Genomic DNA, 57671 nt, shown 5'->3' on the forward strand with positions numbered 1-57671 from the left:
CGGCGACTTCGCTCATCGGGGCGAGCAGCGGGAGGTGACCGCTCGCGTCCGTGACGGTTTCATAGGCGATTGCGGTGCAGCCGGAAGCAAGCAGGCCCTTGGCCTGGTCGGGATCCGGCGCAAGATGAAGGTAAGTAAAAAGGATCTGGCCTTCGCGAAGCTGAGCCCATTCGCTCTTCTGCGGCTCCTTCACCTTCACGATCATGTCGGACTTTGCAAAGATCTCGCGAGCGGTCTCGGCAATGGACGCCCCTGCCCGCCGGTACACCTCGTCGGACGCACCGATGCCGCTGCCGGCGCCGCTCTCGACCGTCACCTGGTGCCCGGCGGCAACGTATTCGCGGACCGCACCTGGGGTGAGCCCGACCCGATATTCCTGCACCTTGATCTCCTTCGGGACTCCGACGCGCATCTTGATCTCCCTCGCCAATGCTTTGATTCCATTGTTGATCGTAGCGAGAGGGTCGGTTTGGTTTCGTGCAAATATCCGCTACCTTGGCAGCGCCCGCGCCGGTTTCCGGCGCGAAATGGTCCTTTGACGCTGGAAACGAAACCTTGGCCCTCGACCGGAAAGACCTCGCCATCCTCGCGGAACTCACGACCAATGCGCGAGCCAGCCACACCGAGCTTGCCAACAAGATCGGCTTGTCGAGCACGGCGCTGGCGCGGCGGCAGAAGGCGCTGGAGGATGACGGCTACATCCAGGCCTACCAGGCCGCGCTCGACCTGGCCCAGTTCGGCCTCACCACCACGGTGCTGGTTCGCATCGCGCTGGAGAGCCAGAGCGACGAGGCACTGAAGGCGTTCGAGGCAGAGGTGACGAAATGCCCCTCTGTCGTGCGCTGCTTCCTGATGTCGGGGACGGACGACTACATCCTGATCGTGCTCGCCCGCGACATCCAGGATTTCGAGCGCATCCATCGCACCGAGCTGTCCCGCCTGCCCCGCGTCGCGCGGGTGCAATCGAGCTTCGCGCTGCGCGAGATCGTCAACCGCGCGGTGCCGACCGTGGTGTTCGGCGAGACCAAGCGCTGATCTCGTCGATCCGATCGGGAGAACCGATTGGGAACCAAGCAACTCGTCATCCGTTGGGCGCTATCGGCCAGCGGCGGCAACGCAGTCTCGCGTCATTTGCACAATTTGCCCGGCTCGGCCTTTCCGCAGGGAAATACACCATGGCCGACCTTACGATCCCCGAGCGCATTCCGATCAACCTCGTCGTCAATGGCGAAAGCCGCGCGCTCGAGGTCATGCCATGGACCACGCTTCTGGATGCGCTACGTGACCGTCTGCAACTGACCGGCACCAAAAAAGGCTGCGATCACGGCCAATGCGGTGCCTGTACCGTGCTGATCGACGGAAGACGGGTCAATTCCTGCCTGACCCTGGCCGTCATGAAGGATGGCGCCGAGATCACGACCATCGAAGGCTTGGCCAGGGACGGCGCGCTGCATCCTCTGCAACAGGCCTTCATCGACCACGATGCCTTTCAGTGCGGTTATTGCACGCCGGGGCAGATTTGCTCTGCCGCGGGCCTGTTGGCCGAAGGCCGTGCGCGCGATGCGGATGAGATCCGGGAGCTGATGAGCGGAAACCTCTGTCGCTGCGGTGCCTACCCCAACATCGTGGCTGCGATCGAGCAGGCAATGAGCCGGTCATGAACAACTTCCAATATTCCCGCGCAAGCGATGTTGCCGACGCCATCCGCCTGCTCGCCGCCGATCCCGGTGCGAAGTTGATCGCCGGCGGCACCAACCTGATCGATCTGATGAAGGAGAACGTCGAACGGCCCTCCCGGCTGATCGACATCTCTCGCCTGCCGCTCCGCGACGTCGAGGAGACAGCGGACGGCGGTCTGCGCATCGGCGCCTTGGTGCCGAATTCGGACCTCGCCTACCATCCGTTGATCGAGCAGCGCTATCCCCTCCTTGCCAGCGCCATACTGGCCGGCGCCTCCGCGCAACTGCGCAACATGGCCTCGGTCGGCGGCAATCTGATGCAACGTACGCGCTGCCCCTACTTCTATGACACCACGACACCCTGCAACAAGCGAAGCCCCGGCACGGGCTGCTCGGCCGTCGATGGCCTCAACCGCAACCATGCCATCCTCGGCACCAGCAACTCCTGCATCGCGACCAATCCATCCGACATGAGCGTGGCGCTGGCCGCGCTCGGCGCGCTCGTACATATCGCACGCCCCTCGGGGCAGCGCACCATCGCGCTGACGGATTTCCATCGGCTTCCTGACGACAAGCCTCATCTCGATACCAATCTCGGCAGCGGCGAGATCATTATCGCCATCGAGCTGCCGCCGAACGGCTTTGCCCGGAACTACAGCTATCTGAAGATCCGCGACCGGCTGTCCTACGCCTTTGCTCTGGTCTCGGTCGCGGCCGCGGTCGACCTGGAGGGCAACGCGATCAGCGAAGCGCGCCTTGCGCTCGGTGGCGTGGCCCACAAGCCCTGGCGAAGCCTCGAGGCCGAAGCCGCATTGCGCGGTCAGGCGGCAACACCGGATCATTTCGGGCGCGCCGCCGACCTGCTGCTGCAGGGAGCGACGGCACGCTCCCACAACGGGTTCAAGATCGACCTGGCGCGCCGAGCCGTCGTGCGTGCGCTGATGCAGGCCGCAAGCGCCACGCCGCAATCACAAGCTCACAAGAAGATCGCATGAGGACCCGATGAACGCCTATGTCGGAACACCAACGTCGCGCGTCGACGGCCGCGCCAAGGTCACCGGGGCCGCCAAATATGCCGGCGAATTCGCAGCAGACGGTCTCCTTCACGGCTTCGTCGTCGAGGCCAGCATCGCGCGTGGGCGCGTCGCTCGTCTCGATACCAGCGAGGCGCTGAAGGTGAAGGGCGTGGTCGACGTGCTCACGCATGAACATCGGCCGCCCCTCGCCGACAAGGACGAAGCCTGGAAGGATGAGGTGGCGCCGGAGAAGGGCTCGCCGTTCCGGCCGCTCTATGATGAGAGGGTCAAGTTCAACGGCCAGCCGATCGCACTGGTCGTCGCGGAGGACTGGGAGATCGCCAAGTTCGCCGCAACCCGCGTTCGCGTCGAATATGAGCAGGAGGCGTTTTCGACCGATCTTGAATCCGAACGCGGCAAGGCCGAGAAAGTGGATCAACCGCACAAGCCGCGTGGTGATGCCGCAGCAGCCCTGACGCGCGCGGCCGTGCGCCACGAGGCGGATTACGTCATTCCGACCGAGCACCACAACCCCATGGAGCTCTTCGCGACGACAGCCGTCTGGAACGGCAGTGGCGGGCTCACGGTCTACGACAAGACGCAGGGCGTCCAGAACGTCCAGAAGTTTCTCTGCAGTGTTTTCGGCAAGGAACCGGACGACATCCGCGTGATCTCGCCTTATGTCGGCGGCGCCTTCGGCTCGGGCCTGCGGCCGCAGCACCAGGTGGTGCTGGCAACCCTTGCCGCGCTCGCACTGAAGCGGTCCGTCCGCGTCGTGCTGACGAGGCAACAGATGTATGGCCTCGGCTATCGTCCCATGACCATCGAGCGCGTTGCGCTCGGTGCAAAGCCGGACGGCACGCTCGATGCGATCACCCACGAAGCCGTTGCCGTGACCTCACGTTATGAGGATTTTTCGCGCAACGATACGGGCTGGGCCGAGCAGCTTTACAAGAGTCCTAACAGCAACTTTTCCCATAAGCTGGTCGACCTCGACGTTTCGACGCCCTCCGACATGCGCGCGCCGGGTGCGGCAACGGGCGTGTGCGCACTCGAATGCGCCATGGACGAATTGGCCGTCGCGCTGAAGCTCGATCCGGTCGAGCTGCGCCTGAGGTGCTACTCGGATCGCGACCAGAGCCAAGGCCTGCCTTACACCAGCAAGCAGCTGCGCGAGGGATACGCCCGCGGCGCCGAAGCGTTCGGCTGGAGCCGGCGTAATCCGGCGCCGCGTTCCATGCGAGACGGCAAGGAACTGGTCGGCTGGGGCATGGCGACTGGGGTGTGGGAGGCGCTGCAGATGCCGGTCGCCGTCCGCATCGTGCTGACGGCCAACGGCCATGCCGAGGTCTCCTGCGCCGCGTCCGATATCGGCACCGGCACGTACACCATCGTGGCGCAGGTCGCGGCCGATGCCCTCGGGCTGCCGATCGAGAATATCAGCGTCCGGCTCGCCGATTCGACCTTGCCGCAAGCCCCCGTCGAGGGCGGCTCCTGGATGGCGGCATCAAGCGCGCATGCGGTCTTGGGAGCGGCCGAAGAAATTCGCTGGGAACTCGCACGTCTTGCCAAGGCCATGCCGGGCTCACCGCTCGCTGACCTCGACGCCGCCGACGTCACCCTGACTGACGGCATGATCGCCAGCAGCGACGGTCGCGGGGCCGCTGTCTCGATTGCGGATGTCATGCGCCACAGCAAGCTCGAGCGGATCGAAAAGGAGAAGCTCAACCAATTCGCGGAGGATAAATCGCACGCCCGCAACACACATTCGGCGGTCTTCGCGGAGGTGAAGATCGACGAGGAGCTGGGAATTATCCGCGTCACCCGGATCGTGAATGCGGTCGCGGCCGGGCGCATCCTGAACACCAAGACCGGCCGCAGCCAGATCATGGGCGGGGTGGTCTGGGGTATTGGAATGGCGCTGCACGAGGAAACGGTGATGGATCACCGCTTCGGCCGCATCATGAACGCGAACATTGCCGAATACCACATTCCCGTGAACGCCGACGTCCACGACATTGACGTCATTTTCGTCGACGAGCCCGACGACCGCATCAACCGGTTGGGAATCAAGGGGCTCGGCGAGATCGGCATCGTCGGCGTCCCGGCCGCAATTGCGAACGCCGTCTATCATGCCACCGGCAAGCGCATCCGGCGCTTCCCGATCACACTGGACAAGCTGCTGGAGTGAAGCGTCAGGCTAACCTTGCCGCAGCACTCGGGCATGTCATCCAGATGTCATCGAATGTGCAGAGAGCTGTATCTTCCTGCACATTCGGGACCTGCCATGGACTATTTCAAGCGCTTCAACTTCCTGTTCGCGTCCCCTGTGTTCGATGCCGACGATCTCGAAGGCGTCCGCTTCAACCAGATCATCGAGGAGATCCAGCGCTCCGGCTTCGAGGTGGTCCGGGCCCGCAAGCTGGAGGATGCCGAGATGGCGGTGCAGACCGATGCCGCGATCGGCTGCATGGTGGTGGACTGGGGCAAGAAGGGCCTGGAAGGCAAGACCTCGGCGCTGATCAATCTGATGCGCCGCCGCGGCCTCGACTTCCCGATCATCCTCCTGATCCGCCGCAAGCGGTTCGAGGATTTGCCGGTCGAGGTGCTCGATTTCATCGACGGCTATGTCTTCCTGTCCGAGGAGACGCCAACCTTCATCGCAAAGAACCTGATCAGCCGGCTGAAGCAATATGCCGAGACGCTGAAGACGCCGTTCTTCGGCGCGCTGGTCGACTATGCCGAGGAAGGCAACCAGCTCTGGACCTGCCCGGGCCACAATGGCGGCGTGTTCTACAACCGCAGCCCGATCGGGCGCGTGTTCGTCGAGCATCTCGGCGAATCCGTGTTCCGCGACGACCTTGACAATTCCGTGCTCGACCTCGGCGACCTCCTCACCCATGAGGGCCCGGCGCTGAGGGCGCAGAAGGAAGCGGCGGCGATCTTCGGTGCGGAAAAGACCTATTTCGTGCTCAACGGCACCTCGACCTCGAACAAGGTCGCGCTGGGCGCCCTCGTCACCGACGGCGATCTCGTGCTGTTCGACCGCAACAACCACAAGGCCGCCCATCACGGCGCGCTGATGATCAATGGCGGCATCCCGGTCTATGTGCCGACCGTTCGCAACGCCTGGGGACTGATCGGCCCGATGCGCTGGGACCGGCTCGAAGAGAAGAGCTTGCGCGAGGCGATCCGCAACCATCCCCTGGTGAACGATCGCGACGCTTGGCGCAAGGAGCGGCCGTTCCGTGTCGCCGTGGTCGAGCAGTGCACATATGACGGCTCGATCCACAGCGCCGAGATGATCATCAAGCGTATCGGCCATCTCTGCGACTACATCCTGTTCGACGAGGCTTGGGCCGGCTTCATGAAATTCCACCCCCTTTATGCCGGCCGCTTCGCCATGGGGCTGGTAAATCTCTCGCCCGACGCCCCCGGCATCATCGCGACGCAGTCGACCCACAAGCAGCTGGCAAGCTTCTCGCAGGCCTCGCAGATCCACATCAAGGACCGCCATATCCGCGGCCAGAAGCGTCGCGTCGAGCACCGCCGCTTCAACGAGAGCTTCATGCAGCACGCCTCGACCTCGCCGTTCTACCCGCTGTTCGCCTCGCTCGACGTCGGCGCACAGATGATGAAGGGCCGCTCCGGCGAAGTGCTGTGGGACGACACGATCCGGCTCGGCATCGAGCTGCGCAAGAAGATCCGCGCGATGCGCCAGGAGTTCGAGGAGAAGGAGCAGAACCCGGATCGCCGCTGGTTCTTCGAGCCCTTCGTTCCCGATCGCGTCGCCATTGCCGATGTCAGCCGTCCCGGCGCGGCGCATAACGTCGCCTGGGAGACCCTCTCGACCGACGAGCTCGCCACCAACCCCGCGCTGTGGCAGCTCTCCCCGGATACCAACTGGCACGGCTTTCCCGATCTCGCGGAAGGCTTTGCCATGACCGATCCGAACAAGCTGACGCTGCTCACGCCCGGGTTCGATCGTGCGACGGGAGCTTATGCCGAGCACGGCATTCCCGCGCCGGTCGTCGCGCAATATCTGCGCGAGAACCGCATCGTCCCCGAGAAGAACGACCTCAACTCCCTGCTCTTCCTGCTCACGCCCGGCGTCGAGGCGAGCAAGGCGGGCACGCTGATCTCCGGCCTCGTCGCGTTCAAGCGACTGCACGACGACAATGCGCTGCTCGCCGACGTCATCCCCGAATTCTATCAGAGGCGGCAGGCGCGCTACGCCGGTGCACGGCTGCGTGACCTCTGCGGCGAGATGCACCGTTTCTTCCGCACCGCCGATGTCAGCGCGCTCCAGGCGCGGCAGTTCATGCCCGAGCATATGCCCGAGATCGCGATGTCGCCCCGCGATGCCGCGCGCTATCTGTTCAAGAACGACGTCGACTACCTCCCGATCGAGGCGATCGCGGGCCGAATCGCGACCACGCCGTTCGTGGTCTACCCGCCCGGCATCGCCACCATCGTGCCCGGCGAGCGGCTGACGGAACGAGCCAAGCCCATGATCGATTATCTCAAGATGTTCGAGACCTGCTTCAACACATTTCCGGGCTTCGACGTCGAGATCCAGGGCGTCTACAAGGAGGTCGATGCGAATGGGCGCATCGGGCTCTACACTTATGTCGTGACCGAGTAGGTGCCGATGAACGAAGCAGCTGCGCGCGCGAGCGATGAACCCGTCCTGGTTCGGCCATCACGCGAAAGCGACATCGAGGCGATGCTGGCGATCTACCGCCATCACGTCCGCAGCGGCGTGCCGCGCGATGTCGAAGGAACCGGTGCGCCGGAGCCGGACGATCTGCGCGACCGGCGCAAGAACCTGAAGCAGACCCGCCTACCGCATCTGGTTGCGACCTGGCGCGGCGAGGTCGTCGGCTATGCCTATGCCGTGCTGTTCCGCAAAAGGCCGGCCTATCGCTACACCGCCAAGCACTCGATCTACGTCCACCACGCCCATCTCGGCCGCGGGGTCGGACGGCTGTTGCTGCAGGAATTGATCGACGCCTGCGCGGCGGCCGGCTTCCGCCAGATGATCGGCTATATCGATGCAGATAACGCGCCCTCGCTGGCGCTGCACGAGCGGTTCGGTTTCGCACGCGCCGGCCTGCTCAGCGGCGTTGCCTACCGCCACGGCCGCTGGTCCAACACCGTCTTGGTGCAACGCTCGCTCGGCGCGGGGACGACGACGCCCCCGCCCGTCACGGCACCCGGGCGCTAGTCGCTACGACGGGAAGTCGGCGGGTCTGACATGGATGCGGTCGGCATGCAGTGACCAGTGATGCAACGCCTGGTCCTTGCAGAACCTCGCTTTCGCCCGTTCCCTGGCCTCGTCCTCGTCGGCGGCGTCGATCTCGAGCGTGCCTTGGCAGACCTCGCATTGCCGGCCGTATTCGCCGAGCACGTCCTTCATGAACCTGACGACATAAGTTGACATGGGACCTCCCTGCCTGCCCGCCGGCACTCTAGTCCCATTTAGGCCGGACGGGGAAAGGAGATTTTGACGCGGATCAAGGCTTGTCCAGTCCCGGCGGAAGATTCGTTGCGGAACCTGCCGCGCGGGTTTATGGGCAAATGCCGGTCGCCAATGAGGAACTTGCCTTGCACTTTGTCTCCGATACCGAAGTCACGAAGGCTCTGACCTTTCCGATCCTGATTGCGGCCCTCGAAGAAGCGCATCGCCGGCCGAAGATGGAGGTGCTGGACGCCTTCCTTGGAGACGAGAGGGGGCAATACGTCATCCGCAGCGCCGTCGATTCCGGCCGATACATGGCCAGCAAGATGTTCACCAGCTTTCCGGCCAATCTGGCCGAAGGCAGGATGCCGGCGGTGCAGGCCGTGTGCGTGCTGTTCGACGGCACCAACGGCCGGCCGCTGGCGGCGATGGACGGGACCGAGATCACGCATTGGCGCACCGCAGCCGACTCCGCGTTGGCCACGAAACTGCTCGCCCCGCCCGATCCCGAGACGCTGCTCTGCGTCGGGGCCGGCGAGATGTCCGAATGGCTGATCCGGGGTCATCGCACCGTGCGGCCGTCACTGGAGCGCGTTCTGATCTGGAATCGCAGCCCGGACCGGGGTGTGGATCTCGCTCAGCGCTTGGCGAAGGCCGGCATCAAGGCGGAAGCAATCACGGATCTCGACGCCGCGACGCGCGAGGCCGATGTCATTACCACCTGCACCCGCGCGCATCAGCCGCTGATCAAGGGCCGCAATCTGCGGCCGGGCACGCATCTGGACCTCGTCGGCGGCTACACACCGCAAACCCGGGAGGCTGATGACGAGGCGGCCAAGCGCTCCCGCGTCTTCGTGGACCGGCGGGAATCCGCCTTCCACGGCGTCGGCGACATCCTGCAGCCGATCGCGAGCGGCGCGATCAGCGAGACGGACGTCCTCGGCGACCTCTACGACCTCGTCGGCGGCCTTGTGCAGGGGCGAACGTCACCGTCCGACATCACGTTCTTCAAGAACGCGGGCGGCGGCCATCTCGACCTCATGACCTGCGAGGCCGTGTTCCAGCAGCTCGGCGCAAAGCTGGGGTAGTGGCCCAGGCTGGCGAGACACGGCCGACGTCAGCCCTCACGCCTTGATGTCGAGGAGCGTGTCTTGCGTCTCGGCGTAGGCCTGAATGACCTTCGCATTGGCCACGAAGCTGTATTTTGCGGTCACCAGCTGAGCGAATTCGCTAGCAAGATCGACATTCGGCGCTGCCACCAGGCCGTCCTGGTTTGCGAAGGGAGCGCTCGGGTCGGATTGCGCGGTATAGCTCGGCGATACCGTCGATACGGTCGCAACCGTACCGCCCGGCGTCGAACCGCTCGACTGGGAGACCTGATCGACCCGCAAGGGCACGTAGGCTGCAGGAAACGTTGGAGCAATGCCCGCACCGGCCGATGCGCTCGACCCGCCTGACGCGGGTAGTGGGCCGGTCGTCCTGATGTTGGCGATATTGCTCGCCGCCACGTTCACGCGCAAACTCGCCGCAGAAAGTCCGGATGTCGCAATCGAAAGTATGCTCATGCTCCCTGATCTACAGGAGAGGTCATACGCGCTCATTCACGCCATCAGTAAAATCCACCGCTCTCCGTTTTCATCCTGATAACCAAGGATCGGCGCGCGACTGGGCTTCGCGCGCCCTACCCCGGCGTCACGCCAAAAGCCTGCTTGAAGCGCTCGGCATAGCGCGGCCAGGCTTCGGGATTGATGATGCGCGGCGGGCGCTTGCCGTCGAGCACATCCAGCACCTGCTCGGCGGCGATCCGGCCCATGTTCTGGCGCGCCTCGATGGTGACGCCTGCCGTGTGCGGGCTCGCCAGCACGTTGTCGAACTGGAGCAGCGGATGCTCCGGCGGCGGCGGCTCCTTGGACCAGACGTCGAGGCCGGCACCGGCGATGCGCTTGTCGCGCAGCGCCTGCAGCAGCGCGTCCTCGTCGTGGATGAAGCCGCGTGCGGTGGTGATGAAATAGGCATGCGGCTGCATCAGCGCGAATTCGCGTGTGCTGATCAAGTTGCGGCTGCCCTTGTTGAGCGGGCATGAGATCGAGACGAAATCGGCGCGGCGCAACAGCTCGTCGAGCTCGACCTTCTCCCCGCCCCGCTCGGCCATCACCTCGGCCGACAAATACGGATCGTAGGCAAGCACTGTCATGCCGAGCAGGCCCTTGCACAAGGCGGCGATGCGCCGGCCGACATTACCGAGGCCGATGATGCCGACGGTCTTGCCCTCGACCTCGTTGCCGACGAGATCGTTGCGGTTCACGTCGCGCTCGCGGCGCAGCCGGCGATCCGACTGGATGATGCGCTTGGACAGCGTCAGCATCATCGCCAGCGCGTGTTCGGCGACCGAATGGGCGTTGCCGCCGGACTGGTTGACGACTACGACGCCTGCCTCCGTGCAGGCCTCGACGTCGACGGGATCGAAGCCGGCACCGTTGCTGGAGACCAGCAGCAAATTCGGCGTCCGCTTCAGAAAGGCGGCATCGACATGGAAATGCGGGGCGAGCTCATCGCGGGCGGCGCCGACCTGGTAGACGTGGGCAGCGCCGAGGAGCGGCCCATAGACATCCTCGGGGCTTCGGTTTTCGATGCGATCGAGCCGGACGTCGGGCCGGGCCTTCAGAATATCGATATAGATCGGATTGGCCAAATAATTGGAGTAGACGACGCGCTTGTTGTTGACGGACATCAGGACCCTTCCGGCTCGTTCGCGGGAGATCCGCAAGGTCAGCGCGATGCGCGCCCTCCTATGCCCCTCCCGTGTTCTGGTTGTCGCCGCTTATGCCATGGCGGTGCCGGCCACGGCAGGCCTGCTGGCGCAGATCACGGTGACGGCGCGGACATGTTGACAATCCCGCTGCCCGCGTCAAGTTCGGCAGACCGCCGCGACAGCAAGAACCAAGAAGCATGCGCGGCCCCAGGGAGAGCGCGATGGCGATTGCGGAACAGCAGCCGCAGGGGAGCAGCGACGGAAGCTGGCACGGCATCGTCCTGCAAACCTTGAAGCGGAACGAGATCAACCTGATCCCTTACGTGCCGGACCGCGTGCTGACGCCGCTGATCAAGAACCTGCACGCCGATCCCTTCTTCACCACTTTCGCGACCGCCCGTGAGGAAGAGGCCGTCGGCATCGTCGCCGGCGCCTGGATGGGCGGTCGGCGCGGCGCGGTGCTGATGCAGACCTCCGGCTTTGCGACGCTCGCAAACGTGCTGGCCTCGCTCGCAGTGCCCTACCAGATTCCGCTGATCATGCTCGTCTCTGAGCGCGGCACGCTCGGCGAATTCAACTACGGCCAGTCCCTGGTCTGCCGCACCATGCGACCGGTGCTGAATTCGCTGGCGCTGGAGCATCACACCATCACCCGGCTCGACGAGCTCGAATTCATCGCCGACCGCTCGATCAAGCAGGCCGTCACCACGCAGGCGCCGGTGGCGTTGATCCTCAACCCGCTGCTGACGGGCGGCAAGGTCTTCGACAAGTGAGGCCGACGATGAACACTGGCAACACCAAGGTGATGAACCGCTTCGACGTCACTTCGCGGCTGATCGCGAAGCTGAAGCACGAGGAAGCCGTGATCGGCGGCATCGGCAACACCAATTTCGATCTGTGGGCCGCCGGCCACCGCCCGCAGAACTTCTACATGCTGGGCAGCATGGGACTCGCCTTTCCGATCGCGCTCGGCGTGGCGCTGGCGCAGCCCGACCGCCGCGTCTTCGCGCTCGAAGGCGACGGCTCGCTCCTGATGCAGCTCGGTGCGATCTCGACGATTGCAGCCTTGAAGCCGAAGAACCTCACGATGATCGTGATGGACAACGGCATCTACCAAATCACCGGGGCGCAGCCGACGCCGGCAGCGAACGTTGCCGACATCGTCGCCATTGCCATTGGCTCTGGTCTTGCGAGCAGCGCCTGGGCCGCGGACGAGGAAGATTTCGAGCGGCTGGTCGACGACGCCATGGCCGCTTCCGAGCCGATCCTGATCGCGGTCAGGATCGACGACAAGCCCGGCGTGGGCACCACCCGGCGCGACCCCGTGCAGATCCGGGAACGCTTCATGCATGGCCTCGGCGTGCGCGATCCGCTTTAACATTTTTGTCATTAACTACACGGCGATCTGATACGAGCCTCGCGACAACCCGACCAAATTCGTGCTAAGCGACCCGGATGTTCATTCGTACCTTTGCCTGGCTGCTCGCCGCTGCCGTTACGTTCGCCACCCTCGGTCCTCCCGGCCTTCGCCCCCATTCCGACCTCGGTCAGGACGGCGAACATGCGCTTGCCTTCGTCATGGTGGGATTGGCCTTCGGCCTCGCCTATCCACGCCGGCGCCTACTGAGCGCAGCGGCCGCGGTCGTCCTGATCGGCGTTCTCGAGCTGATGCAATTTTGGGCACCCGGCCGTCACGCGCGGCTGGTGGATTTTTTGGTCGATGCTGCCACCGCGTGCCTCGGCTTTGCACTCGCCGCCGCCGCAGACCGGCTACTCTCGCGCTTTCGCACCAGCTCCGCCATGACAAGCGAAGGCCCCGCGGAGTGATGCTCCGCAGGGCCCTGCTCAGCACAAAGAATTGCGTCGATCAGTCGATGATCTTGACCACGCGGCGCGTGCGCGGCTCGACGATCACACGGCGATCGTTCACGACCGCATAGCGATATTCGGTGTAGTTCGGCACCGGCCGCAGCACCACGGTCGGAGGCAGCGGCTCGCCGACCACGACGCGCTCCTGGACCACGACGGAGTCGCTGCGAGGAATTCCGCCGAGGACCGCATTCGGAATTTCGAGACCGGCGCCGACGGCTGCACCCACGGTGCCGCCAACCATTGCACCGATCGGGCCGCCGATGTCGCCACCTGCACGCGCGCCGTCCCTGGCGCCCTGTTCGGTCGTCGACTGAGCAAAGGCTGCGCTCGACGCCAGCAGCGACGCTGCAGCCAACGTAATCGCAAGACGGGTTTTCATGGTGTTTTGTCTCCAGTGATTGTCCTGCGCCTTCAACCCGCGGGGCCGGAGCATTGTTCCGGTTCCCCTGCGACGAAAGATGCATCACTGGACAGTGTTACCGCGTAACAGTTCAGGCCCTGGCGATCTCATGCCCCGCCATCAGTTCCAGCGCCCGCACCATGGCGGAGTGATCCCAGGCCTTGCCGCCATGTGCAGTGCAGGACGAGAACAATTGCTGCGCCACCGCCGTGCTCGGCAGCGACAGGCCGAGTGCACGCGCACCTTCGAGCGCGAGATTGAGATCCTTCTGGTGCAGCTCGATGCGGAAGCCAGGATCGAAATTGCGCTTCACCATGCGCTCGCCATGCACCTCCAGAATTCGCGAGGACGCGAAGCCGCCCATCAGCGCCTTGCGCACCAGCGCGGGATTCGCACCGGCCTTGGATGCGAACAACAGGGCCTCGCTCACGGCTTCGATGGTGAGCGCGACGATGATCTGGTTGGCAACCTTTGTCGTCTGCCCGTCGCCGTTGGCGCCGACATGCGTGACGTTCTTGCCCATCTTGTCGAAGATCGGCTTCATGGTGCCAAAGGCCCGCTCGGGCCCGCCGACCATGATGGTGAGGCTCGCCGCCTTGGCGCCGACCTCCCCGCCCGACACCGGCGCATCGAGATAATCGGCGCCGAGCGCCTCGATCTTCCTCGCAAACTCCTTCGTCGCCAGCGGCGAGATCGAGCTCATGTCGACGACGATCTTGCCCTTGGAGATGCCGCTAGCGACACCCTCCTTGCCGAACAGCACGGCCTCCACATGCGGCGTATCCGGCACCATGATGATGACCGCGTCCGCGTGCTCCGCGACCTTGCTGGCGGATGTGCAGGCGATGCCGCCCGCGGACATCAGCTCTGGCGCGATCGGCGCAACGTCATGCAGGAGAACGCGATGGCCCGCGGCCAGGAGATGGCCGGCCATCGGCCGTCCCATGGTGCCAAGTCCGATGAAGCCGATGTTGGTCATGTTTGATTTCTCACAGTTGAAGTAGCAAAATTCATCCGCGCACTCGGTGCACCTCTCCCGCTAGCGGGAGAGGGAGCGCACCGCCGACGTGGCAATATTCTCAGGTCTCAAACGTCTGTGCCGCATGCCACGACAGGCCCTCCAGCGTCGTGGTGCGCGGCTTGTATTCGCAGCCGATCCAGCCGCGATAGCCGATCGCGTCGAGGTGGCGGAACAGGAAGGGATAGTTGATCTCGCCGGTGCCGGGCTCGTGACGGCCGGGATTGTCGGCAAGTTGGACGTGAGCAATCTGAGGCAGATATTCCTGCATGGTGCGGGCGAGATCGCCTTCCATGATCTGCATGTGGTAGATGTCGTACTGGATGAAGAGGTTGTTCGATCTCACCTCGGAGATCAGCTGCACCGCCTGCTCGGTGCCGTTGAGGAAGAAGCCGGGAATGTCGAGCGTGTTGATGGGCTCGACCAATAGCTTGATGTTCTCTCGCGCCAGCGACGAAGCTGCAAAACGCAGATTCCCGACCAGCGTCTCCCGAAGCTCGTGCGGATCGGCGTCGACAGGGGCGATGCCGACGAGGCAGTTGAGCTGCTCGCAATCGAGCGCCCTGGCATAATCGATCGCGCGGAACACGCCGTCGCGGAATTCGGCGATGCGGTCGGGCAGGATCGCAATGCCGCGCTCGCCCCCCGCCCAGTTGCCGGCGGGGAGATTGTGCAGCACCTGCGTCAAGCCATGCGCCTCGAGCTGCTCGCGCAGCTGCGCCTTGTCGAAATCATAGGGGAAGAGATATTCGACCCCGGCAAAGCCCGCCGCCTTCGCCGCCGCAAAGCGGTCGAGGAACGGCATCTCGTTGAAGAGCATGGTGAGATTGGCGGCAAATTTCGGCATGGTGCTTCTTCCCCTATTCCGCCGGCTGCAGCACGCGCGTGGTCTCGACTTCGTCGAGCGGAAGGTCCAGCACCTCCTCGAACTCGACGATGTTGTCGATCTCCGTGCCCATCGCGATATTGGTGACCCGTTCGAGGATGAACTCGACCACCACAGGCACGCGGTGCTTGGCCATCAATTCGCGGGCGGTCGCAAACGCTGCCTGCGTGTCCTTCGGGTCGGTGACGCGGATGGCCTTGCAGCCGAGGCCTTCGGCGACCGCGACATGGTCGACGCCGTAGACGCCGATCTCGGGCGCGTTGATGTTCTCGAAGGAGAGCTGGACGTGATAGTCCATGTCGAAGCCGCGCTGGGCCTGTCGGATCAGGCCGAGATAGGAATTGTTCACGACGACGTGGATGTAGGGCAGATTGAACTGCGCGCCGACCGCGAGCTCCTCGATCAGGAACTGGAAATCGTAGTCGCCGGAGAGCGCGACGATCTCGCGCTCCGGGCACGCCGCGCGCACGCCGAGCGCGGCCGGCAGCGTCCAGCCGAGCGGCCCCGCCTGCCCGGCATTGATCCAGTTGCGGGGCTTGTAGACGCCGAGGAACTGCGCGCCGGCGATCTGCGACAGGCCGATCACGGTGACATAGGTGGTGTCGCGGCCGAACGCCTTGTTCATTTCCTCGTAGACGCGCTGCGGCTTGATCGGGACGTTGTCGAAATGGCTCTTGCGCAGCATCGTCTTCTTGCGGTCGCGGCAGGCCGCAGGCCACGCCTGGCGCTCGCGGAGCCTGCCTGACCGCCGCCACTCCCTGGCGACGGCGACGAACAGTTCGAGCGCGGCCTTTGCGTCCGAGACGATGCCGAGATCGGGATTGAACACGCGCCCGATCTGCGTCGGCTCGATGTCCACGTGAACGAATTTGCGACCCTTGGTGTAGGTCTCGACCGAGCCGGTGTGGCGGTTGGCCCAGCGATTGCCGATGCCGAGCACGAAGTCGGACTCCAGCAGCGTGGCATTACCATAGCGGTGGCTGGTCTGGAGACCCACCATGCCGGCCATCAGCACGTGATCATCGGGGATCGCGCCCCATCCCATCAGCGTCGGCACGACGGGTATGTTGGCGATTTCGGCGAACTCGACCAGCAGGTCCGAGGCGTCGGCGTTGATGATGCCGCCGCCCGCGACGATCAGCGGCCGTTCGGCGGCGTTGAGCATCTCCAGCGCCTTCTCGACCTGCTTGCGCGTCGCGGCGGACTTGTAGACCGGCAGCGGCTCGTAGGTCTCGTCGTCGAACTCGATCTCGGCCAGCTGCACGTCGAGGGGCATGTCGATCAGCACCGGCCCCGGCCTGCCTGAGCGCATCACGTGAAAGGCTTGGCTGAACACACGCGGCACCAGCGCCGGCTCACGTACCGTCAGTGCCCACTTCGTGACAGGCTTTGCAATCGACTCGATGTCGACCGCCTGGAAATCCTCCTTGTAGAGCCGCGCGCGCGGCGCCTGCCCGGTGACGCAGAGGATCGGGATGGAATCGGCGATCGCGGAGTAAAGACCGGTGATCATGTCGGTGCCAGCCGGCCCGGAGGTGCCGATACAGACCCCGATATTGCCGGCCTTGGCGCGTGTATAGCCTTCGGCCATGTGCGAAGCGCCCTCGACATGGCGCGCCAGGATGTGGCGGATCGAGCCGCGCTTCTTCAGCGCCGAGTAAAGTGGATTGATTGCAGCGCCGGGAACACCGAAGGCCGTCGATATACCTTCCTTCTCCAGGATACGCACGGCCGCATCGACAGCTCGCATCTTCGCCATATCGGACCTCGCTCAAATTGCGTCAGCGAGCGAGATCATCAGATACGCAGAAGCCGATCTCAACGAGACCGATTTTATTTTCCACGATGCGGCAACCACGAGAAAATCGTGGACGTGTCAATCGGTTAGATCAACAGATGCGTGAAAGCAGATCACTCGAACAGCGGCGCCAGCTGCATCTGCGGCACCAGCACGAGGCCCTTGTCGGTGATGCGAATTTCCGGAATGACCGATAGCGGAATCAAATTGAAGCCCATGTACGGGATGGTGCAGCCGGCCTCGGCCCATTCCTTCTTCAGCACCTTCACCTCTTCCGCCACTTCGGTGACACGCTTGTCGGACAGGAGTCCTGCGATCGGCAGCGGAACCAGCGCCCTCACCTCGCCGTCGGCGACGACGCAGACGCCGCCCTGCCGCTCCTTGATGGCGGCGATGGCGACCTGCATGTCGCCCTCGTTGGTGCCAGCGACGATGAGATTGTGGCTGTCGTGTCCGACGCTGGAGGCGACCGCGCCGCGCTTCAGGCCGAAATCCTTCAGGAGCCCATGGGCAACGTTCCCGGCGGATTTGCCATGACGCTCGACCACGGCGACGAAGCAGAGACCGTAGCGCGCGAACAGCGACGGCCAGTCTTTTGCGGGTTCGATCGCGACCTTCTCGTGGATCAGCGTGATGCCAGGCAGCGCGGTCTTGATGGCGTTGACGGTGCAGGCCTTGGCCGGCAATTCGGGCGTCAGCTTCATGGTCTGCGGCAGCTTGACGGTCGCATAGGCTCCCTTGGGATATTGGTAGCGATGCGACAGCGCCTGATCGAGACGCGGGGTGATCTTGCCGTGCTCGACCACGAGCTCGCCACCATACCAGGTGCATTGTGGCTCGAGCTGATCGTCCATCAGCACGAGATCGGCGCGGCGGCCGCCGCCAAGCCCGCCGATATCGCCTTCCATCCCGAAGCGGGTCGCGCCATGCAGAGAGCCCATTGACCAGGCCTGCTCGGGCGACATCCCCGCTTTCACGGCTTCCCGCACGACCCAGTCGAGACCGAACAGCACGAGATCATCGGCGTCACGATCGTCCGTGCACACGGCGGTGCGCTTGTGCGAGGCCCCGAGCTCGGTGATTGTTCGGATCGCTTGCGGCAGCGAGTGCCAGGGCGTAGTCGGCGGTCCCCCGCGCAAAAATACCCAGACGCCGGCATCGAGCAGGTCATCGGCGATGTCGCGGTCGATCGCCTCATGGGTGTCGGTGACGCCGGATGCCGCATAGGCCGCAACGAATTCGCGGCCGTAGACATGCCCGGAAACGGGACGCCCCCGCTTTAAGGCTGCGGAGAGGATGGCATGGCTGCGCTCGTCGCCCATCGCGACAGGCACGAAATCCATCTTCTCGCCAAGCGCCACCGCTTCGGGCCAGCGATCGAACAGACCGGCGATCTTGTCCGGCGTGAGGTCGCCGCCCGCCGTCTCCAGTTCAGCCGAGGTCGCGGGAACCGTGCTCGGCACGGTCAAGAAGATCGACAGCGGCGCCTCGCGCGCATCTTCCAGCATCGCCTCCACACCGGCGACGTCCATGACGTTGCCGATCTCGTGGCTGTCGCAGAAGATCGTGGTGGTGCCGTTCAGCAACGCAGCCTCGGCATAGGCGCAGGCCGTCACCATCGAGGATTCGATGTGGATGTGCGGATCGACGAGGCCGGGCGCGATGATGCCACCGGCGGCGTCATACAGCGGAACATCGCTCCAGGCTTTCTTGGCTGTGCCTGCCGGTTTCACCGCCGCGATGCGGCCGCCTGTGATCCAGACTTCCCGCCCCTGATGAATGCGCTCCGAATAGGTCGAGAGCACCCGCGCCCCCGTGACGACGAGATCCGGCGCGACGCGGGCCGACGCAACATCGGCCAAGCGCCGCGTCATGCTGTGCAGGGGAGCAACGGTGAAGCGGGTGAGTTTGGTCATCGGGGCTCTCACGGATATTGGACAGCCCAGCGATGGTTGCCCCCGACGGCGGCAGGGGCAACTCAAATAAAACGGCACCTTTGCTTACGCATTGGGCAAACTGGCCGTTGATGAGTTCCGCTAGTCCTCATTCGCCTTGAACCGCCCGAGCCCCTTCAAGACGAAGGGTGCCACCAGCGCGATCAGCGCGACGCCGAGGAGCGTCGCCGAGATCGGGCTCTGCAGCAGCGTCATGGGATCGCCGAGGCTGATCGCGAGCGCGCGGCGCAGCTGGCTTTCGGCAATCGGGCCCAGGATCAGGCCGACCACGACGGGCGCGATCGGGAAATCGAACCGGCGCATCAGGAAGCCGAGCACGCCGAAACCGGCGAGCATCGACAATTCCACCACCGACGGCTTTGCCGCGATGGTGCCCATGGTCGCGAACACCAGGATGCCGGCATAGAGCCAGGGCTGCGGGATCGCGAGCAGCCGCACCCACAGGCCGACCAGCGGCAGATTGAGCACCAATAGCATCATGTTGGCGATGAACAGGCTGGCGATCAGGCCCCACACGAGGTCGGGCCGCTCGGCGAACAGCAGCGGGCCCGGATTGAGACCATATTGCTGGAAGCCCGCCAGCATCATCGCGGCGGTCGCCGAAGTCGGCAGGCCCAGCGTCAAGAGCGGCACCAGCGTGCCTGCGGCGGAGGCGTTGTTGGCGGCTTCGGGCCCGGCGACCCCTTCGATCGCGCCCTTGCCGAACTCTTCGGGGTGCTTCGTCAGCCGCTTCTCGGTCGAATAGGACAGGAAGGTCGGGATCTCCGCACCGCCGGCCGGCAGCGCACCGATCGGAAAGCCGAACATGGTGCCGCGCAGCCAGGGCTTCCAAGACCGCTTCCAGTCCTCCTTGGTCATCCACAGCGAGCCGCGCACCGGCTCCAGCTTCTCCTCGGTGTGGTGGCGGCGCGATGCGACGTAGAGTGCCTCGCCCACCGCGAACAGGCCGACCGCGAGCGTTGTGACTTCAACGCCGTCGAGCAATTCAGGAACGCCGAACGCAAGCCGCGCCTGACCGGTCAACTTGTCGATGCCGACGAGACCGAGCGTCAGACCGATGAACAGGCTGGTCAGGCCGCGGATTGGGGAATCGCCGAAGGTCGCCGACACCGTGACGAAGGCAACGCACATCAGCGCGAAATAATCCTCCGGACCGAAGCGCACGGCGACATCGACCAGCCATGGCGCAAGGAAGGCCAAGCCAATGGTGGCGATGGTGCCGGCGACGAAGGAACCGATTGCGGAGGTCGCAAGCGCCGGCCCGCCGCGGCCGGCCTTGGCCATCTTGTTGCCTTCGAGCGCGGTCGCCATCGAGGCGCTTTCACCCGGCGTGTTGATGAGGATCGCTGTGGTCGATCCGCCGTACATGCCGCCATAATAGATGCCGGCGAACATGATCAGCGAACCGCCGGGGTCGAGCTTGTAGGTCACTGGCAGCAGCAGCGCGACCGTCAATGCCGGGCCGATGCCGGGCAGAACGCCCACGGCCGTGCCGAGGAACACGCCGATCAGCGCGTAAAGCAGGTTCATCGGCTGGACGGCGACCGCCATGCCGTGAGCCAGCGCGGCAAAGGTATCCATCACAGCAGTCGCTCCAGCGGGCCGGCAGGCAGGCTCAGCGTCAACAACCGGTCGAACGCGAGATAGATGAGGGTCGACATCACGAGAGCGATGATGGCGTCGATGAGGATGGCACGGCGCCCGAAGGCCGCCGAGGTCGTCACGAACAGGGCCGAGGTCGCCAGGATGAAGCCGCCGCCAAAGCCGATGATGGCGATCAGTAGCGCCAGACCGACGAGGATCAGAACCACAGGCACGGGATCGGCGCTTTCGCGTGTCGGCAGATTGCCGCGCAGAGCGTCCACGAAATTGCCGATCGCAAGCAGCGCAAGGCCGCAGGCGACCACGACCGGCATCGCCTCCGGCCCCATCCCGTACATCGCGGCAGATTGCAGGCCGCGCGCGTCCCAGACCAGCACGACCGCGAGCACCGCAAGCGATGCCGCGATGACGAGACCGGCGCGGTCGACGCGCCGCGGCGGCTGGACGGGATCGCCCGAGGTCATGATTTGACCAAGCCGACCGATTTCAGCACGTCGGTGACCCGGGCCGTTTCCTTCTTCAGGAAGTCGGCAAAAGCATCGCCGCCGAGATAGGCATCCTCCCAGCCCTTCTGCTTGAGGATCTCTTTCCAGGCGTCAGACTTCACCATCTTCTCGACCGCATCGCTCAAGGTCTTGCGCTGCTCCGGCGTGATGCCGGGAGGCGCGACCACCGAACGCCAATTGGCGATCACGAGGTCGATGCCCTGCTCCTTGAACGTGGGGATGTCGCTGCCTGCGATGCGCTTCTCCGAGGTCACGCCGATCGCGCGCAGCTTGCCGGACTTGATCTGCCCTTCATATTCGCTGAGCCCCGAAATGCCCGCGGTGACCTTGCCGCCGAGGATCGCCGCCAGCGACTCGCCGCCGCCGGAGAACGGGATGTAATTGATCTTCTTGGCGTCGGCACCGACGGCGCCGGCGAACAAGGCCGCCATCACGTGGTCGACGCCGCCGGCCGAACCGCCGGCAAAGGTGACCTTGGCGATATCGGCCTTCACCGCGGCGGCCAGATCCTGCGCAGTCTTGATCGGTGAGTTCGCGGGAACCACGATCACCTGGATTTCCTCGGTCAGGCGCGCGATCGGCGTCACCTGCTCCAGCGTCACCGGCGACTTGTTCATGGCGAGCGCGCCGACCATGACGAAGCCGTTGACCATCATCTGGTTGCCGTCGCCCTTGGCGCCGTTGACGAACTGCGCGATGCCGACGCTGCCACCTGCACCGGGAACATTGGTGACCTGCACGCTGCGGGCGACGCCCGCAGCCACCAGCGCCTGCTGCATCGAGCGCGCGGTCTGGTCCCAGCCTCCGCCCGGAGCCGCCGGCGCCATCAGCTTGAGCTCGAGCTGCTGGGCAAAGCCCGGATTGGCTGCCGCCAGAGTCAACGCGACGGCTGCGCCGACAAGGCGCACGGGAAATCGGAACATGTGGGCATCTCCAGGCTCATGCGGACGTTTGCCGCATTGTGTCGTTTGGTCGCATATCAACCAAAACGGCCGATGCTGTCCAGTGACATGCCTCAGGGTTTTTGGTCAGCGGGGCGCCGGGATCACCCCGCCGAGCGCGGCAGTCAGTTCCGCCGCGACGTCCCGGACGATCTGGCCGATCTCCGGCAACCGTTCGTCGGTGACGCGGCTCGTCAGGCCGGAAACAGAGATCGCCGCAAGCGGTTCGGCCAGCGCGTTGTATACCACCGCGGCGACGCAGCGCAGGCCGATCTGCGCCTCCTCATCGTCGACGGCAAAGCCCTGTTTGCGGATTTTCTCGAGCTCCCTGAACAGGTCGCTCGGGCGCACGATCGACTTCTCGGTCAGGCGGGGCATGCCGTGATGGCGGATGACGGCGCCGACATCCTCGTCTGAATAGGTTGCGAGCACCGCCTTGCCGACGCCGGAGGTCACCATGGGGACGCGGCCACCGACCTTGGTCAGCGAGCGCATGATCTCGCGGCTTTCCATGCGGGTCAGCACGATGATGAATTCATCGTCGACCACGGCGAGATTGGCCGTCTCGCGGGTGAGATCGCGCAGCTTACGCAAATATGGAATTGCCTGTGCGGAGAAATTGCGTCGCCGCGCAAAGCTGGCGCCGACCGTGAAGCTGCGCACGCCGACGTGCCATTTGGATTCGCCACGGTCGAACTGCACGAAACGGCGGCTTTCGAGCGTTGCGAGCAGCCGGTGCACGGTGGACGCCGACAGGCCGGTGCGGATCGCGAGATCGCTCAGACGATAGCCTTCGTCGTCCTCGGCCAGCGTCTCGATGATCGACAGCGCGCGGTCGACCGATTGCACGCCACCGTCGCGGCTCTCGTGATCGGCCTCCGAGGCCGATTTGGGCTCGAGCGATTTGCGCCGGATCACGTTCTTGCTCATCGCGACCTGACCGTTCTCCCTCGCCCCGCTCGCGGGGAGAGGGTCGGGGTGAGGGGAGTCTCCGCAAAGACGGTGAGAGATGGATTCGTGGAGAGTCCCCTCACCCGAATTGCTTCGCAATTCGGCCTCTCCCCGCAAGCGGGGAGAGGTGAAGTCGCAGCTCAGAGCAGCCCTGCCCCGCGTGCCCACTTGTACTTGGCGCCAAGCACCTCGACCGGCAGCTCGGTCGAATAGGCGTAAGCCGGGATGCCGTTCTGATAGAGATATTCGGCGGCCTCCTCGACCTCGACGTCGCCAGCGAGCGAGGCGACCATCGGCTTCACGAAGCCCTTGGCCTCCATCTCCTTTTTCACCTCGACCATGTTGCGGGCGAAAACCATCGGCGGCGTGACGATGGTGTGCCAATAGCCGAGGATCAGCGCGTGGATGCGCTCATCCGACAGGCCGAGCTTCACGGTGTTGACGTAGGTGATCGGCGGTTCGCCGCCGGTGATATCCACGGGATTGCCGGCCGCACCGAACGGCGGGATGAACTTGCGGAAGGCCGCATCGAGATCCGGCGGCATCGACATCAGCGACAGGCCGTTATCGACGCAGGAGTCCGACAGCAGCACGCCCGAGCCGCCGGCACCGGTGATGATGAGAACGTTCTCGCCCTTCGGCGTCGGCAGCACCGGTACGCCGCGGGCGAATTCGAGCAACTGGCGAAGTGAGCGGGCACGGATCACGCCGGACTGCTTGAACACGTCCTCATAGATGCGATCGTTTCCGGCGAGCGCGCCGGTGTGGGACGACGCCGCCTTCGCGCCGGCCGAGGTCCGGCCGGCCTTGAGCACCACCACCGGCTTCTTCTTGGACACGCGCTTTGCGGCTTCCGCGAAGGCGCGGCCGTCCTTGAGGTCTTCGCAGTGCTGGGCGATCAGATTGGTGTTCGGGTCCTGCTCGAAGAAGGCGAGCAGATCGTCCTCGTCGATATCGGACTTGTTGCCGAGGCCGACGATCGCCGAGACGCCCATCTTGGCCGAGCGCGAGAAGCCGATGATGGCCATGCCGATGCCGCCCGATTGCGACGACAGCGCCGCATGGCCCTTGACGTCATAGGCGGTGCAGAAGGTCGCGCAGAGGTTGGCGGGCGTATAATAGAAGCCGTAGATGTTCGGCCCCATCAGACGGATGTCGTACTTCTTGCCGACCTCGACGATCTCGGCCTGCAGCTCCGGCGCACCGGCTTCAGCGAAGCCCGACGGAATCAGCACCCCGCCCGGGATCTTCTTCTCGCCGCATTCGGTCAGCGCGGCCGCGACGAATTTCGCGGGGATTGCGAACACGGCGACGTCGATCACACCCGGCACGTCCTTGACGCTCTTGTAGGCCTTGTAGCCGAGGATCTCGGCGGCCTTGGGATGGATCGGATAGATCTCGCCCTTGTAGCCGCCGTTGATGAGGTTCTTCATCACGGAATTGCCGATCTTGCCGTCCTCCGCGGAGGCGCCGACCACGGCGACCGCCTTCGGCTGCATGATGCGGTTCATCGCCGCGACGATCTCATCGGTCGGACGCGGCTTCGGCTTGGGCTTGTAGGCGAAGTCGACCACGATGCGGACGTCTGCGGCCGTGGCATCCTTCGGCGTCGCGAACACCGGGTTGAGGTCGAGCTCGACGATCTCAGGGAAATCGGTGACGAGCTGCGAGACCTTGACGATGACGTCGGCGAGCGCGTTGCGGTTCACCGGCTCGCCGCCGCGCACGCCTTTCAGGATCTCGTGCGCCTGGATGCCGTCGAGCATCGAGAGCGCGTCTTCCTTGGTCGCCGGCGCGAGGCGGAAGGTGATGTCCTTGAGCACCTCGACGAGCACGCCGCCGAGGCCGAAGGCGACCAGCTTGCCGAACGAGCCGTCGGTGATCGAGCCGACGATGACCTCGGTTCCGCCGGCCAACATCTGCTGCACCTGCACACCTTCGATCTTGGCATCGGACTTATATTTCTTTGCGTTGCCGAGGATGGTCTCGTAGGCCTTCTCGGCCTCCTCGGTCGTCTTGAGGCCGACGATGACGCCGCCGGCTTCGGTTTTGTGGAGAATGTCCGGCGAGACGATCTTCATCACGACGGGGAAGCCCATGGACGAAGCCATCTTGCCGGCCTCGCCCGCCGACTTGGCCACGCCCTCCTTCGGCACCGGAATGCCGTAGGCGTCGCAGACCAGCTTGCCTTCCGGGGCCGTCAGGCTGGTGCGATTGTCCGCCTTGACCTGGTCAAGCACCTTGCGGACGGCATCTTTGGAATTGGACATGTGGCTTCTCCCTTGACCTCAGTTCGTTCTTTTCAAAGCGCGCGCGTGTTTGCGGCTGCCCATGATGCTTGCCATTCGCCGCGCTCTGTTCCATGCGGCGGTACGGAGTGGCATAAGCCTCAGGACTACTCCGCCGGCACGGATCAAAAATGGCTGGCGATGGCATTTGGTATGCCAGAAGGCAACTTGTCAAGCTGGTGCATGGCCTAGAAGGCCGCAAAAAATAGGCAGCTTGACATTCTGGCATGTGGTATGCCAAAAACTTTCCAGTTAATATTCCTGTAAAAGACGACTCCCCACTGGAGGAGATTCGTCGTGTCACTACGGAAACCAACCAAGGCGTTGCCGAACATGGCCGAGGCAGACATCGCAATCGTTCGTATTGCCCCGGAGAGCAGCTTCAAGAACAAGGCGTATGACGCCTTGAAGGAAGCCATCCTCAAGATGGACATCTACTCGACGCCCGAGCCGGTGATGCTCGACGAGCGCGCGCTGTCCGAACGGCTCGGCGTCAGCCGCACGCCGATCCGCGAGGCCATCGCGATGCTGGAGCAGGACGGTTTCGTGAAGACCGTGCCCCGCCGCGGCATCATGGTGGTGCGCAGGACCAAGAGCGAGATCGTCGACATGATCCGCGCCTGGGCGGCGCTGGAGAGCATGGCCGCCCGCCTCATCACCACCACCGCGCGCAAGAAGGACATCACGGCGCTGCGCGACTATTTCAAGGATTTCGGCAAGGACCGACTGCCCGAGGATCACGTCGAGGAATATTCGCGCGCCAACATCGCCTTCCACCAGGCGCTGATCTCGCTGTCGGAATCCCCCGTGCTGGTCGATCTCACCAACGACCTCCTCTTGCACGTGCGCGGCTATCGCCAGCTGACCATCGGACGCAAGGACCGCACCGCGACGTCACTGCCCGAGCATCTCGGCATCATCGAAGCGCTGGAAGCGCGCGACACCGAGCTTGCCGAGAAGCGCGCCCGCGATCACACCCTCGGCCTTGCCGCTTACGTCGAAGCGCACGGCCAAGAACTGTTTACGTAACTGTTCACTTAAGCAACGTTCACCAGAAGGGCGAACAACTCGCCCCAACGACCTTGAGACCAGGGAGACAAGGCCCATGCTGAATACCGCGACCAAGTCCGAAGCACCGGGCACCGAGCAGGAACTGACGGATGGCTTCCATCTCGTCATCGACGCGCTCAAGCTGAACGGCATCAGCACCATCTATAATGTGCCGGGCATCCCGATCACGGATTTGGGCCGCATGGCGCAGGCCGCGGGTATTCGCGTGATCTCGTTCCGTCACGAGCAGAACGCCGGCTACGCCGCCGGCATCGCCGGCTATCTCACCAAGAAGCCCGGCGTCTGCCTCACGGTGTCGGCGCCCGGCTTCCTCAATGGTCTCACCGCCCTCGCCCACGCCACCACCAATTGCTATCCGATGATCCTGGTCTCCGGCTCTTCCGAGCGCGAGATCGTCGACCTCCAGCAGGGCGACTACGAGGAGATGGACCAGCTTGCGATCGCAAAGCCGCTGTGCAAGGCGGCCTATCGCGTGCTGCACGCCCAGGACATCGGCATCGGCTTCGCCCGCGCCATCCGCGCTGCGGTCTCAGGCCGTCCGGGCGGCGTCTATCTCGACCTGCCGGCAAAACTGTTCGGCCAAGTCATGAACGCCGAGGCCGGCCAGAAGTCGCTGGTCAAGGTGATAGACGCGGCGCCCGCGCAGATCCCCTCGCCCGCATCCGTGAAGCGCGCGCTCGACGTGCTCAAGAGCGCCAAGCGCCCCCTCATCATCCTCGGCAAGGGCGCGGCCTACGCGCAGGCCGATGAGGAGATCAAGAGCTTCGTCGAGAAGAGCGGCGTTCCGTTCCTGCCCATGAGCATGGCCAAGGGCCTGCTCCCCGACACCCATCCGCAATGCGCCGGCGCCGCCCGCTCGACGGTGCTGAAGGACTCCGACGTCGTCATGCTGATCGGCGCGCGGCTGAACTGGCTGCTGTCGCACGGCAAGGGCAAGAGCTGGGGCGAGGCGCCGAAGAAGTTCATCCAGGTCGACATCGAGCCGAAGGAGATGGATTCCAACGTCGAGATCGTCGCGCCCGTCGTCGGCGACATCGGCTCGGTCGTCTCCGCCTTCAACCAGGCGATGGGATCATCCTGGACCGCCCCGCCGGCCGAATGGACCAAGGCGGTCTCGTCCAAGCGCGAAGAGAACGTCGCCAAGATGGCGCCGAAGCTCATGAACAACAAATCGCCGATGGATTATCACGGCGCGCTCGGTGTGCTGAAGAACGTCATCAAGGACTATCCCGAGGCGATCCTCGTCAACGAAGGCGCCAACACACTCGACCTCGCCCGCGGCGTCATCGACATGTACAAGCCCCGCAAGCGTCTCGACGTCGGCACCTGGGGCGTGATGGGCATCGGCATGGGCCAGGCGATCGCGGCCGCGCTCGAGACCGGCCACCCCGTGCTGGCGGTGGAAGGCGACTCGGCGTTCGGCTTCTCCGGCATGGAGGTCGAGACCATCTGCCGCTACAATTTGCCGATCTGCGTCGTCATCTTCAACAATGACGGCATCTATCGCGGCACCGACGTCAACGGCGCCAACTCCGATCCGGCAACGACCGTGTTCGTCAAGGGCGCGCGCTACGACAAGATGATGGAAGCCTTCGGCGGCGTCGGCGTCAACGCGACCTCGCCGGACGAGCTGAAGCGTGCCGTCAACGACGCCATGAAGTCCGGTAAGCCGACGCTCATCAACGCCGTGATCGATCCGGCCGCCGGCTCGGAGAGCGGCCGCATCGGCAACCTCAATCCACAGAGCGTTCTGCAGAAGAAGAAGTAAGTCCACCCCTCAACCCTTATTCCCTGCCGGGTGCAGGGGCAGACAGAGTACGGAGCAATACGATGACCAAAGCGCTCGAGGGCGTTCGCATTCTCGACTTCACCCACGTCCAGTCAGGACCGACCTGCACGCAGCTGCTGGCCTGGTTCGGCGCCGACGTGATCAAGGTGGAACGCCCGGGCGTGGGTGACATCACCCGCGGCCAGCTGCAGGACATCCCGAACGTGGACAGCCTGTATTTCACCATGCTCAACCACAACAAGCGCTCGATCACGCTCGACACCAAAAACCCCAGGGGCAAGGAAGTCCTCACCGAGTTGATCAAGAAGTGCGACGTGCTGGTGGAGAATTTCGGCCCCGGCGTGCTCGACCGCATGGGCTTTCCTTGGGAGAAGATCCAGGCGATCAACCCGAAGATGATCGTCGCCTCGATCAAGGGTTTTGGCCCCGGACCGTATGAAGACTGCAAGGTCTATGAGAACGTCGCCCAGTGCACCGGCGGCGCCGCCTCCACCACCGGCTTCCGCGACGGCGTCCCGCTCGTCACCGGCGCGCAGATCGGCGATAGCGGCACCGGCCTGCACCTCGCGCTCGGCATCGTCACCGCGCTCTACCAGCGCACCCACAGCGGCAAGGGCCAGCGCGTCACTGCCGCGATGCAGGACGGCGTGCTCAACCTCTGCCGCGTCAAGCTGCGCGACCAGCAGCGCCTCGCCCACGGCCCGCTGAAGGAATACAGCCAGTTCGGCGAAGGCGTGCCGTTCGGCGACGCCGTGCCGCGCGCCGGCAACGATTCCGGCGGCGGCCAGCCCGGCCGCATCCTGAAGTGCAAGGGCTGGGAGACCGATCCCAACGCCTACATCTACTTCATCACCCAGGCCCCGGTCTGGGAGAAGATCTGCGATGTGATCGGCGAACCCACCTGGAAGACCGATCCGAACTACGCCAAGCCGGCCGCCCGCCTGCCGCGCCTGAACGAGATCTTCGCCCGCATCGAGCAGTGGACGATGACGAAGACGAAGTTCGAGGCGATGGAGATCCTCAACAAGGACGACATCCCCTGCGGCCCGATCCTGTCGATGAAGGAGATCGCGGAAGACCAGTCGCTGCGCGCCACCGGCACCGTGGTCGAGGTCGACCACCCCACCCGCGGCAAGTACGTCTCGGTCGGCAACCCGATCAAGCTGTCGGATAGCCCGGCAGACGTGACGCGATCGCCGCTGCTCGGCGAGCACACCGACGAGATCCTGCGCTCGGTGCTCGGCTTCAGCGATCACCAGGTCGCCGAGATCCACAAGTCCGGCGCGCTCGACCCGCCGCAGAAGCAGGCCGCGGAGTAAGCGGACCACATTTCACGAGACCAAAGGGGCCGTCCGAAGGGGCGGCCCCTTTTGCTTGTGAAGGCGTGCAATCGCAGGCTCAAAATCAAAACTGGAAAACAACCCCATGCACAGTAGCCATCCCGTTGGCACGCAACGATATTTCTGATTCGACGAAAAATTCTGACCCGTCGGGCAAAACAGGGGTATTATGCCATCGTGGCTATCATGCCGGGAGCGCACATCAGGCGCTGGCTGCTGCACATCGGAGCGGATCCCGACCACACGCTGTTCGCGGAAGGGGCTGCAGAGATCTGGAGTCCAAGGGCGCTTATCGGACGTCAGCCCGAGGGACGTCAGCATGGGCCACAACTGGACGGATCGCGGCGCGATCCAACGTGCCCGCCCAGCCGGAGCCAGTCGGTGCTAGCGAAGACCGGGAAGATCACCCTTCAGCCGCGCTTGCCGACCGTCGCAGACCCGGCGGTAACCTCGTCCTTGTGCGCGGCAAACGCAGCCAGCACCTCGGATTTCTCGCGCTTAGGGACCTTGGCAAAGTCGAGGCTCCGCCCGAGTTCCGCCGCGACCTCATCGAACTCTGCCGGAGATATTCTGAGATTGCGGTGCGCTTCCTCAAGTCCGAGCGGCGTCGCGCCAGGCTTGGTGGCCGCGAACTTAAGGGGCCCGCCCGAAACGTCGCAGACCCACAGCGTCCGCATGAACTTGAGGCCCGGCAACCTTGTCAGGTTCTTGGTGTGCCATTCTCGTAGTTGCGGATTCTTGGACTTCTGGCCCACGACGGGATTCTTCACGACAGCGTCGCTGAAGTGATCCACCACGGCCGCAATAGCAAAAACGCCGCCCAGCCGCTCATACAGACTTTTCTCAGGCGAGGTTTGCTGGGCCTGCGCGTATGCCTTACTCGCTCCCTGCAATGCAGTCGTCGGGGCGGCGGTCAGCGCCATTCCTGCGACCATGCTTCGTCGTGTGATGGAAGTCGGAATAAATTGTACCATGGTCACCTCCTCTGGTGAGGCAACAGGATAATCCGTTGGGAGCATGCAGCCGGTCAGAATTCGTCACTTTCTTCCGGCATTAAATTTTAGGTCGATGGATTAAGATGGAAGCGTCGGGGTTACACGCTAAGAACGATTCACCGCACATTGGCTTGTGTGGCCGCTCGGGACGTCTGCGTTGGGCCACAAGCCGCAAATCGCTGGCCACTCACCCAATCCGCCGCGTCTTCGATGCAGGGGTCGTCGTCATTATTAACACCGATGATGTGCTGGTCTTCGGACAAGGTGTCTCGGAAGAGTTCCTAAACCTGTACACGGTTGGACTCTCCGATGCTGAAGAACTGGAAGCAATTCGCGTGGCTGGCCTTTTCGACCTGGATCGGCCTGAGTGCCATTCGAAGATGTAGTCCGCTTCGGGTCAGAAGCAGCTCCGACCTCGTACAGCAATACCCGTCCGGTCTTCCCTCAACGGCGGACACCGCGCAACACGGTCAGCACTTCTGCGCCCTGGACAGAGTTGTTTTTTCTGCGGCGATCTTGAACAATCGATACAAGTCTTCGAGAGGGCTCGAGCAAGAAAGATGAACATGGAAGGGCACCGGTCCGTATCCTCGCCATGAAGATCACGATCATCGCCTTTGATGAATGCATGACTTCGGCCGTTTACGGCCAGGCGGACGCATTTGCGATCGCCGCCACGATCGCCTCGCAAAGCAATTCGTTGGATTGGTCCGGCCATGAGATCGTGCTGGCCACTGGGGACGGCGAGCCGGTCCGCGGCTCTGGTCATCACCGCATCGAGCCTCACTACTCGCTCGCTGAAGCCACTGATAGCGACGTCGTCCTGCTCCCGCCCATTTTTGGCGACATCGAAAAGGCCTTGACGCGGGAACGCGCGCTGATCGCCTGGCTGGCGTCGCTGCCATCCCGCGCGAAATTGCTGGCGTCGACCTGCACCGGCGCCTTCCTGCTTGCAGAGGCGGGCCTTCTGGACGGGCGGCGCGTCACGACAAATCCTGCGTTCGGTGCGCTGTTCCGTGAGCGCTATCCACGCGTGCAACTGGCGCTCGAGGAACGAATCGTCGACGACAACAGGATCATCTGCGCGGGATCGACCACGGCCTACCTCACCCTCGCCGTTCACGTCATCCACCGGTTGGCCGGCCACGACCTTGCGGTTGCCACGGCGAAAGCCCTGTCGATGGACCTCAACCCGGAATCGCAGCGCCCCTATTTCATGTTCATCGCGCCGAAGGATCACGGCGACGACAAGGTGCTCGGGCTACAGAACTGGATCGAAACGCATTATCCCGAACCAGTTGGCATCGACGACATGGTGGATGCAGCCGGCATGAGCGTGCGCAACCTGAACCGCCGATTTCTTGCAGCGACCGGCCTATCGCCGCGACAATATCTGCGCATGGTTCGAATCGAAATCGCTAAACGAATGCTCGAGAGCCAGAATGCGCCGATCGATCGCATCGCCGAGGCGGTCGGCTATGGCGACACCCGTGCCTTCATTCGGTCCTTCGGCGACATCGTCGGGCTGTCACCCGGTGCATATCGGCAAAAATTCCGTACGCGTTAGCAGCCGGCAAACTTCGCGGCCCGCCGCTCCATCATTGACATCATGCCCTCGCGTGCATCGGCGGAGAGCGCAATGCGGCGGCCTTCTGTTCGGATGTGATCGACCGCGGCCCTGACACCGTCGGTCTGCGCAAGGCGGGCGTTCGCTAGTGCCGCCTGGACGGCCAGCGGCGCGCACTTGGCGACCTCACGAGCCAGATCGAGAGCGCCCTGAAGCTGTTCGCCTGGCTCGGTGACCACTTGTACCAAACCCCAGCGATGCGCCTCTTCGGCGCCAAACTGCCCGCCGGCCAGGATGCAGTGCATCGCCGATCCCCAACCGATCGCCTTGGGCAAGCGGATGGTCGCCCCGCCCAACGGGAAGATGCCGCGCGTGGTCTCCTGCTGGCCGAATTGCGTGTCCCTCGACGCGACGCACATGTCGGCGGCAAGCGTCAATTCGAGCCCCGCCGTGTAGCAGCGACCATGGACCGCTGAAATGACCGGCTTTGAACAGGCCGGGCCATACAGGCGAAACGGGTCGCACTGACCGGGCTTGAGGTAGGTGTTGGCGCCCTCTTCGATCGAGGCCGGGATGACGTCGGCCAGATCGAGCCCGGCGCAAAACACGTCGCCTTCGCCGTGGACCACGCCGCATCGCAGTTCCCTCGAGTTGGAAAGTCTCGTGTAGGCGTCGACCAGGATGCGCAGCGCCTCACGGTTGAGTGCATTCTTCACCCGAGGGCGATTGAGCCGCATCACCAGAATGTCGTCGACTTCGGTGACGACGACTGCGGCCTCTTGCCCTGCTTCCTGGGACATCAATTCTCTCCATTGCCTCGCAAACGTTCCCTCCAGATTGGCGATCCGTGCACGCTGGGCCATGGCCGCATCAGCAAAATTGCTTGCCGTTCCGGCCAAATTGGCCGGGGCACCCCAATCGGATGGCCAATGCGGCAACTCGTTTGGCCGGTGCAGCCATGGCCGATTGAACCGCATGCGCCGATGCTGTGCGGGCATCTGGAAAAAACGGCCAATGACTGACGTTCAGCTTGAAGACCACGCGGAAGACCTGGCGGCATTGCAGCGAACGCTTGCCCCGCTCGAACTCTACAAGAAATTGCTGGCGGGAGGCGGGGCTCGGGCGCCTATGGCCGAGCACATGAACATGACGATGACCGAAGTCGAGCACGGCCGCATCGTCTTCACCGGCGTGCCTGAGGACAGGTACTACAACCCCATGGGAACCATTCACGGCGGCTATTTCGGAACGTTGCTCGACACTGCGATGGGATGCGCGGTCCATACCGCCTGCAAGGCGGGACAAGGCTACACCACGCTCGAATACAAGGTGACCTTGATCCGGGCGATGACCGCCGCAACCGGCCCGGTTTTCTGCGAGGGGAAGGTTCTCAACGTCGGCAATCGCGTCGGCACGGCGCTGGGGGCTATCACCGATGCCAATGGCAAGATCTATGCTCACGGCACCACGACGTGCCTCATCTTTCCTATTTAGACCCGCGGACAGGCATTCCACGGGTTATCGCCAGCCATTTCGCGCCCAGCGCTTGCTGAGACATCTGCAGAAATATCTGCAACCTGCTGTCTAGCTGAGCCGCGTACAGATGGTTTGACTGCTTTGCGCCAGACCGCCATAACTTACGCCCGGAAAAGCGCACGGTGCTGAAATAGATCTGATGCTGTTCTCAGTTATCCTTGCTGCGATCATGTGCTGACGCCTAGAAGGGCCGGAGGCCTAGAGCGATTGCGATGAATGCCGGGCCATTCAGGGCGGCATGAATGATCACGCCGATCGACGAATTGCGCTGCCTCTGCACGATCCAAGGCAGAATGAATATTATCGGTGTCACAAGGAGAACGACCACGCGGCCAAACGCAAGGTGGAAGACTAACCAACCGGCCCCGTTGGCAAGCCATGCATATCGGCCGAAGGCGAGTTCCTGGCGCGGCAGGATTACGCCGCGCCACAGGAATTCTTCGCCCAGGATGTTGAGTAGCCAGAAAGGCAGCCACACTAACAATATCCACAAGCGATCGGCGCCGAGTGGGGCAAGTGTCAAGAAGGCGGGTTGGACGGTCTCGGCAACACCTGTGACAGCGAGCAAGGCCATCACGACACCAGTCGACACGCCAACTCCCGCAATGCCAGCGATGGTCCAGAGCCAGTCGGAGCGGTTGAGCGGAAAAAATCGCAAGCGGCCCAGCCACGAGGAAGTAGTTCGTTTTCCCTCCGCACGTAGTGATAGGCAGCCGGCAACGATCAGCGTCGCGAAGACCAGCCCGCCCAGCACGAACCAGCCTACAATCGGCTCAACCCCAGTTTTGCTCACGAGAAATACAAGCAGAGGCCCGGTTGCGACCCAAAGCAATACGGCAGCCCCGCCAAAGGCCAGGACAGTTGCAAGGAAACCGAACGGGTCCATCGCGTCGAACTCGATTGGCGCTTAGTTTGACCTAGCAGGGCCGACAAAGAAGGCCAAGCGGACTTGGATAAATTCCCGAGCCCTCAGCGATCTCCCGCCGCCAACTGCTCACGAAAATACTTCATCACAGCCGCATTGAACTCGCGGTGAAATCCTGCTCGATCGAATCCTGCCGGCACGTCGGTGCAGATGCGCGGGACAGCCGCCGCCAGCTCCGGCGAGCACGGTGCCAGGAACGCATAATGGCCGGCCGGCACGACGTGAACATCGGGCTTGCCCGGCAGGCCCTCGGCGACGCGCGCGTTGCCCGAGCCGTCGCCGACGCCGGGTCCGCCGAACTGCGATCGCCAGAACTGGAAAGGCACTTTGACGAGAGCGAGGTTCTCCCGCGTCAGCGTTAGCGGCGCAGGATCAACGATGACGGCGGCGCGAATGCGCGCGTCCTGTATCGGCTCGGGCGGCGTCTCGCCATTGTGAAGCTGTGCGCACATGCCGATCGTCTCCTTGCAGAGACTGGCGACCCTGGCGAAATCCGGCTTGATCCCCATCAGCACGAGGCCGGTCGCCCCTCCGAGCGAGAAACCGACGAAGCCGACCCGGGCAGGATCGATCACCGCCCTGTCCTTCCAGTCGTTCAACAGAAAATCGAGCAGGCGCACGATGTCGGCCGGACGCGATCCCTAGACCGACAGCGTATCGCGCCTCGAGGGATCGCCGACCGTATCGCCGGGATGATTGATGGCGGCGACGATGAACCCGGCATCGGCCAGCGCCTCCGCCGTGTCGTGCTGCTGGCCGAAAAATCCACCCCGTCCGTGCGAGTAGATGACGAGCGGCAGCTTTGCGCCCGTGACGGGGCAATCCTTCACGCCCTTCAGGTCGAAATCGGCGGCGACCGATAAACGGCCCAGCGCCACATGCGTGGGCTCCGCCGCGCACGAATACCAGATCGCGCCTGACAGCGCTGGATCGGCATCGAGCAACTGAATGCCCACAGCCGCGGCCGGCGAACCAAGACAGCAGAGCGTGATAGCGAAAGCCCAAAGCGTGCTGCGCAACGAAAGTTCTCCTGATTTCCCGCAGGAGTTGAACGAGGTAACGATAGCGGAATTGTGGCTTCGGCTTGCCGAGCGGGGACACCTTGCCGCCGCCGTCGGTGTTGAAGCAAAGTGTCCGCAAGAAGCCAGGGCTATCGCATATGACTGGTGGCGGCCTGCGCGCACGCCTCGTCCTTCGAGACGGCGCTCACGCGCCTCCTCAGGATGAGGCTCATCGGCGTCAGTGCTCGTTGGCTATCTCGAGCGGCTCAATGCGCCGACATCGTAGTCGACGAAGATGATGCCGCATCATCTCGGCATGGTGCGCAGCCAGTGCCGGATCGCCAGAGCTTTGGCGGCGGTATCGCAGTCTCGCGAGGCGCAAGGACGTCAGCGACAAGCCAATGCGCGACTTTCACTGACTGTCACTCCTCTCAGGGGTGCCCACGCAAAAGGACCACGAACAGCGTCGCAGAAAGCACGCTAGCCAGAGCAGCGTCACGACAACAGTGGCGAAGTGCCAATCTATGTCGCGGCGTCTGGCGCGCATTTGTGTTTCCAGCGGGTGGTCAGAGGTCCGGGCGAACGCGACGTATGCACAGCGCAGGCGAGTCGCTCCGCCTCTTCGACCTTGAGGCGGAGTTCTTCTAGTTCTGCAAGTTGGGAAGAGAGTTCGTTCAGCCGTTCGACAAACACAATCGTGCGGTGGTTCTGCATCGACGCCCTCGCCACAAGACTTGAACGGTCTAAGAGTAGAGAAGAGGAAGTGCGCAGCTCATTAAGATAAGTGAATCGGGGGTTGCGCCAAAAGACCTCTAGCCCGATTCAGGCTCAAACCCGTCCACTCCCTCAGGAACTCTCAGAGAGCGGAAAAAAGCGACACAACAACTGCTAGATTCAATATAGGCGGATCACGCGAGCAAATGCATTCTCAAGCGGCTTCGGGTCTGCTCCGATTTTTACATAGACTGGGGCGTAGCTTCTTTTTTCGGAATTTCCATCTTTGTAGACCTGAGACACGCAGTCGCTTAGCAGGCAATATAATCTGAGATGTGGAAGCCCCGGAGCGTGCGTTACAAATCCGGTTCTGGTTTGAGATCGCCGAGGCGAGCCCAATAAGCCGAAGATCTGTTGAATATCTCAATTTTGTCGTCATTGATGCTAACCCCGTACGTCAAAGGGGGACCAATCTGCTCTCCATACGCGTGCCTTGCAATCTTTCTGAATGCAGTATGAAGGTCTGCAAGAGCTAAACGCTTTTCATCGCGTGTACCTGATTTCTTGTTGGGGAAAAGCTCTTCGAAGATTCGGTCGATATAGGGCTTTAGGCAATCGAGCTGTCGCTCAGAGAGTTTGACTCCGCTGTCAGTTACTTCTTTTTTGCAGTGCAGCCACCAGCCCGTGGGCTTCCTCCTTCGTGAAGTTGACACTGGCGCCGGCGTCGGCGGATGCGTCAGCAGGTCCCAACAGTGTAATGCGACCGGTCGCATTTCCCTTCACTTCTGTTTTCTGCGTTGCCGAGCCGGTAGGCATCCTACTTTAATAAGCCTCATGCCCAGCTCGATGCGTCTGACTAAGTCGTCGGATTGGGCATGAGCCAATCCGATACCGATCGATTGAAGCGCGACAAGCCCAACGAATAGCAGCCGTTTCATCTCCTCCTCCACACTTTTAAGTGCTCAAAGCGACTAGGACAGGCCGGTTCGCGAGCTACGCCGCGGTTCGATTGACAACTTCAAGTATCTTATCTCTATTTCGACTACTTGAGCTTGGAAAAATGATGGGTGTGCGGCGCATCAAACCTCTGTCGAAACAGGCATTGAAGTCACTCGCTCCGAGGCGCCGCGCGCCTGTCCACTCCCTCAGGGTGCCGGTTCGCTCTCCTCAAGAGGGCCCCAGCGCCATCGAAAGGATCGTGAGAAGACCGATGGCGGCTATTGCCCAAGCAAGTAAATGCATCGTCCGCGTAGGGCGATTAATGAACATTCCCTGCTCCCTCCGGTGCAGCTCAACGTGGGCAATTACGTGGGTCGAGAGGCTGTTTGATCTAGATCGAAGTCCATGTGTCCCGGCAAACCCGGTCCGTTTACTCCTCTCAGGGGAGCTGATGCATTCCCTTCAGGCTGACGTTCACTGCTCTCCGGTTCCGCGGCGCTCCCCCTCGGTGACGTCCCGTTTCGATTTCGGAAATGATCTATGCCATAGGCGATCATCACTCCGACAATCCACCCGATAAAGATGCCCAGGTTGGTCCAGTGGCCGAACAGCTTCTTCTCAATCCAGCCGACACCCCAGACTGCGATGAGCCCTAACATCACCTTCAACAGCGTAGTACTCGTCTTTTCCTCTGAGAGCACTTCTCGCCTCCCTTGCAGCGCTCAGTGCTAAGCCTATTGACGCCGACGGACCAACTCCGAGCGAAACCGATCTTCTAGCTTCGCGCGGCAGCTGCGCCCTCGGCTTTCGCGCCCCTTAAGCAGCGCAGATCAATTTCAGATCAGCTTCGAACCTGATGCTGCGCTTGCCCGCAAGCGCCGTGCCCTCGAGGAAACCGCCCTTGGCATCGCACGTCCCGGAAAAACCAATTCCAATCTCGTGTCCGCCGAATACCGGGTCTTCCCCTCGCGCCGGCGTATGCTCTTGATTGACCATCTGCCCTCTCCATCGACCGCTGGAGGAGGAATATGACCCCAGATAGTAGAAGAAGGCATCGCCACCCAGGATACGGCCGTTGTTCAATAGCATCACTCCAGTCAGGCCGCCGGGGACGCCGTCCAAGATTTTGAGATGGATGGAGTACAATCCGTTGGAAATGCCACCTTCACCAATCATCCCGGGCGCCGGAAGGTCGCTTTCATCCAGCGGGGTCATGATGGATCGAAAAACGGCACCCGGCACCTGCGGGGAACTGCCCTCGAAGTGAAACGCCTTGCCAACGGCTCTTCCAACGACGGAAATTGACGAGACGTCGGAACCCAGCAAAGACTGATGATCAGCGCCAAAATTGTGTCGTCGGCTGGTCACATCGACACGGATTGAGTCCCCCTCGACATGGTAATTCCCGATATGAGCAAACCCTGAATTGCCGCCCAGCAACTTGCCCCGGCGCACATACGTGACGCTCCGGCCAACCATTTGATTGATCGAGAATTCACTTTTGAAGAGGCCGTCGAAAGTGCTTGATAACTCGTTCATCCGGCACCACCGATTGACTCGGACTCCTCTTTTGCTCAGCGGCTAGTCTCGGAAGACCGAGAGTACCGTTCGATTATTTCGACATCGGGGTCGATGACGCCCTCGCGATAGCCGAACAAGTTGACGTCTGAGTTCGGGGCAGAGCAGACTTGCTCTGCCCTGCCCGTGGTTCGCTACTGGCCGCGCCTGCGTTACCACCACTAAGCACCACAAAATCCATTCAGTCAAAACCGATAATTGATGCCGCCCTTGGCCGTATGAAGCTGAACCTCGGTGTCCGTGAAGGACGCGCCGGGGAATGCAAGAGCATTGCCGTTCGACTTTCCGAGATTGATGTAGATGTACTCGGCCTTGAACGTCCAGCGCGGATCGAATGCCCATTCAAGACCGCCACCCGCGGAGAAACCCACCTGGACCTCCGACGAGGAAGCGCTTCGCGTCAGGGCCGGGAAGAAGCCGTTGAAATTGGCGATATTCGGCGTGGCGAGGTTGGAGGTGAAGATGCTGTTCTTGACGTGGCCCCAGGCGAAGCCACCGGTACCGTAGATCAGCACATTGTTCGCCGCGTATCCGAGACGTCCGCGGATCGTGCCGAAGACGTCGATTTCCTGCTTGAGATTGAATACGCCGGTGAAGGCGCCATTGTCGCCGCCGATCGTTCCGGTGACGCTGAAGGGGCGGCTCGCCGTCTCTCTGATGGCAGCGCCGCTGACATCCGCTTCCAGGCCGTACACGAACGTGCCGGACTGCCAGTTATAGCCGATTTGGCCGCCGCCGAATCCGCCCTTGGGGCTCACATCCAGGGTGAACGGCCCAGTCCCGCCCGTGACGACATAGCCGGGCACCGTCCCGGTTGCGAGCGCGCCGGGATCGAAGGTCGCGGTCGGATCGCTCCAGCCATAACCGCCATGCACGCCGGCGTAAAAACCGGTCCAGCTGAATGCGACCGGCGCGGGCGGCGCCTTGGTGTAGGCCCTGGCAAGATCGGCCGCGAAGGCGGCGTGGGAGAGACAGAGAGCCGAGAGCAGGAGAGTACCAGAGACAATGGATTTCATGACTTCCCTCAAATTGCGCCGAGAGGCGGCGCACCCATGGAACGATTCAGTAGCGGCTTTTCGCCTGCCTATTTCACAGAGGTGATCGCAACCACCATCTGCATGCGCGTTTGCCACCGTGCACCTAGTCGCAATAGCAGAAGCCATAGACGGCACCGATCTTCGCAATGTGAATATCCGCAATGGTCTTTCGCGACGTGGTGTCTGCGTTCGACCTGAAAATGGTCGTGGTGCCCAGGGTCTGCGTGCTCGAGCTGGTCCGTGTCTCGTTGCGGTCGATGTCGAAGTGCATGTAGCGATATTCGCCGCGCAATGACCATCGCTGCGTCAGCTTGAACTCGCCGCCCGCGCCGGCCGTATAACCCGCCACCCACTTGCCGTTGGGCCCTTCGAAATTGCCGGGATCGGGAAAAGTGAAATGGCCCAGCGCCAGGCCGCCGAGACCGTAAAGCATCAAGTTCGGGGTCACGAGATAGCCGGCCCGGCCGATCACGCCGACGTTCGAGCGCAATTGCTCGCTGGCCTGCATCGCCACCTGATTGACACCTGTCGTCACGACACCGTTGGAAACTTGCCGGGTATTCCTCGTTTGCTCGCCGACCGTCTTGAACGCGACATCGGAGAACAGCGTGCCTTCGATCTGACCGCCGGCCACAACATTGCCGGCTCGCCAATTGTAGCCTGCGAACAGGTCGACCATCGAGCCCATCGTGTCGCCGACGGCATTGCCGCGGGTCGTCGTGCTGACGACGCCATTCGTCGTTAGCACGGCGCCATTGAAATTCTGCTGCGCGGAGTCGGCCGTCGAGGCGAGGTTCTGTCGGGCGCGGCCTGCGCCGGCAGCGAAATAGGCGCCGAGATAGGGGCCCGCCCAGTGGTCGCTGGGGGCGCCAGGCATCGCGGCCATGGCCGAACGCGGTCCGCCTTCACCGAACCGGTAGACCATGCCGATCTTCCCGGTGTGGAAATCGGCATTGATCTGACGATGGGTGCTGTCGGTGGACACAGAGGTCCTGGAGGATCCGGTCGATTGCGAGTTCGATGCGAATTTGCTGGTTTCGTTGCGGTCGAAGCCGTAATGCGCATAGCGATACTCGCCACGCAGCGACCAATTGCCTGTCAGCTTCACTTCGCCGCCGGCGCCCAATGTGTAGCCGGCCACCCACTTGCCGCTGGAATCGCCGCGGCTGAAGTCCCCGTCTGCGTTAGTGAAATGCCCCAGCGCCAGACCCCCGAGGCCGTAGAGCAGCACGTTCGGTGTCACCAGATAACCGGCCCGGCCGATCACGCCGACATTCGAACGCAGCTGCTGCGGAGCCTGGCTCGCGGCGGTTTGCGAGCCCGAGAACCGCGAGGTGACAGCTCCGTTCGAGGTGTCGACTGAGGTGAATGTCTGAGGACCGATGGTGTTGAACGTAACGTCGGAGAACACCGAGCCTTCGATCTGCCCGCCGGCCACGACATTGCCGGCGCGCCAATTGTAGCCCGCGAAAAGATCGACCATCGAGCCCGTCACGTCCCCGACGGGACGGCCGCGCGCCGATTCAGTGCTGGTGGAGGTCGTGGTCCCGACGCTGGTGGTCGTGCTCGTCCTGCTGTTGTTCGTTGCGATGGTTTCCGCCGCACGTCCGGCACCGGCACCAAAATAGGCACCGATATAGGGTCCCGCCCAGCCGTCGCTCCAGGCCGGGCCCGGCGGTGCCGCCATCGCCGACCGCGCGCCTGACGCGCCGAATTGGTAAACCAGTCCAACCTTGCCGACGTGGAAATCGGCATCGATATGCCGCCGGTGGACGGTGCTGTTGGTGGACGTGTTGGTGCCGCCGCCCGATACGGACGTCGACGAGTTGCCTGACGGCTCGTTACGGTCATATCCGAAATGCATGTAGCGGTATTCGCCGCGCAGCGACCAGCTGTCCGTCAGCTTGACCTCGCCGCCCGCGCCCGCGACATAACCGGCCACCCATTTGCCGTTCTTGTCGCTGACCTGCGCTTCCGGGTCGGGATAATTGTCGGGATAGGTCAGGTGCCCCAGCGCCAGGCCTCCGAGGCCGTACAGCAGCACATTCGGTGTCACCAGATAACCGGCCCGGCCGATCACGCCGACGTTCGAGCGCAATTGCTGCCGGTCCTCGATGCTGTTCGTCCCCGATTCTGTCGAGGTGACGACGCCGTTGTCGCTCGACACCGAGCTGTATGCCTCGTTGCCGACCATCCTTGTGGTGACGTCGCTGAACAGGGTGCCTTCGATCTGCCCGCCGACCACGACATTGCCGGTTCGCCAATTGTAGCCCGCGAACAGATCGACCATCGAACCGGTCATGTCGCCGGCGAGATTGCCGAATCCTGATCGCGTGAACGCCGACGACCCGCCGAGACTGCTGGCATTGCCTTCGTCGTCGATTCTCGTGGAGGTCTGCCTTGCCCGCCCGGCGCCGGCGCTGACGTAAGCACCGATATAGGGGCCGGCCCAGCTGTCACCCCAGGCGCCTGCGAATGAAGACCCGCGTGCTGCCGAAGGTATCGCCGCCATTGCGGACAGCGGCCCGGAATCACCGAATTGGTAGACCAGACCGATCTTGGCCAGGTGGAAATCAGCATTTATGCGTGACGAAAAGGATTGACTGCTAGTCGAGACGGACGTGGTTGCGCCCGTCGCCGAGCTGGCCGTTGAGCTGGCGGCTGCGCTCCGGTTGAAGCCAAAGTTCAGATACCGATACTCGCCGCGCAGCGACCAATTGCCGGTCAGCTTCAGCTCGCCGCCGGCGCCGACCGTGTAGCCGGCAACCCATTTGTTGTTGTCACCGCCGAAAGGATCGGCGCCGTCGGCAAAGGTAAAGTGACCGAGCTCGAGGCCGCCGAGGCCATACAGCAGCAGATCCGGACGCGCGAGAAAACCGACCCGGCCGATCAGCCCGACCCGCGAGCGCAGCTGCTGGTTGCTCTGCACGATCGCCGTGCGGGCACCCGTCGAGGTCACCGCCCCGAGCAGCACGTTGGTGCTGACGCTGTTGAGCGTCTCGTTGCCGAACGGCTTCAAGCCGACATCGGAAAAGACCGTGCCTTCGACCTGTCCGCCCGCCACGATACTCCCGGCCTGCCAATTATACCCCGCGAACAGGTCGACCATCGAACCGGTCACATCGCCCGCAAGATTGCTCGCGGTCGTTCCGGCCAGGGTCGAGCTCGACGTCACAACACCGGCGTTTGTCGAGACAGAACTGTTACCGAAACGGCCCGTCGAGGATTCCGTCACACGTCCGGCACCCGCGCCGAAATAGGCGCCGATATAAGGCCCGGCCCAGCTATCGACCCAAACCGGTCGGGGCGGCGCCTTCACAGTGGGGTCGGCGGCCAGAGCTCCTGCAGAAACCATGATCGAGGCGCCAGCCAATGAAGCGCCCGTCAGTGATGTCAGCTTTTTCACTCCACCCCCCAATTCCAATTCCAAAGCAGGCGCTCCAAAACCACAGGAACGCGCCCCGTCAAAAGGCGTAGCGCACCACGCCCTTGCCGCCTTCGTTCGATGGCTAAGTTACTCTCACGTCATGGCCATCGGCTTCTTGTCCTGGCCTGCACCCGAGTTGGACGATTCCGCATCGTCTGCCGTTTTCGGAATCCATGTTGCTCGGTGGATACATTCGCCCGTTCAAAGCATGACGAAGTTTGACAGCGGCGCGCTCGACTTAGACTGGCGCGCGCAGCCAATTGGTTCTCGCAGAGAATGCGGCGCTTTACCGCACACGTAGCGCTTGCGCCGCGATAAACTCTGCGGCGGTATCAAGTTACACCTGAACTTTGCCGTGCAACGATGTCCAAGGTCGTATTCGCTTCGGATCAGCTTCCCGCGCATCTTGACGAAGGTGCGCGCCAGCGGCTGTGGCTCGACCTGTTCACCGACCATTTGTGCGCGGCGGACATTTCGTTCTTTCCCGATGCGCCGTTTTACTCGCGGTCCGAATTCCTGAAACTCGGCGATATCGCGGTCACCCAGCTTGAGGCTAATATTCAGACGGCAGTTCGTACCCAGCGTCACGTCGAAGCCGATACCCGCGGCGACTACATCATCGGCACCACGTTCAACGGTGTGAGTACGCTGATCAGGCAGGAAGGCCGCGAAGCCATTCGCGGCGCGGGGGAGGCGATGCTCTATACCAACGCCGCCCCGATCGCGTCGCAACTTGATGGGCCGATCGCCTTTCGCGGCATCACGGTGCCGCGCGCGCTGCTGGCCGAGCGGCTGCCGAATTTCGAGGACCTTGCCTTGACGCCGTTGGCTGCATCGCCGGCCTTGCGTCACCTGGAGCGCTATCTCGCCATCGTCATCGACTCCGACATCGATGCCGACCTCGTGCTGAAGGAGAACATCGGCACGCATCTCATCGATCTGGTCGCGCTGGCCCTCGGCGCCCGCGGCGATTCAGCCGAGCTTGCGACGCGGCGCGGGTTGCGTGCCGCGCGGCTGCAGGACGTGATCGCAGATATCAGGGGGCGTTTCGCTGATCCGTCGTTTTCGCCGAGCGAACTTGCACGCAAGTTAGGGCTTTCGCCGCGTTACGTCCAGGAACTGCTGCAGGAGACCGGATCGAGCTTTACCGAACGTGTCACCGAGCTGCGGTTGCAGAAGGCACGGAAGATGCTGCTCGATTCCCGCTACAACCGATCGAAGATCAGCGATATCGCCTATGCCTGCGGATTCAACGAGGTGTCCTACTTCAACCGCTGTTTCCGCCGCCGCTTCGGAACTTCGCCGAGGCATTATCGGCGCGATGTCGGCGAGCCGATGTGATCGGACGCGCAGTCCGGCGCTCCGCTGGGCTCGCGTCCACCACGCACCATGATCGCCTCCGATCGCGTCGTGGCTGCGGCTTGCCAGGCGGAGACACCTTGCCGCCCCTGTTGGTGTTGAGGCAAAATGTCCGCAAGAAAGTCAGGGCTATCGCATATGACTAGTGGCGGCCTGCGCGCACTCCGCCCTCATCCTGAGAGCCCGCCTAAAGCGGGCGTCTCAAATGCGGTAGCCCCGCGCAAGGCAGGGAGGTCAGCATGTCACTGCTCGGCAAGGCCGCCGTCGCGATGTGGTGGAGTGTCCGCCCGGAGCAGCGCAGCGAGTTCGGTGACTGGCATTCGCACGAGCACTTTCCCGAGCGGATGAGCATTCCCGGTTTTCGGCGCGGGTCACGCTGGACCAGCACGACTGACGCCGAGGGTTTCTTCGTGCTCTACGAGCTCGAGCACTACGACGTCCTCACGTCGAAGGGATATCTCGACCGGCTCAATGCGCCGACACCGTGGTCGACAAAGATGATGCCACATCATCTCGGCATGGTGCGCAGCCAGTGCCGGATCGCCGCGAGCTTTGGCGGCGGCATCGCAGGCGCGCTCGCCACCATCAGGCTGTCGCCGCTCTCTGGACGTTCCGCCGAGCTGCAGGCGCGCCTTCTCGATACGCTCGGTGCCCTTGCCTCGAAGCCGGGACTGACGGGCGCCCACCTCCTCCTGACCGATACGCCCAAGACGAGTTCGCCCACCACTGAACAGCAAATCCGCGGCAATGACGGTGCCGCCGACTGGATCATTCTGGTGTCAGGTTACGATATCGATGCGGTTGACGCTGTCATCGCCGGACAGCTCTCGCCGCCATCGCTTCAAAGAGCGGGCGCGCAGGATGGTCCGACGCCAGGTCGTTACAGATTGGCGTTCACAATGACACCGAATGACGTTGGGGCCTAGGCCGAGCCGATCAAAGAGCGCGCCGCTGCTCCGCAAAGAACTTCCTTGCCGCGGCTTGAAGTTTGCGCCCATCGTTTGGTCGTAGACCGACAATGAGCGCCTCCTGAACTCATTTGGGCGTCGAGCTCTTCTTGGAGGATTGTCCGCCAGGGGTGCTGCTGCCCGAGCCGTCCGTGGTGCCGGTCGACGAGGTCCCGGTCGTCATGCCGCCTTTGGTTTTGTCATTGTTCTTCGTGGTGTCGCTTGTTCCGCCCACCCCGGATTGCGCGCCTCCCTGTTGCTGACTGGGTTGCGCCATTGCGGTGGATCCCATCATCGAGGCGATCACTGCGCCCAGCATGAGCTTCTTGATCATCTGACCTGTCTCCTGTTCTGACTGCCAACAACAAGCCGATACGCTCCGTGTTCCTCACGTGCGCGGTTAAACCAGGAGAGAGCTTCTGCGCTCTGCGGTCCCTGCGCAGGCAGGGTTCTCGCATATGAGGGTTCGCGGTCCGGGCACCCGCGACAAAAAATCCGCAAAGTCCTGTCGGATCAGCGACGTCCCGGTCGTCCTCGTGACATGAATGGGCCATAGAGGCCAGCTCGGGCCCATCAACACTGAGGATAACAACCATGCCCAATACCGTCCGCCTGCACCGCGTTCTCGCCACCAGCCCGGAGAAGGTCTATCGCGCCTTCCTGGAAGCCGATGCGATGGCGAAATGGCTTCCGCCGAACGGCTTTACCTGCACCGTGCATCATTTCGAGCCCAAGGTCGGCGGCACGTTCAAGATGTCGTTCCGGAACTTCACGACGGGCAACAGCCATTCGTTCGGCGGCGAATATCTCGAGCTCGTGCCGGGCGAACGTCTCCGCTACACCGACAGATTCGACGACCCCAACCTGCCCGGCGAAATCCAGGTGACCGTGATCCTGAAGAAAGTCTCGGTCGGCACCGAGATCGACATCACGCAGGCCGGTATCCCCGACGTCATTCCACCGGAGGCGTGCTATCTCGGCTGGCAGGAATCGCTGCGTAATCTGGCCAGGCTCGTCGAGCCGGAGATCAATGAATAGCGGTCAGTATCTTAGGGTGGGCAAAGCGACTTGTCCGCCGTAGCTCGACGAGCGAAGGCGGAAGCGTGCCCACCAACGGTCTCTCAACCTCGCAAAGATGGTGGGCACGGCGCGCGAAGAGCGCGTCTTTGCCCACCCAACGGCACTTGCCAGATGGCGCGCACGGCGGAGCGCGCCTTTGCCCACGCGGCGGCACTGGTGTGCGGTCTTGATATGCATCAAGCCGTCAAGACGGCGAAGCGGCTAGGAGCAGAAGTCTTCCCTGCGCGCGTCGGAGGCGAAATGATGCGATCTGCTGTCGAATGGTTGATCATTGCCGGTGTTGCCGCCGGTTTCGCCACCGCGGCCAAGGGCGAAGACGTCGATATCGGCAAGGCGGAATTTCAGTCTTCGTGCGCGAGCTGTCATGGCGCCGATGCAAGGGGCAGCGGACCCGTCAGCAACCAGCTCAAGATCCGGCCTTCCGACTTGACCATGTTGACCAAGAACAACAACGGGGTGTTTCCCACCAACGCCGTTTACGAAACCATATACGGGTCGAAATCGGTTCCGGCGCACGGCACCCGTGAAATGCCGATCTGGGGCGAGCGGTTCAACCCCATCGTCAACCTGCCTCACGCCGTCGATTCCTATTATTGGCAAAAGGCAGGGCCGCAGCAGAACCCGGAGGTCGTCGTGCGGACTCGCATTCTCGCGGTGATCGACTACCTGAACCGAATTCAGCAGAAATAGCGATCGAACAGCGTCGCCGCACAGACGCCGAACGCCGCCTGCTATGCCTTCGCGGCAGGCCCTCCGCCTGCCGTCCAGCGCTCGGGATCCGGACTGTGCCCGATCAGCGCCAGGCCATAGGCGATCGACTCGAACTGGTCGCCGGACATCAGGCGCTCGTTGCCGAAGCGGTCAGCGAACAATTTTCGGACCGCAGGCACAAACGAGGTGCCGCCGGTCAGAAACACCTTCTCCACCTCGCGCGAGGCGATGCGGGCCTCGGCCAGCACCTTGTCGACGGTGGCACCTAACCGGGCGATATCGTCGGCAATCCAGGCTTCGAATTTCTTCCGCGTGATGGCCGCGCCGATGTCGACGCCGCCGCCCCTAAAGCGGAAGTCCACCTCGTCCTGCGCCGAGAGCGCCACCTTGGCGTCGGACACCGCGCGGTAAAGCGCAAAGCCGAGGTCGAGATCGACGATGGTGATGAAGTCCTCGAGCAGCTCGGGCTTCAGCGCGGTGCGCGCGAGCTCGCGGAGCTCGCGCAGATCGCCGTTGCTCTTCATCATCGCGAGCTGATGCCAGCGCGCCAGGTTCGTGTAGTGCCCGGTCGGGACCGGCAGCACCTTGTCGAACGAGCGGAAGCTGGAGCCCTTGCCGAGCCGCGGCGACACGATGTGGTCGACGATGCGATAGTCGAAGGTGTCGCCGGCAACGCCGATGCCGGCATGGCCGAGCGGCTCGGCGCGAAGAACGCCGCCCGCACGCGAGAAACGCATCACGGAAAAGTCGCTGGTGCCGCCGCCGAAATCGGCCACCAGCACGGTGGCATCGCGCTCCAGCCTGCGGGCAAACGAGAATGCCGCGCCCACGGGCTCGTAGACATAGCGCGCGTGGCCGGCGCCCAAGCGCTCGAACGCGGCGCGGTAGCGCTGCATCGCCAGCGCCTCGTCGGGATTGCCGCCGGCAAAGCGCACAGGGCGGCCGACCGTGATGTTCGCCGCCTCGAAGCCGAACTTGTCCCCGCCATGGCGCGCCAGCGTGCGCAGGAACGCCGCCAGGATGTCCTCGAATTTGTAGCGCTGCCGGAAGACTTGCGTGGTGTTGAAGCTCGAGCTCGCTGCGAAGGTCTTGAACGATTGCAGGAAGCGGTAGACGTGGCGTCCTTCGAGAAACTGCTCGATCGCCCATGGCCCGCCCTCGGCCTGGGCACCGGCGCCCGGCCGGTCCTCCCAGAAGCACAGGGCCGACACGTAGACGCTGTGGCGCTGCCCGCCATGGTCGAAGCGAATGGCTTCGACCCGGCGGTCGTCCGCCGCCAGCGCAACAACCGTGTTGCTCGTGCCAAAATCGATGCCGATCGAGACGGCGGGCGAGGCGCTCGACATGAACCACTCTGAATGATGCTTGGAAAGGGGGCAGAGCACTAACGGCTTTGCCGTCCCCTTGCAAGACCTGGTCCGAGATGGTCGAGCCCGGACCTCACGTCGCGTGGCTGGCAGGCACGTCGATCAGTTGGACTGATCGCCTCGACGCCAGGCCGGAAACGGATCGGCGAGAGCGGACCATGCGGCGATGTCCATGGTGGACGTATCAGGGACAAGGCATGCGTCCAGCCTGCCACGGATCTCGGCCTCGTCCATGCCGGTGCCGATGAACACGATCTCCTGGCGACGATCGCCGTACAGCTTGTCCCAATACTGGTCGAGCCGCTTGCGCCAGGCCTCATCGTTCGGCCACCGCTCCTTTGGAACGCTCGCCCACCAGAACCCCAGCGCTTCGGTCCTCACGATCGCTCCCGCCTGGCTGATCTCGCCGAGCCATTGCGGCCTCGTCGCCAGCCAGAAATGACCCTTCGCCCGGATCACGCCTGGCCAGGATGCCTTGACGAACTTGTCGAACTTCGCCGGATCGAACGGCCGGCGGGCGCGGTAGACGAAGTTCTTCACGCCATATTCCTGCGTTTCAGGCACGTGGTCGGCGAAACCATAGAGCTCCTTGTACCAGAGCGGATGCTGCTGGGCCTTCTCGAAGTCGAACCGGCCGGTGTTGAGCACGCGGTCGAACGGCACGCGGCTGTGATTGGCTTCGATGATGTCGGCTTCGGGATTCAACGAGCGGATGATCTGCCGTGCCGCCTCGCGCTGTTGCGGCGAGGCATCGTCCACCTTGTTGAGGACGATCACGTCGGCGAACTCGATCTGCTCCACGAGGAGATCGACCAGCGTCCGCTTGTCGCCGTCCAGCGCCTCGCCGCGCTCGCCGAGGAACTCGGTCGAGGAATAGTCCTTCAGCAGGTTGGCGGCGTCGACCACCGTCACCATCGTGTCCAGGTGGGCGATATCGGAGAGGCTTTCGCCCTCTTCCGAGCGGAAATCGAACGTCGCTGCGACCGGGAGCGGCTCCGAAATGCCCGTCGATTCGATCAGCAGATAATCGAAGCGCCCGCTTTCGGCGAGCGCACGTACTTCCCTCAGGAGATCGTCGCGCAGGGTGCAGCAGATGCAACCGTTGGTCATCTCCACCAGTTTCTCATCAGTCCGCGAGAGGTTGGCACCACCATCGCGGACCAGGTCCGCATCGATGTTCACCTCGCTCATGTCGTTCACGATTACCGCCACTTTCAAGCCGTGCCGATTGTTCAGGACGTGATTCAGCAAAGTGGTCTTTCCAGCCCCGAGGAAGCCGGACAAGACGGTGACGGGGAGTTTGGGCATGGAGATCGAACAGCCTCTTGAGGGGGATGGGCCGAGGACAACGAGACACGGCATCTCACTATGTAATGTTATAACATTACATTCTCTTTTCGACCTGACCCTGTCAAGGCGCTCGGCCCGCCCAGGGTTCGCCGCCTATGCCGCAATGCGGAAGAAAGAATGCTGCTATGCAAACAAGAACATGGACGCTGGCATCTGGCATACATAGATTGTTCCGAGAAATGAGACAGCAAGACTGACTGTTCTCAAGAAAGGGATTTCCGATGTCCAAGACCGCTTCCGTCGCTCTTGCGCCCTCCTCCTCGCTGTTCGCCCGCCTGATGGCCGCGATCGACGGCTTGCTGCTGGCGAGCGCCGAAATCTCCAATCGCAACGGGGACTTGCCGCATTTCGGCCTGTAAGAAGGCCTTCGCTCCCGCACCGAACGGGCGACGGCACAGAAGCCAAAAACACGTTGTTTGACCAAATGGCCCCGCTTGTCGGGGCCATTTCTGTTTGGCAGCGCCCTCCCTCGCAGGCGAGCGGAACTGCGACGATTAGTCCGCCGAGGCCAACCGACGATTCCGGTTGTTTGTCTACTGGCATTTCGCATACCATCCATTCAAACAAGAACGGTTGCACGATTCAAAAGTGTAAGGACGGGGAAGCGTAACGCAGGACGGAAGGCCGAGTGGCAAGTTTTGCCGCGCCCTTGGCGAAGCCTTAGCCGAAAGATGCGGATGCCGCGCGTTATCCCTGCTCATACAGTTTCTATCGGGACTGCCATGGGTGCTAGACCGCAAGGGTAATCCCGGGGCATGTGACTCGGGATGGGCTAACGCAAGCCGACAAAGAGCGGCTGCGTTGAGGGTTCGACAGGGAGTGAACAAGATGAAGCCATTCGTTCTGAATGTCGCGTTGGCGGCAATGGTGATGTCGTGCGCGAGCAGCACCGCTAGCCGTGCCGCCTGGGAGCCGGTCCGTCCGGTCGAGTTCATCGTGCCCGCGGGCACAGGCGGCGGCGCCGACCAGATGGCGCGCACCATCCAGGGCATCGTCACCAAGCACAATCTGATGAAGCAGCCGCTGGTCGTCATCAACAAGGCCGGCGGCGCAGGCGGTGAAGGCTTCCTCGATGTGAAGACGTCGGCGAACAATCCGCACAAGATCATCATCACGCTGTCGAACCTGTTCACGACGCCGCTGGCGACGGGCATCCCCTTCAACTGGAAGGATTTGACTCCGGTCGCGATGCTGGCGCTCGACGAGTTCGTGCTTTGGGTCAATGCCGAGAAGCCGTACAGCTCCGTCAAGGACTATGTTGAGGCCGCGAAGAAGGCACCAAGCGGCACGTTCAAGATGGGCGGCACCGGGTCCAAGCAGGAAGACCAGATCATCACGGTCGGGATCGAGAAGGCCATCGACGCCAAGTTCACCTACATTCCCTACAAGGGCGGCGGCGAAGTCGCGGTGCAGCTGGTCGGCAACCACGTCGATTCGACCGTCAACAACCCGATCGAGGCGGTCGCGCAATGGCGCGGCGGCAAGCTCCGTCCGCTCTGCGTGTTCGACGCCCAGCCGATGGCCTATGACGAGCCGATCGCCGAGGGCAAGGCCTGGAAGGATATTCCGACCTGCAAGTCGCAGGGCCTTGCGATGGAATATCTCATGCTGCGCGGCATCTTCATGTCGCCCAAGGCCACGAAGGACCAGGTCGAATATTACGTCGAGCTGTTCAAGAAGGTCCGCGCCACGCCGGAATGGCAGGAGTTCATGAAGAGCGGCGCCTTCAACACGACCTTCCTGACCGGCGCCGATTACGCCAAGTGGATCGAGGCGGAGGAGAAGCGGCACGAAAGCCTGATGAAGGAAGCCGGCTTCCTCGCATCGAATTGAGCCTGGCATCGATGACGGCCGAGGATGCTGCGCGTCCTCGCGCCGGCAGCGACTGCGAAAGACTGCATTTCCGCCTGGAGGCTTCATGACTGAACGATCCCGATCCGAATCCGGCCCCGCACACAAGACGCTGGAAATCGGCATGGCGCTGCTGATCGGTGTGTTCGGCCTCATCGTGATCTTCGGCAGCCTCAAGGCCGGCATCAATTGGGGCCCGGAGGGGCCGCGCGCCGGATTTTTCCCGTTCTATATCGGCGCGGCCATCGTCGCGGCGAGTGCGATCAACGTCTGGAACGCGCAGCGCGACGACGACGGACGGTTGTTCGCCGAATGGGGGCAGCTGCGCCAGGTCATGAGCGTCGTGGTGCCGACCGCCATCTACGTCGGCACAATGCCGTTCATCGGCCTTTACGTCGGCTCGATGCTCTTCATCGCCTGGTTCATGCGCTGGCTCGGCGGCTATCGCTGGCTGACCGTCGCAGCGGTGGCGGTCGGCATGCCGGTCGTGACTTACCTCGTTTTCGAGCGCTGGTTCCTCGTCCCTCTGCCCAAGGGGCCGCTCGAGGAATGGCTCGGCCTGTGAGACCCATCCACCCATTCAATTGCTGCTGCAGGACGTTTTGACATGGAAGAGTTGGCCAATCTGTTTCACGGCTTCGCGGTCGCCCTGCAGCCCTACAACATCATGCTGATGGTGATCGGCATCACGCTCGGCGTCCTCATCGGCGTGCTGCCGGGGCTCGGGGGCGCCAACGGCGTCGCGATCCTGCTTCCGCTGACCTTCAGCATGCCGCCGACATCGGCCATCATCATGCTGTCCTGCATCTATTGGGGCGCATTGTTCGGGGGAGCCATCACCTCGATCCTGTTCAACATCCCTGGCGAGCCATGGTCGGTGGCGACCACCTTCGACGGCTATCCGATGGCCCAGCAGGGCAAGCCCGGCGAGGCCCTGACGGCGGCCTTTACCTCCTCCTTCGTCGGCGCGCTGTTTGCCGTCGTCATGATCACGCTGGTTGCGCCGCTCGTCGCGGGCTTTGCGCTTCGATTTGGGCCGGCGGAGAAGTTCGCGGTGTATTTCCTCGCCTTCTGCTCCTTCGTCGGCCTCAGCAAGGAGCCGCCGTTCAAGACCATCGCCGCAATGATGATCGGCTTTGCGCTCGCGGCGGTCGGGCTGGACTCGATCACCGGACAATTGCGGCTGACCTTCGGCATCACCGAACTGCTCAACGGCTTCGACTTCCTGATCGCCGTGATCGGCCTGTTCGGCATCGGCGAGATCCTGCTGACCATGGAGGAAGGGCTCGCCTTCCGCGGCGGCAAAGCCAGCATCAACCTTCGTGTCGTGCTCCAGACCTGGCGCGAGTTGCCCGCCTATTGGATGACATCGCTGCGGTCCTGCCTGATCGGCTGCTGGATGGGCGTCACCCCGGCCGGCGCGACGCCTGCTTCCTTCATGAGCTACGGCATCGCCAAGCGGCTGGCGCGACGCGGCAACAATTTCGGCAAGGGCGAGATCGAGGGCGTGATCGCGCCGGAGACGGCCGCACACGCCGCCGGCACCGCGGCGCTGCTGCCGATGCTGTCGCTCGGCGTGCCGGGCTCGCCGACCGCCGCCGTGCTGCTCGGCGGCCTCTTGATCTGGGGCCTGCAGCCTGGCCCGATGCTGTTCGTCGAGCAGAAGGAATTCGTCTGGGGCCTGATCGCCTCGATGTATCTCGGCAATCTCGTCGGGCTCATCGTCGTACTCACCTGCGTGCCGATCTTCGCCGCGATCCTGCGCGTACCCTTCGGCATCATCGCGCCGTTGATCCTGGTGCTCTGCGCGATCGGCGCCTATTCGGTGCACAACAGCACCTTCGACGTGATGCTGATGTTGGTGTTCGGCGTGATCGGCTATCTCCTGAAGAAGTGCAATTACCCGCTCGCGCCGCTGGTGCTCGCCATCGTGCTCGGCGACAAGGCCGAGGAAGCCTTCCGACAATCGCTGCTGGGCTCGCAAGGATCGCTCGGGGTGTTCTTCTCCAACGGCCTCGTCAGCACCATCATGGCGCTCGGCTTGGTCGCCCTGTTCTGGTCCGCGATCCAGGAAGGCTACAGCCGGCTGCGCACGTCGATGGCGTGAGGCGGGATCTGCGCAATCCGCATCGGTACCGACGCCAAATTGCCGCACTCCAGACTTCTGGAATATAGAATTCCAGGAATTGCGCCGTCTCCCGCCGACGGCGCCTCGGCGCACGCGACCAATGCAGGCCTGCAAGAACGCCAAGTGCATAGGCTTTCAACAACGCCCCGCGACGTCGCCGATCCGAGATAAAGCGCTGTAAAAACAGCCTCTTAGCTTTAATCAACTGCAATCGCCGCCATCACGCCGACGCGATCGGGCTTTACATTTCCGCGTTCATAGCGCATGTGAACAAGCCCGCGCTATTTCGCCGCACCCTCCCGTCCTCGCTTGAATCTTGGCATATTGCATACCAGAGTGCGCGCCAGCGCATGCATAAAAATGATGGGCGCGTTTGGGAGGGTTTTTGATGACGGACATGGTGCAGTCGGCAGCAGCGGCCCCGAGTGCCGCGCGCGTAAGCGATGCCTATCGCTGGGCGCAATTGGCGATCGGTGTGGCGGCGATGGTGATGATCGCCAACTACCAATATGGCTGGACGTTCTTCGTCCCCGACATCCAGAAGACGTTCGGCTGGGATCGTGCCTCGATCCAATGGGCCTTCACGCTCTTCGTGTTGTTCGAGACCTGGCTGGTGCCGGTTGAAGGATGGTTCGTCGACAAATACGGCCCGCGCATCGTGGTGCTGGTCGGCGGCGTGCTCTGCGCTATCGGCTGGGCGATCAACGCGCAGGCGACCTCGCTGAACGGCTACTATCTCGGCATGATCATCGCAGGCATCGGCGCCGGCGGCGTCTACGGCACCTGCGTCGGCAACGCGCTGAAATGGTTTCCGGACAAGCGCGGTCTTGCGGCCGGCATCACGGCGGCCGGCTTCGGGGCAGGCTCCGCGCTGACCGTGGCGCCGATCCAGGCCATGATCAAGGACAGCGGATTCCAGACCACCTTCCTCTATTTCGGCCTCGGGCAAGGCATCATCATCTGCCTCCTCGCCTTCTTCCTGCTCGCGCCGAAAGCGGGCCAGGTGCCGCACGTGGTGGCGAATGCCAATATCATCCAGACCCGGCGCAACTATCAGCCGACCGAAGTGCTGCGCCAGCCGATCTTCTGGCTGATGTACTTCATGTTCGTGATCGTCGGCGCGGGTGGACTGATGGTCACCGCGAACTTGAAGCCGATCGCGGTTGACTGGAAGGTCGACAGCGTCCCTGTGACGCTGATGGCGGTGACGATGACGGCGGTGACCTTCGCGGCCACGATCGACCGCGTGCTCAACGGCCTGACGCGTCCGTTCTTCGGCTGGATCTCCGACATGATCGGCCGCGAGAACACGATGTTCATCGCCTTCGGCATGGAAGGGTTCGGCATCTGGATGCTCTACCTCTGGGGCCACGATCCGGTCTGGTTCGTGCTGCTCTCGGGCTTCGTGTTCTTCGCCTGGGGTGAGATCTACTCGCTATTCCCCTCGACTTGCACCGACACGTTCGGCACCAAGTTCGCGACCACCAATGCCGGCCTGCTCTACACCGCGAAGGGCACCGCCGCGCTGCTGGTGCCGATCGCCAACTACATGCAGCAGACATCGGGGACCTGGGACAGCGTGTTCATCATCGCGGCCGGCGCCAACATCCTGGCTTCGGTACTGGCGATCGCGGTGCTCAAGCCCTGGCGCAAGGTCGTGGTCGCGAAATCGACGATCTGACCGGCGATACAATTCAGCAAGCACGACGCCCGGCCTCACGGCCGGGCGTTTTTTCTTTGGCGATCGTCGCATCGCCTCGCCGGGGCGCGGGCGGAGCCACCAAGAAGTGACAAGTTAGGGCTTGCAATCTGGAATATCGTATACCAATCTCCGCGTCGCGCCTGCGACGATAAGCCACAATACTCGCGACACCAGGTCGTCTTGCGATCCTGTGTCACGGACAATCAGGCGCTGGGAGGTTCTCGATGATTTCCAGCCCGGACGGCGCCGTCACCGCCGCGCCGCTTCGCACCGGTTTCCGCTGGCTCCAGCTCGGCATGGGCATCGTCTGCATGGCGATGATCGCCAATCTGCAATATGGCTGGACGCTGTTCGTCGATCCGATCGATGCCGCCCACCACTGGGGGCGCACCGCGATCCAGCTCGCCTTCACCATCTTCGTCGTCACCGAGACCTGGCTGGTGCCGGTCGAGGCCTGGTTCGTCGACAAATACGGCCCGCGCATCGTCATCATGTTCGGCGGCGTGATGATCGCACTGTCCTGGATCCTCAACGCCTCCGCTGACAGCCTCACCCTGCTCTATGCGGCGGCGATCGTCGGCGGCATGGGCGCGGGTGCCGTGTACGGCACCTGCGTCGGCAACGCGCTGAAATGGTTTCCCGACCGCCGCGGCCTCGCGGCGGGCGCGACCGCCGCCGGCTTCGGCGCAGGGGCCGCGATCACCATCGTGCCGATCGCGAGCATGATCGCCTCGAGCGGCTATCAGCACGCCTTCCTCACCTTCGGCATCGCCCAGGGCCTCGTCGTGTTCGTGCTCGCCTTCTTCATCCAGCCGCCGCGCCTCTCCATTCCGCCGAAGAAGAAGCAGATCAACCTGCCGCAGACCAGGATCGATTTCACCCCGCCGCAAGTGCTGCGCAGCCCTGTTTTCTGGGCGATGTATCTCGTCTTCGTCATGGTCGCTTCCGGCGGACTGATGACTGCGGCGCAGATCGCCCCGATCGCACACGACTTCAAGATCGCCGACAAGCCGGTGACGCTCGCCGGCTTCCAGATGGCGGCGCTGACCTTCGCGATCTCGCTCGACCGCATCTTCGACGGATTCGGGCGACCCTTCTTCGGCTGGGTCTCCGACACGATCGGCCGCGAGCCCACCATGTTCATCGCCTTCGGCACCGCGGCCTTGATGCTGCTGACGCTCTCGGCCTATGGCCAGGTGCCTGTCGTCTTCGTGCTGGCCACCGCGGTTTATTTCGGCGTGTTCGGCGAGATCTATTCGCTGTTCCCCGCGACCTGCGGCGACACCTTCGGTGCGAAGTTCGCAACCACCAACAACGGCATGCTCTACACCGCGAAGGGCACGGCTTCCCTGCTCGTCCCGCTCGCGAGCGTGATCTCGACCGCCTATGGCTGGAAGGCCGTGTTCGTGGTGGCGGTGGCGCTGAACGCCACGGCGGCGCTGATGGCGCTGCTCGTGATCAAACCGCTGCGCCGCGCCTTCATCCTCGGCCAGGAAGCCGAGCGCACGGAGACCGCAAGCGGAACCGCCAAGACCGAGACGGCGTAAGGCGCCGCACCTTGCCGGCTTGCAGAGGGGCGCAGCGATGCGCCCCTTTCTTTTTGGGCACGGCGATAATGTCAGTACGCCTGTCGCAAGATTTTTCGGATCCGCCAAATCCAGCGCTTGACGATTGGCATTATGTATACCACACTTCCTCACCACTCACCCAGGGAGGTTGCAATGCTGGTCGGAGACATTCTGCGCAAGAAGACGCCGCGCGTTGTCACGGTACGTATGAACGAAACGGTGGGGATCGCGGCCAAGCTGATGCGCGCCAACAATATCAGCGCGCTGGTGGTCAAGGATGTGGTCCGCTCCGAGGGCAACACCGCGGTCGGCATGTTCACCGAGCGCGACGTGGTGCGCGCCGTCGCGGAGCACGGCGCGGGCGCCGTCAACGTCAAGGTCTCCCAGCTGGTCTCGGTGCAGCAGCTGGTGTCCTGCACCTCCACCGACACGATCGAGCACGTCCGGCATCTGATGAACCGTCATCACATCCGCCATCTGCCCGTGATCGACGATTACAGCCTCGTCTCCGTCATCAGCATGCGCGACATCGCCGCGGCGATGGACGAGGCGCTCAACGGCACG

51 protein-coding genes and 1 pseudogene (1 of these 52 only partly in view) are annotated in these 57671 nt (G+C 63.1%); 27 read left to right on the forward strand and 25 right to left on the reverse strand.

Annotated elements, in window-relative coordinates:
* Window positions 1–412 (reverse strand): annotated as a pseudogene (locus tag XF30_RS26705) (alanine dehydrogenase); the annotation flags it as partial.
* A 143-nt stretch (window positions 413–555) separates the two neighbouring features.
* Between XF30_RS26705 and XF30_RS26710 the strand changes: the two are divergent.
* The 6 genes from XF30_RS26710 to XF30_RS26735 all read left to right on the forward strand — a co-directional run bounded on the left by XF30_RS26710 (window position 556) and on the right by XF30_RS26735 (window position 7922).
* Complete coding sequence (locus tag XF30_RS26710; RefSeq protein WP_025035213.1) at window positions 556–1035, forward strand: Lrp/AsnC family transcriptional regulator; 480 nt, start codon at window positions 556–558, stop codon at window positions 1033–1035.
* A gap of 140 nt (window positions 1036–1175) precedes the next feature.
* On the forward strand, window positions 1176–1661 hold the full coding sequence (locus XF30_RS26715; protein ID WP_109144328.1) for a (2Fe-2S)-binding protein: 486 nt from the start codon (window positions 1176–1178) through the stop codon (window positions 1659–1661).
* Complete coding sequence (locus XF30_RS26720; RefSeq protein WP_109144329.1) at window positions 1658–2674, forward strand: FAD binding domain-containing protein; 1017 nt, start codon at window positions 1658–1660, stop codon at window positions 2672–2674. Before XF30_RS26715 ends, XF30_RS26720 begins: the two co-directional genes overlap by 4 nt.
* A gap of 7 nt (window positions 2675–2681) precedes the next feature.
* A complete protein-coding gene (locus tag XF30_RS26725; RefSeq protein ID WP_109144330.1) occupies window positions 2682–4886 on the forward strand; it encodes a xanthine dehydrogenase family protein molybdopterin-binding subunit in 2205 nt (734 codons plus the stop codon).
* Window positions 4887–4982: 96 nt separating this feature from the next.
* Complete coding sequence (locus XF30_RS26730) at window positions 4983–7340, forward strand: Orn/Lys/Arg family decarboxylase (protein WP_109144331.1); 2358 nt, start codon at window positions 4983–4985, stop codon at window positions 7338–7340.
* 6 nt (window positions 7341–7346) lie between these two features.
* Window positions 7347–7922, forward strand: a complete 576-nt coding sequence (locus XF30_RS26735) for a GNAT family N-acetyltransferase (protein ID WP_192893265.1) — start codon at window positions 7347–7349, stop codon at window positions 7920–7922.
* Window positions 7923–7925: 3 nt separating this feature from the next.
* Here the strand turns inward: XF30_RS26735 and XF30_RS38685 are convergent, their stop codons facing one another.
* Window positions 7926–8138, reverse strand: coding sequence for a hypothetical protein (locus tag XF30_RS38685; RefSeq protein WP_036005605.1), 213 nt, complete (start codon window positions 8136–8138; stop codon window positions 7926–7928).
* A gap of 164 nt (window positions 8139–8302) precedes the next feature.
* On the opposite strand from XF30_RS38685, the gene XF30_RS26745 reads away from it, so the two are divergent.
* On the forward strand, window positions 8303–9244 hold the full coding sequence (locus XF30_RS26745) for an ornithine cyclodeaminase family protein (RefSeq protein ID WP_109145861.1): 942 nt from the start codon (window positions 8303–8305) through the stop codon (window positions 9242–9244).
* 36 nt (window positions 9245–9280) lie between these two features.
* Here XF30_RS26745 and XF30_RS26750 read toward each other — a convergent pair whose 3' ends face one another.
* Complete coding sequence (locus tag XF30_RS26750) at window positions 9281–9721, reverse strand: flagellar basal body rod protein FlgC (RefSeq protein WP_109144333.1); 441 nt, start codon at window positions 9719–9721, stop codon at window positions 9281–9283.
* A gap of 116 nt (window positions 9722–9837) precedes the next feature.
* Window positions 9838–10887 carry a hydroxyacid dehydrogenase gene (locus XF30_RS26755; RefSeq protein WP_109144334.1) on the reverse strand — a complete coding sequence of 350 codons (1050 nt, stop codon included), beginning with the start codon at window positions 10885–10887 and terminating at the stop codon, window positions 9838–9840.
* 242 nt (window positions 10888–11129) lie between these two features.
* Here XF30_RS26755 and XF30_RS26760 point away from each other — a divergent pair, with 242 nt between their 5' ends.
* The 3 genes from XF30_RS26760 to XF30_RS26770 all read left to right on the forward strand — a co-directional run bounded on the left by XF30_RS26760 (window position 11130) and on the right by XF30_RS26770 (window position 12735).
* On the forward strand, window positions 11130–11681 hold the full coding sequence (locus XF30_RS26760) for a thiamine pyrophosphate-binding protein (RefSeq protein ID WP_109145862.1): 552 nt from the start codon (window positions 11130–11132) through the stop codon (window positions 11679–11681).
* Window positions 11682–11689: 8 nt separating this feature from the next.
* Window positions 11690–12286 carry a thiamine pyrophosphate-dependent enzyme gene (locus XF30_RS26765; protein ID WP_192893266.1) on the forward strand — a complete coding sequence of 199 codons (597 nt, stop codon included), beginning with the start codon at window positions 11690–11692 and terminating at the stop codon, window positions 12284–12286.
* A gap of 77 nt (window positions 12287–12363) precedes the next feature.
* Entirely contained in the window at window positions 12364–12735 is a 372-nt protein-coding gene (locus tag XF30_RS26770; RefSeq protein WP_036005619.1) for a VanZ family protein, read from the forward strand.
* 40 nt (window positions 12736–12775) lie between these two features.
* Here XF30_RS26770 and XF30_RS26775 read toward each other — a convergent pair whose 3' ends face one another.
* From XF30_RS26775 to XF30_RS26820, 10 genes are all read right to left on the reverse strand, one after another.
* Complete coding sequence (locus XF30_RS26775) at window positions 12776–13159, reverse strand: DUF1236 domain-containing protein (RefSeq protein ID WP_036005622.1); 384 nt, start codon at window positions 13157–13159, stop codon at window positions 12776–12778.
* A gap of 112 nt (window positions 13160–13271) precedes the next feature.
* Window positions 13272–14159 (reverse strand): 2-hydroxy-3-oxopropionate reductase, encoded by an 888-nt coding sequence (locus XF30_RS26780; protein ID WP_109144336.1) that lies wholly within the window; start codon window positions 14157–14159, stop codon window positions 13272–13274.
* 100 nt (window positions 14160–14259) lie between these two features.
* The gene (gene hyi / locus XF30_RS26785) at window positions 14260–15045 is read right to left on the reverse strand and encodes a hydroxypyruvate isomerase (protein ID WP_036005630.1); all 786 of its coding nucleotides are present in this window, start codon (window positions 15043–15045) and stop codon (window positions 14260–14262) included.
* Between the two features lie 13 nt (window positions 15046–15058).
* A complete protein-coding gene (gene gcl, locus XF30_RS26790; RefSeq protein ID WP_036005633.1) occupies window positions 15059–16843 on the reverse strand; it encodes a glyoxylate carboligase in 1785 nt (594 codons plus the stop codon).
* A gap of 152 nt (window positions 16844–16995) precedes the next feature.
* Window positions 16996–18798, reverse strand: coding sequence for an adenine deaminase (locus tag XF30_RS26795; RefSeq protein ID WP_109144337.1), 1803 nt, complete (start codon window positions 18796–18798; stop codon window positions 16996–16998).
* A gap of 120 nt (window positions 18799–18918) precedes the next feature.
* The gene (locus tag XF30_RS26800; RefSeq protein WP_036023341.1) at window positions 18919–20418 is read right to left on the reverse strand and encodes a tripartite tricarboxylate transporter permease; all 1500 of its coding nucleotides are present in this window, start codon (window positions 20416–20418) and stop codon (window positions 18919–18921) included.
* On the reverse strand, window positions 20418–20903 hold the full coding sequence (locus tag XF30_RS26805; protein ID WP_109144338.1) for a tripartite tricarboxylate transporter TctB family protein: 486 nt from the start codon (window positions 20901–20903) through the stop codon (window positions 20418–20420). The genes XF30_RS26800 and XF30_RS26805 overlap by 1 nt, the downstream gene beginning before the upstream one ends.
* Window positions 20900–21868 (reverse strand): Bug family tripartite tricarboxylate transporter substrate binding protein, encoded by a 969-nt coding sequence (locus XF30_RS26810; RefSeq protein ID WP_036023339.1) that lies wholly within the window; start codon window positions 21866–21868, stop codon window positions 20900–20902. The genes XF30_RS26805 and XF30_RS26810 overlap by 4 nt, the downstream gene beginning before the upstream one ends.
* 105 nt (window positions 21869–21973) lie before the next feature.
* The gene (locus XF30_RS26815; RefSeq protein WP_036023338.1) at window positions 21974–22816 is read right to left on the reverse strand and encodes an IclR family transcriptional regulator; all 843 of its coding nucleotides are present in this window, start codon (window positions 22814–22816) and stop codon (window positions 21974–21976) included.
* A gap of 161 nt (window positions 22817–22977) precedes the next feature.
* On the reverse strand, window positions 22978–25107 hold the full coding sequence (locus tag XF30_RS26820) for an acetate--CoA ligase family protein (RefSeq protein WP_109144339.1): 2130 nt from the start codon (window positions 25105–25107) through the stop codon (window positions 22978–22980).
* Window positions 25108–25458: 351 nt separating this feature from the next.
* Between XF30_RS26820 and XF30_RS26825 the strand changes: the two genes are divergently transcribed.
* The 3 genes from XF30_RS26825 (at window position 25459) to frc (ending at window position 29304) form a co-directional block, all read left to right on the forward strand.
* On the forward strand, window positions 25459–26154 hold the full coding sequence (locus XF30_RS26825) for a GntR family transcriptional regulator (protein ID WP_157282741.1): 696 nt from the start codon (window positions 25459–25461) through the stop codon (window positions 26152–26154).
* 76 nt (window positions 26155–26230) lie between these two features.
* Window positions 26231–27964, forward strand: a complete 1734-nt coding sequence (oxc, locus tag XF30_RS26830; protein WP_109144340.1) for an oxalyl-CoA decarboxylase — start codon at window positions 26231–26233, stop codon at window positions 27962–27964.
* A 62-nt stretch (window positions 27965–28026) separates the two neighbouring features.
* The gene (frc, locus tag XF30_RS26835) at window positions 28027–29304 is read left to right on the forward strand and encodes a formyl-CoA transferase (protein WP_109144341.1); all 1278 of its coding nucleotides are present in this window, start codon (window positions 28027–28029) and stop codon (window positions 29302–29304) included.
* Window positions 29305–29735: 431 nt separating this feature from the next.
* Here frc and XF30_RS26840 read toward each other — a convergent pair whose 3' ends face one another.
* A complete protein-coding gene (locus tag XF30_RS26840; RefSeq protein ID WP_244609025.1) occupies window positions 29736–30299 on the reverse strand; it encodes a group I truncated hemoglobin in 564 nt (187 codons plus the stop codon).
* 104 nt (window positions 30300–30403) lie between these two features.
* Between XF30_RS26840 and XF30_RS26845 the strand changes: the two genes are divergently transcribed.
* Both XF30_RS26845 and XF30_RS26850 read left to right on the forward strand, forming a co-directional pair.
* Entirely contained in the window at window positions 30404–30706 is a 303-nt protein-coding gene (locus tag XF30_RS26845) for a hypothetical protein (protein ID WP_109144343.1), read from the forward strand.
* 242 nt (window positions 30707–30948) lie between these two features.
* Window positions 30949–31887 (forward strand): GlxA family transcriptional regulator, encoded by a 939-nt coding sequence (locus XF30_RS26850; protein WP_158284417.1) that lies wholly within the window; start codon window positions 30949–30951, stop codon window positions 31885–31887.
* Here XF30_RS26850 and XF30_RS26855 read toward each other — a convergent pair.
* A complete protein-coding gene (locus XF30_RS26855) occupies window positions 31884–32687 on the reverse strand; it encodes a crotonase/enoyl-CoA hydratase family protein (protein WP_109145863.1) in 804 nt (267 codons plus the stop codon). The genes XF30_RS26850 and XF30_RS26855 overlap by 4 nt on opposite strands.
* A gap of 214 nt (window positions 32688–32901) precedes the next feature.
* On the opposite strand from XF30_RS26855, the gene XF30_RS26860 reads away from it, so the two are divergent.
* Window positions 32902–33381 carry a PaaI family thioesterase gene (locus XF30_RS26860; protein WP_204524528.1) on the forward strand — a complete coding sequence of 160 codons (480 nt, stop codon included), beginning with the start codon at window positions 32902–32904 and terminating at the stop codon, window positions 33379–33381.
* Between the two features lie 223 nt (window positions 33382–33604).
* Here XF30_RS26860 and XF30_RS26865 read toward each other — a convergent pair whose 3' ends face one another.
* The 6 genes from XF30_RS26865 to XF30_RS26885 form a co-directional block, all read right to left on the reverse strand.
* Window positions 33605–34309, reverse strand: a complete 705-nt coding sequence (locus XF30_RS26865) for a CPBP family intramembrane glutamic endopeptidase (RefSeq protein WP_109144346.1) — start codon at window positions 34307–34309, stop codon at window positions 33605–33607.
* 83 nt (window positions 34310–34392) lie between these two features.
* Window positions 34393–34968, reverse strand: coding sequence for an alpha/beta hydrolase family protein (locus tag XF30_RS39515; RefSeq protein ID WP_244609026.1), 576 nt, complete (start codon window positions 34966–34968; stop codon window positions 34393–34395).
* A 21-nt stretch (window positions 34969–34989) separates the two neighbouring features.
* A complete protein-coding gene (locus XF30_RS39520; RefSeq protein WP_244609027.1) occupies window positions 34990–35292 on the reverse strand; it encodes an alpha/beta hydrolase in 303 nt (100 codons plus the stop codon).
* Between the two features lie 2526 nt (window positions 35293–37818).
* Window positions 37819–38541 (reverse strand): GrlR family regulatory protein, encoded by a 723-nt coding sequence (locus XF30_RS26875; RefSeq protein ID WP_109144347.1) that lies wholly within the window; start codon window positions 38539–38541, stop codon window positions 37819–37821.
* Window positions 38542–38765: 224 nt separating this feature from the next.
* Entirely contained in the window at window positions 38766–39596 is an 831-nt protein-coding gene (locus XF30_RS26880) for an outer membrane protein (protein ID WP_109144348.1), read from the reverse strand.
* Between the two features lie 124 nt (window positions 39597–39720).
* Window positions 39721–42972 carry an outer membrane protein gene (locus tag XF30_RS26885; RefSeq protein ID WP_109144349.1) on the reverse strand — a complete coding sequence of 1084 codons (3252 nt, stop codon included), beginning with the start codon at window positions 42970–42972 and terminating at the stop codon, window positions 39721–39723.
* Window positions 42973–43407: 435 nt separating this feature from the next.
* On the opposite strand from XF30_RS26885, the gene XF30_RS26890 reads away from it, so the two are divergent.
* Entirely contained in the window at window positions 43408–44385 is a 978-nt protein-coding gene (locus XF30_RS26890) for an AraC family transcriptional regulator (protein WP_109144350.1), read from the forward strand.
* Between the two features lie 257 nt (window positions 44386–44642).
* Entirely contained in the window at window positions 44643–45329 is a 687-nt protein-coding gene (locus XF30_RS26895) for a hypothetical protein (protein ID WP_109144351.1), read from the forward strand.
* A gap of 109 nt (window positions 45330–45438) precedes the next feature.
* On the opposite strand, the gene XF30_RS26900 is transcribed toward XF30_RS26895, so the two are convergent.
* A complete protein-coding gene (locus XF30_RS26900; RefSeq protein ID WP_036005707.1) occupies window positions 45439–45684 on the reverse strand; it encodes a hypothetical protein in 246 nt (81 codons plus the stop codon).
* Window positions 45685–45944: 260 nt separating this feature from the next.
* On the opposite strand from XF30_RS26900, the gene XF30_RS26905 reads away from it, so the two are divergent.
* A complete protein-coding gene (locus XF30_RS26905) occupies window positions 45945–46388 on the forward strand; it encodes an SRPBCC family protein (RefSeq protein ID WP_036023321.1) in 444 nt (147 codons plus the stop codon).
* A 153-nt stretch (window positions 46389–46541) separates the two neighbouring features.
* Window positions 46542–47120: a c-type cytochrome gene (locus tag XF30_RS26910; RefSeq protein ID WP_244609028.1), complete on the forward strand. Its 579-nt coding sequence runs from the start codon at window positions 46542–46544 to the stop codon at window positions 47118–47120.
* Window positions 47121–47161: 41 nt separating this feature from the next.
* Here the strand turns inward: XF30_RS26910 and XF30_RS26915 are convergent, their stop codons facing one another.
* Entirely contained in the window at window positions 47162–48487 is a 1326-nt protein-coding gene (locus XF30_RS26915; protein ID WP_109144352.1) for an Hsp70 family protein, read from the reverse strand.
* A gap of 123 nt (window positions 48488–48610) precedes the next feature.
* Window positions 48611–49816 carry a zinc metallochaperone GTPase ZigA gene (zigA, locus tag XF30_RS26920; protein WP_036023317.1) on the reverse strand — a complete coding sequence of 402 codons (1206 nt, stop codon included), beginning with the start codon at window positions 49814–49816 and terminating at the stop codon, window positions 48611–48613.
* Window positions 49817–50079: 263 nt separating this feature from the next.
* On the opposite strand from zigA, the gene XF30_RS38690 reads away from it, so the two are divergent.
* From XF30_RS38690 to XF30_RS26950, 7 genes are all read left to right on the forward strand, one after another.
* Window positions 50080–50217, forward strand: a complete 138-nt coding sequence (locus XF30_RS38690; RefSeq protein ID WP_192893267.1) for a hypothetical protein — start codon at window positions 50080–50082, stop codon at window positions 50215–50217.
* A 469-nt stretch (window positions 50218–50686) separates the two neighbouring features.
* Window positions 50687–51691 carry a Bug family tripartite tricarboxylate transporter substrate binding protein gene (locus XF30_RS26925; RefSeq protein ID WP_036005923.1) on the forward strand — a complete coding sequence of 335 codons (1005 nt, stop codon included), beginning with the start codon at window positions 50687–50689 and terminating at the stop codon, window positions 51689–51691.
* A gap of 85 nt (window positions 51692–51776) precedes the next feature.
* Window positions 51777–52274 (forward strand): tripartite tricarboxylate transporter TctB family protein, encoded by a 498-nt coding sequence (locus tag XF30_RS26930; protein ID WP_109144353.1) that lies wholly within the window; start codon window positions 51777–51779, stop codon window positions 52272–52274.
* A gap of 42 nt (window positions 52275–52316) precedes the next feature.
* Entirely contained in the window at window positions 52317–53816 is a 1500-nt protein-coding gene (locus XF30_RS26935) for a tripartite tricarboxylate transporter permease (protein ID WP_036005721.1), read from the forward strand.
* Window positions 53817–54225: 409 nt separating this feature from the next.
* Window positions 54226–55518 carry an oxalate/formate MFS antiporter gene (gene oxlT / locus XF30_RS26940; RefSeq protein ID WP_036005723.1) on the forward strand — a complete coding sequence of 431 codons (1293 nt, stop codon included), beginning with the start codon at window positions 54226–54228 and terminating at the stop codon, window positions 55516–55518.
* 245 nt (window positions 55519–55763) lie between these two features.
* Window positions 55764–57086 (forward strand): oxalate/formate MFS antiporter, encoded by a 1323-nt coding sequence (gene oxlT, locus XF30_RS26945; protein WP_036005726.1) that lies wholly within the window; start codon window positions 55764–55766, stop codon window positions 57084–57086.
* Window positions 57087–57260: 174 nt separating this feature from the next.
* A protein-coding gene (locus tag XF30_RS26950; protein ID WP_036005729.1) for a CBS domain-containing protein crosses the window boundary here: on the forward strand, window positions 57261–57671 show its 5' portion. 18 nt of this gene lie beyond the right edge of the window; the window shows 411 of its 429 coding nt (coding positions 1–411); the start codon lies at window positions 57261–57263; its stop codon lies off the right edge, out of view.

It is taken from the genome of Bradyrhizobium sp. SUTN9-2 (assembly GCF_003122645.1).
Classification (GTDB): domain Bacteria; phylum Pseudomonadota; class Alphaproteobacteria; order Rhizobiales; family Xanthobacteraceae; genus Bradyrhizobium; species Bradyrhizobium yuanmingense.

Excerpts from the sequence above, each read along its gene's own strand:
- XF30_RS26915 (WP_109144352.1), bottom strand. The coding sequence starts at position 48,487 with ATGTCGAGCGCCTCGCCCGCCGTCTCGATCGGCATCGATTTTGGCACG.
- XF30_RS26925 (WP_036005923.1), top strand. The coding sequence starts at position 50,687 with ATGAAGCCATTCGTTCTGAATGTCGCGTTGGCGGCAATGGTGATGTCG.
- XF30_RS26735 (WP_192893265.1), top strand. The coding sequence starts at position 7,347 with ATGAACGAAGCAGCTGCGCGCGCGAGCGATGAACCCGTCCTGGTTCGG.
- XF30_RS26850 (WP_158284417.1), top strand. The coding sequence starts at position 30,949 with ATGACTTCGGCCGTTTACGGCCAGGCGGACGCATTTGCGATCGCCGCC.
- XF30_RS26885 (WP_109144349.1), bottom strand. The coding sequence starts at position 42,972 with ATGGTTTCTGCAGGAGCTCTGGCCGCCGACCCCACTGTGAAGGCGCCG.
- XF30_RS26780 (WP_109144336.1), bottom strand. The coding sequence starts at position 14,159 with ATGACCAACATCGGCTTCATCGGACTTGGCACCATGGGACGGCCGATG.
- XF30_RS26730 (WP_109144331.1), top strand. The coding sequence starts at position 4,983 with ATGGACTATTTCAAGCGCTTCAACTTCCTGTTCGCGTCCCCTGTGTTC.
- XF30_RS26900 (WP_036005707.1), bottom strand. The coding sequence starts at position 45,684 with ATGATCAAGAAGCTCATGCTGGGCGCAGTGATCGCCTCGATGATGGGA.
- XF30_RS38690 (WP_192893267.1), top strand. The coding sequence starts at position 50,080 with ATGTCCAAGACCGCTTCCGTCGCTCTTGCGCCCTCCTCCTCGCTGTTC.
- XF30_RS26805 (WP_109144338.1), bottom strand. The coding sequence starts at position 20,903 with ATGACCTCGGGCGATCCCGTCCAGCCGCCGCGGCGCGTCGACCGCGCC.
- XF30_RS26765 (WP_192893266.1), top strand. The coding sequence starts at position 11,690 with ATGAACACTGGCAACACCAAGGTGATGAACCGCTTCGACGTCACTTCG.
- oxc (WP_109144340.1), top strand. The coding sequence starts at position 26,231 with ATGCTGAATACCGCGACCAAGTCCGAAGCACCGGGCACCGAGCAGGAA.
- XF30_RS26725 (WP_109144330.1), top strand. The coding sequence starts at position 2,682 with ATGAACGCCTATGTCGGAACACCAACGTCGCGCGTCGACGGCCGCGCC.
- XF30_RS26825 (WP_157282741.1), top strand. The coding sequence starts at position 25,459 with ATGGCCGAGGCAGACATCGCAATCGTTCGTATTGCCCCGGAGAGCAGC.
- hyi (WP_036005630.1), bottom strand. The coding sequence starts at position 15,045 with ATGCCGAAATTTGCCGCCAATCTCACCATGCTCTTCAACGAGATGCCG.
- XF30_RS26910 (WP_244609028.1), top strand. The coding sequence starts at position 46,542 with ATGGCGCGCACGGCGGAGCGCGCCTTTGCCCACGCGGCGGCACTGGTG.
- XF30_RS26845 (WP_109144343.1), top strand. The coding sequence starts at position 30,404 with ATGGAAGCGTCGGGGTTACACGCTAAGAACGATTCACCGCACATTGGC.
- zigA (WP_036023317.1), bottom strand. The coding sequence starts at position 49,816 with ATGCCCAAACTCCCCGTCACCGTCTTGTCCGGCTTCCTCGGGGCTGGA.
- XF30_RS26770 (WP_036005619.1), top strand. The coding sequence starts at position 12,364 with ATGTTCATTCGTACCTTTGCCTGGCTGCTCGCCGCTGCCGTTACGTTC.
- XF30_RS26935 (WP_036005721.1), top strand. The coding sequence starts at position 52,317 with ATGGAAGAGTTGGCCAATCTGTTTCACGGCTTCGCGGTCGCCCTGCAG.
- oxlT (WP_036005723.1), top strand. The coding sequence starts at position 54,226 with ATGACGGACATGGTGCAGTCGGCAGCAGCGGCCCCGAGTGCCGCGCGC.
- XF30_RS26795 (WP_109144337.1), bottom strand. The coding sequence starts at position 18,798 with ATGACCAAACTCACCCGCTTCACCGTTGCTCCCCTGCACAGCATGACG.
- XF30_RS26855 (WP_109145863.1), bottom strand. The coding sequence starts at position 32,687 with ATGTCCCAGGAAGCAGGGCAAGAGGCCGCAGTCGTCGTCACCGAAGTC.
- XF30_RS26875 (WP_109144347.1), bottom strand. The coding sequence starts at position 38,541 with ATGAACGAGTTATCAAGCACTTTCGACGGCCTCTTCAAAAGTGAATTC.
- XF30_RS26750 (WP_109144333.1), bottom strand. The coding sequence starts at position 9,721 with ATGAGCATACTTTCGATTGCGACATCCGGACTTTCTGCGGCGAGTTTG.
- XF30_RS26930 (WP_109144353.1), top strand. The coding sequence starts at position 51,777 with ATGACTGAACGATCCCGATCCGAATCCGGCCCCGCACACAAGACGCTG.
- XF30_RS26810 (WP_036023339.1), bottom strand. The coding sequence starts at position 21,868 with ATGTTCCGATTTCCCGTGCGCCTTGTCGGCGCAGCCGTCGCGTTGACT.
- XF30_RS26820 (WP_109144339.1), bottom strand. The coding sequence starts at position 25,107 with ATGTCCAATTCCAAAGATGCCGTCCGCAAGGTGCTTGACCAGGTCAAG.
- XF30_RS26720 (WP_109144329.1), top strand. The coding sequence starts at position 1,658 with ATGAACAACTTCCAATATTCCCGCGCAAGCGATGTTGCCGACGCCATC.
- XF30_RS26865 (WP_109144346.1), bottom strand. The coding sequence starts at position 34,309 with ATGGACCCGTTCGGTTTCCTTGCAACTGTCCTGGCCTTTGGCGGGGCT.
- XF30_RS26815 (WP_036023338.1), bottom strand. The coding sequence starts at position 22,816 with ATGAGCAAGAACGTGATCCGGCGCAAATCGCTCGAGCCCAAATCGGCC.
- XF30_RS26775 (WP_036005622.1), bottom strand. The coding sequence starts at position 13,159 with ATGAAAACCCGTCTTGCGATTACGTTGGCTGCAGCGTCGCTGCTGGCG.
- XF30_RS26840 (WP_244609025.1), bottom strand. The coding sequence starts at position 30,299 with ATGGTACAATTTATTCCGACTTCCATCACACGACGAAGCATGGTCGCA.
- oxlT (WP_036005726.1), top strand. The coding sequence starts at position 55,764 with ATGATTTCCAGCCCGGACGGCGCCGTCACCGCCGCGCCGCTTCGCACC.
- XF30_RS26715 (WP_109144328.1), top strand. The coding sequence starts at position 1,176 with ATGGCCGACCTTACGATCCCCGAGCGCATTCCGATCAACCTCGTCGTC.
- XF30_RS26800 (WP_036023341.1), bottom strand. The coding sequence starts at position 20,418 with ATGGATACCTTTGCCGCGCTGGCTCACGGCATGGCGGTCGCCGTCCAG.
- XF30_RS26895 (WP_109144351.1), top strand. The coding sequence starts at position 44,643 with ATGTCACTGCTCGGCAAGGCCGCCGTCGCGATGTGGTGGAGTGTCCGC.
- frc (WP_109144341.1), top strand. The coding sequence starts at position 28,027 with ATGACCAAAGCGCTCGAGGGCGTTCGCATTCTCGACTTCACCCACGTC.
- XF30_RS26905 (WP_036023321.1), top strand. The coding sequence starts at position 45,945 with ATGCCCAATACCGTCCGCCTGCACCGCGTTCTCGCCACCAGCCCGGAG.
- XF30_RS26755 (WP_109144334.1), bottom strand. The coding sequence starts at position 10,887 with ATGTCCGTCAACAACAAGCGCGTCGTCTACTCCAATTATTTGGCCAAT.
- XF30_RS26890 (WP_109144350.1), top strand. The coding sequence starts at position 43,408 with ATGTCCAAGGTCGTATTCGCTTCGGATCAGCTTCCCGCGCATCTTGAC.
- XF30_RS26860 (WP_204524528.1), top strand. The coding sequence starts at position 32,902 with ATGACTGACGTTCAGCTTGAAGACCACGCGGAAGACCTGGCGGCATTG.
- XF30_RS38685 (WP_036005605.1), bottom strand. The coding sequence starts at position 8,138 with ATGTCAACTTATGTCGTCAGGTTCATGAAGGACGTGCTCGGCGAATAC.
- XF30_RS26760 (WP_109145862.1), top strand. The coding sequence starts at position 11,130 with ATGGCGATTGCGGAACAGCAGCCGCAGGGGAGCAGCGACGGAAGCTGG.
- gcl (WP_036005633.1), bottom strand. The coding sequence starts at position 16,843 with ATGGCGAAGATGCGAGCTGTCGATGCGGCCGTGCGTATCCTGGAGAAG.
- XF30_RS26880 (WP_109144348.1), bottom strand. The coding sequence starts at position 39,596 with ATGAAATCCATTGTCTCTGGTACTCTCCTGCTCTCGGCTCTCTGTCTC.